46 protein-coding genes and 1 pseudogene (1 of these 47 running past the window's edge) are annotated in these 57,671 nt (G+C 60.8%); 26 read left to right on the top strand and 21 right to left on the bottom strand.

Annotated elements, in window-relative coordinates; genetic code table 11:
• The 4 genes in view from FGK63_RS18270 to FGK63_RS18255 are tightly spaced (at most 13 nt apart) and all read right to left on the bottom strand, a layout consistent with a single transcriptional unit that may run on beyond the window.
• On the bottom strand, positions 1-558 hold the beginning of the coding sequence (locus tag FGK63_RS18270) for a mandelate racemase/muconate lactonizing enzyme family protein (RefSeq protein WP_138844982.1). 597 nt of this gene lie to the left of the window's left edge; only the first 558 of its 1,155 coding nucleotides appear in the window; its start codon is at positions 556-558; its stop codon lies beyond the left edge, outside the window.
• 13 nt (positions 559-571) lie between these two features.
• Positions 572-1,477, bottom strand: a complete 906-nt coding sequence (locus FGK63_RS18265; RefSeq protein WP_138844980.1) for an SMP-30/gluconolactonase/LRE family protein — start codon at positions 1,475-1,477, stop codon at positions 572-574.
• Positions 1,461-2,207 carry an SDR family oxidoreductase gene (locus FGK63_RS18260; protein WP_138844978.1) on the bottom strand — a complete coding sequence of 249 codons (747 nt, stop codon included), beginning with the start codon at positions 2,205-2,207 and terminating at the stop codon, positions 1,461-1,463. Before FGK63_RS18260 ends, FGK63_RS18265 begins: the two co-directional genes overlap by 17 nt.
• 13 nt (positions 2,208-2,220) lie before the next feature.
• Entirely contained in the window at positions 2,221-3,696 is a 1,476-nt protein-coding gene (locus FGK63_RS18255) for an aldehyde dehydrogenase family protein (RefSeq protein WP_138844976.1), read from the bottom strand.
• Positions 3,697-3,841: 145 nt separating this feature from the next.
• Between FGK63_RS18255 and FGK63_RS18250 the strand changes: the two genes are divergently transcribed.
• From FGK63_RS18250 to FGK63_RS18200, 11 genes are all read left to right on the top strand, one after another.
• On the top strand, positions 3,842-4,792 hold the full coding sequence (locus FGK63_RS18250) for a 2-hydroxyacid dehydrogenase (protein ID WP_425471870.1): 951 nt from the start codon (positions 3,842-3,844) through the stop codon (positions 4,790-4,792).
• A gap of 30 nt (positions 4,793-4,822) precedes the next feature.
• A complete protein-coding gene (locus tag FGK63_RS18245) occupies positions 4,823-5,617 on the top strand; it encodes an SDR family NAD(P)-dependent oxidoreductase (protein ID WP_138844973.1) in 795 nt (264 codons plus the stop codon).
• Between the two features lie 311 nt (positions 5,618-5,928).
• Positions 5,929-6,747, top strand: a complete 819-nt coding sequence (locus FGK63_RS18240) for an ABC transporter permease (RefSeq protein ID WP_171052707.1) — start codon at positions 5,929-5,931, stop codon at positions 6,745-6,747.
• Entirely contained in the window at positions 6,744-7,544 is an 801-nt protein-coding gene (locus FGK63_RS18235; RefSeq protein WP_171052706.1) for an ABC transporter permease, read from the top strand. The genes FGK63_RS18240 and FGK63_RS18235 overlap by 4 nt, the downstream gene beginning before the upstream one ends.
• Before the next feature lie 2 nt (positions 7,545-7,546).
• Complete coding sequence (locus FGK63_RS18230) at positions 7,547-8,383, top strand: ABC transporter ATP-binding protein (protein WP_246044079.1); 837 nt, start codon at positions 7,547-7,549, stop codon at positions 8,381-8,383.
• 73 nt (positions 8,384-8,456) lie between these two features.
• Positions 8,457-9,695: an ABC transporter substrate-binding protein gene (locus FGK63_RS18225; RefSeq protein ID WP_138844967.1), complete on the top strand. Its 1,239-nt coding sequence runs from the start codon at positions 8,457-8,459 to the stop codon at positions 9,693-9,695.
• Between the two features lie 132 nt (positions 9,696-9,827).
• On the top strand, positions 9,828-10,742 hold the full coding sequence (locus FGK63_RS18220; protein ID WP_171052705.1) for an NAD(P)-dependent oxidoreductase: 915 nt from the start codon (positions 9,828-9,830) through the stop codon (positions 10,740-10,742).
• Between the two features lie 24 nt (positions 10,743-10,766).
• Positions 10,767-11,924, top strand: a complete 1,158-nt coding sequence (locus tag FGK63_RS18215) for a UxaA family hydrolase (protein WP_138844963.1) — start codon at positions 10,767-10,769, stop codon at positions 11,922-11,924.
• A gap of 14 nt (positions 11,925-11,938) precedes the next feature.
• Positions 11,939-12,238 (top strand): UxaA family hydrolase, encoded by a 300-nt coding sequence (locus FGK63_RS18210; protein ID WP_138844961.1) that lies wholly within the window; start codon positions 11,939-11,941, stop codon positions 12,236-12,238.
• Between the two features lie 96 nt (positions 12,239-12,334).
• Positions 12,335-13,438, top strand: a complete 1,104-nt coding sequence (locus FGK63_RS18205; protein WP_138844960.1) for a tartrate dehydrogenase — start codon at positions 12,335-12,337, stop codon at positions 13,436-13,438.
• 1 nt (position 13,439) lies between these two features.
• The gene (locus FGK63_RS18200; RefSeq protein ID WP_138844958.1) at positions 13,440-14,330 is read left to right on the top strand and encodes an N-acyl homoserine lactonase family protein; all 891 of its coding nucleotides are present in this window, start codon (positions 13,440-13,442) and stop codon (positions 14,328-14,330) included.
• A gap of 47 nt (positions 14,331-14,377) precedes the next feature.
• Here the strand turns inward: FGK63_RS18200 and FGK63_RS18195 are convergent, their stop codons facing one another.
• The 4 genes from FGK63_RS18195 to FGK63_RS18180 form a co-directional block, all read right to left on the bottom strand.
• Complete coding sequence (locus FGK63_RS18195) at positions 14,378-15,145, bottom strand: FadR/GntR family transcriptional regulator (RefSeq protein WP_171052704.1); 768 nt, start codon at positions 15,143-15,145, stop codon at positions 14,378-14,380.
• A gap of 199 nt (positions 15,146-15,344) precedes the next feature.
• Positions 15,345-15,620 (bottom strand): cupin domain-containing protein, encoded by a 276-nt coding sequence (locus FGK63_RS18190; RefSeq protein WP_138844954.1) that lies wholly within the window; start codon positions 15,618-15,620, stop codon positions 15,345-15,347.
• A gap of 45 nt (positions 15,621-15,665) precedes the next feature.
• Positions 15,666-16,559: an alpha/beta fold hydrolase gene (locus FGK63_RS18185; RefSeq protein WP_138844953.1), complete on the bottom strand. Its 894-nt coding sequence runs from the start codon at positions 16,557-16,559 to the stop codon at positions 15,666-15,668.
• A 475-nt stretch (positions 16,560-17,034) separates the two neighbouring features.
• Positions 17,035-18,051 (bottom strand): LacI family DNA-binding transcriptional regulator, encoded by a 1,017-nt coding sequence (locus FGK63_RS18180; RefSeq protein ID WP_138845111.1) that lies wholly within the window; start codon positions 18,049-18,051, stop codon positions 17,035-17,037.
• A gap of 177 nt (positions 18,052-18,228) precedes the next feature.
• On the opposite strand from FGK63_RS18180, the gene gap reads away from it, so the two are divergent.
• Positions 18,229-19,260: a type I glyceraldehyde-3-phosphate dehydrogenase gene (gene gap, locus FGK63_RS18175; RefSeq protein ID WP_138844951.1), complete on the top strand. Its 1,032-nt coding sequence runs from the start codon at positions 18,229-18,231 to the stop codon at positions 19,258-19,260.
• 455 nt (positions 19,261-19,715) lie between these two features.
• Positions 19,716-22,220: a hypothetical protein gene (locus FGK63_RS18170; protein WP_138844949.1), complete on the top strand. Its 2,505-nt coding sequence runs from the start codon at positions 19,716-19,718 to the stop codon at positions 22,218-22,220.
• A 137-nt stretch (positions 22,221-22,357) separates the two neighbouring features.
• Here FGK63_RS18170 and FGK63_RS18165 read toward each other — a convergent pair whose 3' ends face one another.
• From FGK63_RS18165 to FGK63_RS18145, 6 genes are all read right to left on the bottom strand, one after another.
• Positions 22,358-22,804: a hypothetical protein gene (locus FGK63_RS18165; RefSeq protein ID WP_138844947.1), complete on the bottom strand. Its 447-nt coding sequence runs from the start codon at positions 22,802-22,804 to the stop codon at positions 22,358-22,360.
• Positions 22,789-23,292, bottom strand: coding sequence for a glycosyltransferase (locus FGK63_RS21055; RefSeq protein WP_246044084.1), 504 nt, complete (start codon positions 23,290-23,292; stop codon positions 22,789-22,791). The genes FGK63_RS18165 and FGK63_RS21055 overlap by 16 nt, the downstream gene beginning before the upstream one ends.
• 1,556 nt (positions 23,293-24,848) lie before the next feature.
• Complete coding sequence (locus FGK63_RS21050) at positions 24,849-25,931, bottom strand: glycosyltransferase (protein WP_246044078.1); 1,083 nt, start codon at positions 25,929-25,931, stop codon at positions 24,849-24,851.
• Between the two features lie 5 nt (positions 25,932-25,936).
• Positions 25,937-26,245 carry a hypothetical protein gene (locus FGK63_RS18155; protein ID WP_138844943.1) on the bottom strand — a complete coding sequence of 103 codons (309 nt, stop codon included), beginning with the start codon at positions 26,243-26,245 and terminating at the stop codon, positions 25,937-25,939.
• Positions 26,246-26,329: 84 nt separating this feature from the next.
• On the bottom strand, positions 26,330-28,387 hold the full coding sequence (locus FGK63_RS18150) for a hypothetical protein (RefSeq protein ID WP_138844941.1): 2,058 nt from the start codon (positions 28,385-28,387) through the stop codon (positions 26,330-26,332).
• Positions 28,388-28,640: 253 nt separating this feature from the next.
• A complete protein-coding gene (locus FGK63_RS18145) occupies positions 28,641-29,522 on the bottom strand; it encodes an FHA domain-containing protein (protein ID WP_138844939.1) in 882 nt (293 codons plus the stop codon).
• Between the two features lie 130 nt (positions 29,523-29,652).
• Between FGK63_RS18145 and FGK63_RS18140 the strand changes: the two genes are divergently transcribed.
• On the top strand, positions 29,653-30,108 hold the full coding sequence (locus tag FGK63_RS18140) for a hypothetical protein (protein WP_138844937.1): 456 nt from the start codon (positions 29,653-29,655) through the stop codon (positions 30,106-30,108).
• A 7-nt stretch (positions 30,109-30,115) separates the two neighbouring features.
• Positions 30,116-34,582, top strand: coding sequence for a WD40 repeat domain-containing serine/threonine protein kinase (locus FGK63_RS18135; protein WP_138844935.1), 4,467 nt, complete (start codon positions 30,116-30,118; stop codon positions 34,580-34,582).
• A gap of 28 nt (positions 34,583-34,610) precedes the next feature.
• On the opposite strand, the gene FGK63_RS18130 is transcribed toward FGK63_RS18135, so the two are convergent.
• Both FGK63_RS18130 and FGK63_RS18125 read right to left on the bottom strand, forming a co-directional pair.
• The gene (locus tag FGK63_RS18130) at positions 34,611-36,392 is read right to left on the bottom strand and encodes a TRAP transporter permease (protein ID WP_138844932.1); all 1,782 of its coding nucleotides are present in this window, start codon (positions 36,390-36,392) and stop codon (positions 34,611-34,613) included.
• A 40-nt stretch (positions 36,393-36,432) separates the two neighbouring features.
• Positions 36,433-37,383 (bottom strand): TAXI family TRAP transporter solute-binding subunit, encoded by a 951-nt coding sequence (locus FGK63_RS18125; protein ID WP_138844930.1) that lies wholly within the window; start codon positions 37,381-37,383, stop codon positions 36,433-36,435.
• Positions 37,384-37,824: 441 nt separating this feature from the next.
• On the opposite strand from FGK63_RS18125, the gene FGK63_RS18120 reads away from it, so the two are divergent.
• Together FGK63_RS18120 and FGK63_RS18115 are read left to right on the top strand one after the other, a co-directional pair.
• Positions 37,825-38,727, top strand: a complete 903-nt coding sequence (locus tag FGK63_RS18120; RefSeq protein ID WP_138844928.1) for a 2-dehydro-3-deoxygalactonokinase — start codon at positions 37,825-37,827, stop codon at positions 38,725-38,727.
• Positions 38,724-39,329, top strand: a complete 606-nt coding sequence (locus FGK63_RS18115) for a 2-dehydro-3-deoxy-6-phosphogalactonate aldolase (protein WP_138844926.1) — start codon at positions 38,724-38,726, stop codon at positions 39,327-39,329. Before FGK63_RS18120 ends, FGK63_RS18115 begins: the two co-directional genes overlap by 4 nt.
• Positions 39,330-39,404: 75 nt before the next feature.
• On the opposite strand, the gene betB is transcribed toward FGK63_RS18115, so the two are convergent.
• Positions 39,405-40,862 (bottom strand): betaine-aldehyde dehydrogenase, encoded by a 1,458-nt coding sequence (betB, locus tag FGK63_RS18110; RefSeq protein ID WP_138844924.1) that lies wholly within the window; start codon positions 40,860-40,862, stop codon positions 39,405-39,407.
• A 290-nt stretch (positions 40,863-41,152) separates the two neighbouring features.
• On the opposite strand from betB, the gene choX reads away from it, so the two are divergent.
• The 3 genes from choX (at position 41,153) to choV (ending at position 44,033) form a co-directional block, all read left to right on the top strand.
• Positions 41,153-42,079, top strand: a complete 927-nt coding sequence (gene choX / locus FGK63_RS18105; RefSeq protein WP_138844922.1) for a choline ABC transporter substrate-binding protein — start codon at positions 41,153-41,155, stop codon at positions 42,077-42,079.
• Positions 42,080-42,173: 94 nt separating this feature from the next.
• The gene (choW, locus tag FGK63_RS18100; RefSeq protein ID WP_138844920.1) at positions 42,174-43,004 is read left to right on the top strand and encodes a choline ABC transporter permease subunit; all 831 of its coding nucleotides are present in this window, start codon (positions 42,174-42,176) and stop codon (positions 43,002-43,004) included.
• Positions 43,005-43,007: 3 nt separating this feature from the next.
• The gene (gene choV / locus FGK63_RS18095) at positions 43,008-44,033 is read left to right on the top strand and encodes a choline ABC transporter ATP-binding protein (RefSeq protein ID WP_138844918.1); all 1,026 of its coding nucleotides are present in this window, start codon (positions 43,008-43,010) and stop codon (positions 44,031-44,033) included.
• 141 nt (positions 44,034-44,174) lie between these two features.
• On the opposite strand, the gene FGK63_RS18090 is transcribed toward choV, so the two are convergent.
• The 4 genes from FGK63_RS18090 to FGK63_RS18075 all read right to left on the bottom strand — a co-directional run bounded on the left by FGK63_RS18090 (position 44,175) and on the right by FGK63_RS18075 (position 51,696).
• Positions 44,175-47,294, bottom strand: coding sequence for an efflux RND transporter permease subunit (locus FGK63_RS18090; RefSeq protein WP_138844916.1), 3,120 nt, complete (start codon positions 47,292-47,294; stop codon positions 44,175-44,177).
• Positions 47,295-48,431, bottom strand: a complete 1,137-nt coding sequence (locus tag FGK63_RS18085) for an efflux RND transporter periplasmic adaptor subunit (protein WP_138844914.1) — start codon at positions 48,429-48,431, stop codon at positions 47,295-47,297.
• Between the two features lie 213 nt (positions 48,432-48,644).
• Positions 48,645-50,948 (bottom strand): cation:dicarboxylate symporter family transporter, encoded by a 2,304-nt coding sequence (locus tag FGK63_RS18080; protein WP_138844912.1) that lies wholly within the window; start codon positions 50,946-50,948, stop codon positions 48,645-48,647.
• Between the two features lie 169 nt (positions 50,949-51,117).
• The gene (locus FGK63_RS18075; RefSeq protein WP_138844909.1) at positions 51,118-51,696 is read right to left on the bottom strand and encodes a cupin domain-containing protein; all 579 of its coding nucleotides are present in this window, start codon (positions 51,694-51,696) and stop codon (positions 51,118-51,120) included.
• 127 nt (positions 51,697-51,823) lie between these two features.
• Here FGK63_RS18075 and gabT point away from each other — a divergent pair, with 127 nt between their 5' ends.
• The 6 genes and pseudogenes from gabT to FGK63_RS18045 all read left to right on the top strand — a co-directional run.
• Positions 51,824-53,125, top strand: a complete 1,302-nt coding sequence (gene gabT / locus FGK63_RS18070) for a 4-aminobutyrate--2-oxoglutarate transaminase (protein WP_138844907.1) — start codon at positions 51,824-51,826, stop codon at positions 53,123-53,125.
• An 86-nt stretch (positions 53,126-53,211) separates the two neighbouring features.
• A complete protein-coding gene (locus tag FGK63_RS18065; protein ID WP_138844906.1) occupies positions 53,212-54,642 on the top strand; it encodes an aldehyde dehydrogenase family protein in 1,431 nt (476 codons plus the stop codon).
• Between the two features lie 4 nt (positions 54,643-54,646).
• Positions 54,647-55,750, top strand: coding sequence for a butyrate kinase (gene buk / locus FGK63_RS18060; RefSeq protein ID WP_138844904.1), 1,104 nt, complete (start codon positions 54,647-54,649; stop codon positions 55,748-55,750).
• Positions 55,717-56,664 (top strand): phosphate acyltransferase, encoded by a 948-nt coding sequence (locus tag FGK63_RS18055; RefSeq protein WP_138844901.1) that lies wholly within the window; start codon positions 55,717-55,719, stop codon positions 56,662-56,664. The genes buk and FGK63_RS18055 overlap by 34 nt, the downstream gene beginning before the upstream one ends.
• A complete protein-coding gene (locus tag FGK63_RS18050; protein WP_138844899.1) occupies positions 56,661-57,536 on the top strand; it encodes a 3-hydroxybutyryl-CoA dehydrogenase in 876 nt (291 codons plus the stop codon). Before FGK63_RS18055 ends, FGK63_RS18050 begins: the two co-directional genes overlap by 4 nt.
• Before the next feature lie 12 nt (positions 57,537-57,548).
• Positions 57,549-57,671 (top strand): annotated as a pseudogene (locus tag FGK63_RS18045) (electron transfer flavoprotein subunit beta/FixA family protein); the annotation flags it as partial.

Here is a 57,671-nt window from a genome sequence, read left to right as displayed (position 1 = left end):
ATCGCGTACGGCGGCAATGTTCTGCAGGTCGAGGTCTCGGCCAAAACCGATCTTCAGCTTGAAGGCGCGATGCCCCTCGGCCTTTCTGGCGGCAGCGAAATCCTCGGGTCTGTCTGGATTGATGCCGGTGGCGTAGACCGGCACGTGTGATGCTGCCTTTTGGCTAAGGAGACGGCACAGCGGTTCGTCGAGCTTCCGCGCGTGCAAATCCCAGATGGCGATATCGATCCCGGCGATGACCTGCGCCACCGGCCCGACTTCGCCTGTCTGCAGGACCAGCACTTCGGTTTCGCGCGTCAGGTGATCGAAGATTTCCTCCGCGGTGCCGAACTCTTTGCCGATCAGCGCCTGGCCCAGATCGACGGCAAGCCGCGCGCGGTGCTCGGCTCCGACGGCAGGCCAGTTGCTCCAGGTTTCGCCCCAGCCTTCGGCCCCGTCCACATCGGTCACGCGGATCAGCACCATGGGGCGGTCGCGAAAGGTGCCGAAGGCCACCTTGATCGGCTCTAAGATCGGAACGCGGATGGCGAAGGCGTCGACACGGGCAATCTTGATCATGGCGTCTGTCCTTTCAGGGTTGAACCGGAAGGCTGATGCGCGGTTCTGGCAGGCCGGCGATACCGACGTCGAAAGCCAGCAATGCCCCGGCCAAGGGCGCGGCTGCCTTTTCCTTGTCTGTCATGTTCTGGCTCGCCGTGGTTACGTAGAGCGTTTTCAGTTCCGGTCCTCCGAAACAGCAGGCCGTGGGCCGGTCGACCGGCGTTTCGATGGCACTGCTGATCCGGCCGTCCGGTGCGCGGCGCACGATGCGGCCGCCATTGAACTCGGCATACCAGACGTGGCCCTCGGTATCTGTCGCCGCACCGTCAGGAAAGGCAGGCGGCGCGCAGTCGGCGAACCGGCGGCGGTTGGAGATCCGTCCGCTGTCGCCGTGGATGTCATAGGCGTCGATGCCGTGCTCCAGCGAGTCGGCGAAGTACATGACGTTGCCGTCAGGGCTCCATGACAGGGCGTTTGGGATGCAGATTCCGTCGCGGACAGCCGTCAACCGGTTGCCGTCAAGGCGATACAGGGTCCCCTCTGGCGCGCGGGTGATGTTGTTCATCGTCCCGACCCAGAAACGCCCCTGGCGATCCACCCGACCGTCGTTGAAACGGTGGTCCGGGATTATTGCGGGCAACTCGGCGATTGTGTCAAAGCGCGTCGCTCCGGCCTTCCACAACACAATTCGGCTGCCGAGGGCCACGACAAGGCAGTCGCCCGTGGTCAACGCTATGGCTCCGACCATTTCGGGCATTTCCCAGGTTTCGGTCCGCAGCGTAGTCGGGTCGTAGCGGCGAATTGCGGGACAGCGGATATCGACCCACCAGAGCGTCTCGCTTTGGTCGTCCCAAACCGGGCATTCGCCCAAGATGTCGCGCTGATCGCCAATGCGCAGCATCCGATTGGTTGCCGATGCTTCAGATGCAGCGACCACCGTCAACCTCCAGCACCACACCGGTTACCATGCTCGCCTCGTCCGAGGAGAGATAGAGCGCGGCATTTGCGATATCGAGCGGAGTGGACAGGCGCCCCAACGGGATCGTCGCGCGGAACGCGGCCCGCTTTTCCGGAGTGTCCTCTCCCATGAACTGAGCGAGCAGCGGGGTCTCACCGGCGACGGGGGCGATGGCGTTGACGCGGATCGCCTCGGGCGCCAGTTCGACGGCCATGGACTTGGTCAGAAGGTTTACAGCCCCCTTCGACGCATTGTACCAAGTCAGACCCGGGCGCGGCCGTATTCCCGCGGTCGAACCGATGTTGATCATCGAGCCGCCGCCTGTCTCGCGGAAATGTGGGATCACGGCATGGCTCATCAGGTAGATCGATTTCATGTTCACCGCGAACACCCGATCGTATTCTTCCTCGGTCACGTCCAGCATCGGCTGGTTGCGATGGGTGGTGCCCGCATTGTTGACGACGATGTCGAGCTTGCCGAAGGCGTCTATCACCTTGCCCGTGACTTCCTTTAGCGACTTGCCGTCGGTCACGTCGCAGCCGAAGGCCAGTGTGCCATTTCCGATGGTCTTTGCCGCTTCGTCGGCCTTGTCGGCATTCAGATCGAGGATCGCCACACGCCCGCCTTCCTCGGCGAAGCGTTGCGCGATTCCGTATCCGAAACCTTGCGCGGCGCCGGTGACGATTGCGGTCTTGTTTTTCAGGCGCATGATAAGGCTCCGATCATTTGTGGTGGTGGACGATGGTTTTCGAGGCGGAAAACTCGTACAGCGCCTCAAAGCCTTTCTCTCGCCCGTGGCCGGACTTTTTCACGCCACCAAACGGCAGTTCGATTCCGCCCGCAGCGCCGAAACCGTTGATGAACACCTGGCCGCAACGCATCGCACGGGCCACCCGCATCGAACGGTTGCTGTTCTCGGTCCAGATGCCAGCAACGAGACCGTAGTCGGTGGCATTGGCCAGGGCCACGCCGTCGGCCTCGTCTTCAAAGGGCATCACGGCCAGCACGGGGCCAAAGATCTCTTCGCAGGCGATCCGGGCTTCGCGCGGAACAGGACAGAAAAGAGTAGGCTTCACGTAGAACCCTCCCGAGGGCGCGTCTTCCGCGATTTTGCCCTCGGCAAGAACCGGGACGCCGGCGGCGCGGGCTTCTGCCAGAAAGGCCTTGACCCGAGCCTGTTGCCTTGCGGTGACCATCGCGCCAAGGTCGCGGTCCTGTTCATGCGGACCCGCAGTGGTGGCGGCGAAGCGTTCGGCGAGCGCTTCGGCGACCTTGTCGAAAATCGGCCGTTCCACCAAGACCCGGCTTCCGGCGGAACAGGTTTGTCCGCCGTTCTGCACAATCGCCTTGACCAGCACAGGTAAAGCCGCATCCAGATCCGCGTCGGCAAAGACCAGTTGCGGTGACTTGCCGCCAAGCTCCAGCGTGCAGCCGATCCGGTTTTCAGCGGCCGCTTTTTGAACCAGCGTGCCCACCTCGGGACTGCCGGTGAACGAGACGAAATCCACGTCGGGATGCGCGGTCAGCGCCGCGCCGGCCTCGGCGCCAAGTCCAAAAACAACGTTCAGAACGCCTTCGGGTATCCCGACCTCTAGCGCCAGTTCTGCGATACGCAGCAGGGTCAGCCCGGCATCCTCGGCAGGTTTCACCACGCAGGTGTTGCCGCAGGCCAGCGAAGCGCCGACCGAGCGGCCAAAGATCTGGCTGGGATAGTTCCACGGCACGATATGGCCTGTGACGCCATGGGGGTCGCGGACAACGGCCACGGTATATCCGTTCAGAAACGGGATGGTCTCACCATGCAGTTTGTCGGCGGCAGAGCCGTAGAATTCGAAGTAGCGCGCCGTGGCGACAATGTCGCCAAGGCCCTGACTGGCCGGCTTGCCTGTATCCATCGATTCCAGCGCGCCCAACTCATCCTTATGGGCCAGGATCGCGTCTCCCAGCTTCATCAGTAGGCGACCGCGCTCGGTGGCGGTGAAGCGACACCAGACCGTCTCAAAGGCCGTGCGCGCCGCGCGCACGGCTAGATCGATTTCCGCCGCGCCAGAGCGGGGAATGCTTCCGAAGGCGATGCCGTCCGAAGGGCAGAGCACATCGAGTTTCCGACCGTCCTGCGCATCGACCGATCGCCCGCCGATCAGATTGCGATAGGATGTCAAGCGCGTCTCTGGGCGAGTCAGCTCGGTCGCGTCCATGGTCAAGGCTCCATTGCAATGGAAATGGTGGTCGCTTCCTTCTATGAGTTGTAATGAAAGTTGACAAGTAAAAAATATGTAACTAGTGATGCAACAAGGATCAGGAAAGAGAAGCCGCGGAATGGACACGCATCCACGTATGGTAGTGACGCGAAGCCTACCGGCCGCACTGATGGAGCGGATCGCGGCCGAGGCTGCCGCATGGGTAAATCCAGAGGACCGCACCCTGACGCCCGCGGAACTGCAGGCTGTTGCGGACGAGTGGCAGCCGGATGTGATGCTGGTCATGGCGATGGACCGGATCGATGCGGACTGCATCGCAGCGTTGCCAGCCTCGGTCCGGGCGATTGCGACATTGTCAGTCGGGCACGACCATATCGACTTGCCTGCTGCCCGTGATCGCGGAATCGCGGTCATCCACACCCCGGATATCCTGAGCGACGCGGTTTCCGAGATCGCCATCATGCTGATGCTTTGCGCCGCCCGCCGCGCGCAAGAGGGTGAGCGCATGATATACGGGCAAACCTGGAAAGGATGGTCGCCTACTCAATTGCTGGGCCGTGACGTGACCGGAGCGCGACTCGGCGTTTTGGGCATGGGCCGGATCGGGCGAACCATTGCACGCCGTGCGCGTGCCGCATTCGACATGGAGGTTCACTACCACAACCGCTCGCGATTGGAGCGGGGCTTGGAAGATGGCGCCACTTACCATGACAGTGCTGAAGGGTTGTTGGCAGTCAGCGATTTCCTGATGCTGGCGGCGCCTTCGACGCCGGCGACCAAGGGGTTTCTGAATGCGGACCGCATTGCTCAGCTGGCGCAGGGCGCCATCGTCGTGAACATCGCCCGTGGCGATTTGGTCGATGACGACGCCTTGATTGCCGGCCTCAGGTCAGGGCATGTCGCCGCCGCGGGGCTCGATGTTTTCAACCGCGAACCGGATATCCATCCTGGATACCGCGAACTGTCGAACGTCTTCCTGCAGCCGCATCAGGGCAGTTCCACCATCGGGACGCGGGTGCGTATGGGGGAGATGCTTCTTGATTCCATCAAATTCCATCTGGAGGGCAGGGATCTGCCGAACAGACTGGTGTGAGCAAACTGCGGTAAAGACAGGGGGAATCCAATGCTCGACAAATCCGACTTGGCCTTGAATCTCGATCCGGGACGCTTGTTTTCACTGAAGGATCGCGTGGCGTTGGTCACCGGTGCGGCCGGGGGGATCGCATCGGGCGTCACGCAGGCCTACGCCGCGGCGGGCGCGCGACTGATCCTTGCCGATTTGAATGAAGCGGTGCATGAGCGGGCCGAGGCGTTCCGCGAGGCCGGTGTTGACGCCCGGGCGCTGACATTCGACGTCAACGATCGCGCCGCCGCCCGGAGGGGCGTGGAGGATGCGGCCGCCGTTTTCGGAAGACTGGACATTCTGGTGAACAATGCGGCGGTCATCGTGCGCAAGCCATTTCTGGAGCTGGAGGATTCCGATTGGCAGAAGGTGATCGACACGGATTTGACAGCCTATTTCACGGTAGGGCAGGCGGCCGCTCGGATCATGGTCGCGCAAGGCGGCGGCCGGATCATCAATATGGGTTCGATCATGGGGCACGTGTCGCGCCCCAATCTTGTGCCTTATGTCGCGGCCAAGGGTGCTGTGCATTCGTTCGCTCAGGCCGCTGCGGCCGATCTTGCGGGAACTGGTGTGACTGTGAACGTGCTGGCGCCGGGCTATACGATCACTGAATTCAGTCAGGCAAACGTGAAGGAGTTCCATGACTTCGTTCGGGATTGGACGCCTTGCCGCCGATGGGGAAAGCCGGAGGATATCGCCGGTGCGGCGCTTCTTCTGGCGTCGGATGCGGGCGCCTATATCAACGGGCAGGTGATCTATATCGACGGCGGGTTCACTGCTGTAACACGCTAAGCGCACAGCCTTTCTGTAGATCAAGGCCGCTCCCATGCCGGGGGCGGCTCTTTTCGTTTGTGTGCGCGAATCAGGTTTTCGGTGACCTGTTTCGGTCATTGAGCGCCTTTCTGCGGAAAACCAGATATCCGCCAGGAATCCCCTTGAATTCCGAACGGGTTACGTCTGCGTTTATAAGTTGTAATAAGAATTGACAAGTGAGTAAGTTGGAAACTACAGTTACAAGTGGGAAGAGGGGAAGTGACGAGATGGTCAGCCTCATGGAAACAAGAACTGCAAAAGAACTGGCCGAAGTCGCGTCAGAGTCAGACGTGGACCGCAAAGCTGGCGCGCGGTATCCGGGGTCGGTACGGGCGCAAGGAAGGTTCTGGCAAGCACGCTGGTTCATCGTTGTTCGCGCGTTCAGCGTATTCATCGGGATCTGGTATCTGGTTGCTTTGTGGGTGGCCAGCCCGATCCAAATGCCGTCGCCGTTCAAGGTGCTCGAGGCGCTTATTGCGCTCGGCCGGACTGGAGAATTGTTCGACCATGCGCTGATCAGCGCAACGCGGCTGGTGATCAGCCTCGTGATTTCCACGTTGATCGCGGTGCCGCTAGGATTCCTGATGGCGATGAACCGCGAGGCGAATGCCTTTATCGACCCGATCGTCGAACTCTTGCGCCCGATCTCGGGTATCGCCTGGATCCCGCTGGGCCTGTTCATCTTCGGCGTGGGCGGTACGCTGCCAATCTTCATCATGGCCTACGTCGCGTTCTTCCCCCTGCTTCTGAACACGATAGACGGGGTGAAAAGCATCGACCGCAAGTTGATGTCCGCAGCGGAGACCATGGGCGTCAGCCGCAGCGCGCGACTTTTGCACATCGCGGTTCCGGCGGCGCTTCCGTCTGTCATGGTGGGCTTTCGCATCGCGTTCGCCTCGGCCTGGGCCGCAATCATTGCTGCCGAACTCATCGGCTCGCCCAGCGGTCTCGGGTTCGCCATCGAATGGTATCGGCAGTTGCTCATGAGCCCCAAGGTCTTCGCCTTCATCGCGATGATCGGCGCCATTGGATACCTTTGCGATCTTGGTCTGCGGACCTTGCAGCACAAGCTTACGCCCTGGGCCGAAGGAATGGGGATCGGACAATGACCACTGCAACTCAAACCTCTCGGATCGCACAACTGCCGCCTGCCGTCAAAGCGGTCACGCTTCCGGCACTGCTGATCGTGGTCTGGCAGATCTGGGCCATGACATTGCCTGAAACCTCGCCTGCGCCTGCACCGGCCAAGGTCGTGCAATCCTTCATCGAACTGACGGCAAGCGGCGACCTCGTCTGGTCGACTTTGCAGAGCCTGGGTAGGGTGCTGGCCGGCTTTTGCGTCGCGTTGGTCCTCGGGCTGAGCCTCGGAGTGCTGATGGGCGCCAGCCGCGCCGTTCGCGAGAACCTTGATCCGATCATCGAAAGTTTCCGCCCGATCGCGCCCATGGCCATCCTGCCGATCGCGATCCTGTGGTTCGGCACCGGCACGCCCGCAGCCCTGACCATAGTCGCCTATGCCGCGTTCTTTCCGCTGCTGGTGAACACCGTCTATGGTGTCAGTCGCGTCGACCGCCAACTGGTCCGGGCCGCGCAGACGATGGGGGTAAACCGCCTGCGCACCATTGCGACCGTCATTGTCCCCGCCGCCGTGCCCAGCGTTCTTTTGGGCTCGCGCTTGGCGATGGGAGTAGCGTGGACCGCGATCATTGCCGCCGAACTCGCCGTTGGCGCCAAGTCCGGCGGTGGCACCTCCGGCGGGATCGGACAGATGATGTTCGTCTTCTACGCCTACTCTATCGACCTCAACGGCATCGTGGTCTGCATGATCGTCGTCGGAGTGATCGCCCTGATGATCGACCGGCTGTTCCGCGTTGCCGAACACCGCCTGCTGCCTTGGAGGAACTGAAAATGAACGTAGCGACCATGCCCTCGAAGGCCCAGCCGAAATTGCGCCTCAGGAACGTGTCCAAGGAGTATGTCGCGCCCCGCACCGGGCAGAGGACCCTGGCGGTCTCAGATTTCACCCTTGATGTCCGGGCGGGTGAGTTCCTTTGCATTGTCGGCCCTTCGGGCTGCGGCAAGTCCACGGTTCTGAACATGATAGCGGGTCTCGACCAGCCCACCGGCGGCGACATCGAAATGGACGGCCATCACGTCAGGGGTCCTGGCGCCGAGCGCGGGGTGATGTTTCAAGATTACGCACTGTTCCCTTGGAAGAGCGTGCGTGACAACGTTGGTTTCGGCCTGCGTCACGGCACGCCGGGCGCCGGACTGACGGCTGCGGAACGCAACGACCGGGTGAACCACTTCGTCAACATGGTCGGGCTGGCGGGCGCCGAAGCCAAGTTTCCACACCAACTGTCGGGCGGCATGAAGCAGCGCGTGGCCTTGGCGCGGCTGTTGGCGAACGGACCCGACGTATTGTTGATGGACGAACCACTGGGCGCTCTCGATGCGCAGACGCGGATGGTGCTGCAGGTGGAGTTGCTGCGCATTTGGGGCGAAGCCGCCGAGGAGGGCGACCGCAAGACGGTGGTATTCATCACACACGGCATCGACGAAGCGGTGTTTCTTGCCGATCGCGTTGTGGTGATGTCCAGCCATCCGGGCCGTGTCAGCGCGGTCATCGACATCGACATCCCGCGCCCGCGCCGGGAATCCATCCGCTCCGAACCGCGGTTCGGGCAACTCACGGACGAAATCTGGTCGCTGATCCGGGACGAGGCTTATCAAGCCATCGCCTGATACCGGCCGCTCTTTTCAGACCGTTCCGGAACGCTTCCGGGACACCAAAGCTACGGATCAAGGGAGGAACACAATGTCCGAAGCGCTCTCCAAACTCGTCCTTAATCGCCGGTCATTCATTCGCACGGCCGGGGCCGCCGGTGCTTTGACGCTCGCCGCACCCGGGATCATCCGGGCAGCGACCGACAAACTGACCGTTTCCGTCGGCCGGATCCCGTGGGCCGCAGGCAACGCGCCCATGACAGCCTACATGATCGAAAACAAGCTGTTCGAGAAGTACGCGGCGGATTTCGGATACGAACTGACCGTCGATTGGCGCGACTATCCGACCGCCATGCCGCAGGTCGAAGCCTTCGTGGCCAATGATCTCGACATGGGCATGTGGGGCAACACACCGATCATCCGCTCGATCGCGGCCGGGCTTCCGCTCAGCCTGATGGTGGTGGGCGAAGGCCGGCTGCGCTTCATGATCGTCACCCGCGACGACCGTGGCATTCGCAAGCCCGAGGACCTGAAAGGCAAGACCATCGGCTCGCTGCTGGGCGGTGACCCCTACAACGCGCTCAGCCAAATGCTGCGTTGGGAACTGGGCTCGGCCGATCCGCGCGAACTGGGCATCAACCTGGTCAACGTGCCGGTCCTCAGCCAGGCCGCCGCGGTGCCGACCGGTCTGGATGCCGCCATCGCGATCCAACCGATGTACCTGGCCGCCGCCAAGAACGGCACCCGGGCGATCTGGAACTCCTACGGCTACACCGAGGAATTCTATGACGGACCGCTGGGCACCGGCGCCGGGATCCAGATGCCGTCGGTTAAGCAGTCGCCCTTCTACCCGGAAGGCTACTATATCCACCGTTCGTTCTGGGTGCTCCGCAACTCGCTGGCCGAGCAGCATCCGAACATTGTCGTGGCCTTCATGGCGGCACAGCAGGAAGCGGTCGCGACCCTGTCGGCGCAGGAGCCGGGCGCCGTTTCGCAGCTGGTCAAGGACTACTGGAAACTCGATCCCGAAGACGGCGCCAAGGTGGTCAACGACGACCTGATTTTCGCCCGCGGTTGGGCTTGGCCGACAGTCAGCGAGGCGCGCGCAGTTCAGCAGGCATCGCAATATCTGGTGGATGGCGGCGTCATCGAAAATCCGCTGAGCTGGGATCAGGTCAAGGGCGCCTTCGAATTGACCGCTCCGCTTGCCAAGCAGGCATACGAGCTTTTGGGCTCCAAGACCGATGCGTCCGAGTTCACCCGGACCGACGTAAACGACCTGCGCGGCCTGCCGCTTTGGGAAATGGACAAGTGGTCCGAACAATCGTGATCCCAAACCGAAAGGCTCAGAGCGGGCGAAAGTCCAACTGAAACCTGTCCCCCCATTCCCGGCAACCGCATGGCGGGCTTGGGGGGATACATCCGAATTCGAACAAAAAACCGCCATACGAAAGGGAAGCGAATGGCCAATGTTGGATTTATCGGTCTGGGTGTCATGGGCGCTCCCATGGCGCTCAATATCCTCAAGGGCGGTCATTCGCTCTCTGTCTTCGATCTGAACCCGGACGCGGTGCAGCGTCTGGTCGAGGCCGGTGCAACAGCCTGCGCGTCCCCAAAGGAAGTCGGCGCCGCAAGCGAAATCGTGGTGACCATGCTGCCCGAACCGCAGCATGTCCACGGTGCAATACTGGGCAAGGATGGCGTTGCCGAGGGGCTGCGCGAGGGCGGCATCGTGATCGAGATGAGCACGATCGACCCGCAAACCTCGCAGACCATCGGGGACGACCTGCGAAAACGCGGCATGAACCTGGTGGACTCTCCCGTGGGTAAGACTTCGGAACATGCCGTAACCGGAACACTGACGTTGATGATCGGCGGTGAGCCCGACGCCATCACAAAGGTCGAACCGATCCTCGACTGCATGGGGAACGAGAAGTATTACTGCGGCGGCCCGGGCATGGGCCACGCAATGAAGATCACGAACAACGTGCTTGCGACGACCATCATGGTCGCCAATACCGAGGCGTTGGCGCTGGGACTGAAATGTGGCCTGACCCTCGAGATGATGCAGCAGGTGATGCGAAACACGATGGCCTGGAACAGCCAGTTTTCGACGGCCATGCCCAAGAAGGGCTTTGTCGGCGACGACAGTCCCGGCTTCGCGATCCGGCTGGCGGCAAAAGACGTGCGGCTGGCCTGCGAACTGGAAGAGAAGATCGGCATTGAACCGCGGATCGGCCGGGCCGGTCTGGCCGCGCTTCAGGCGGCGATCGACGCCGGCTATGGCGACCGCGATACCGCGCGGCTGATGTTCATGCTCGAAGAAAAGCTTGGCGTCGAGGCGCGGCAAAAGCCGGCCATGGCGAAAGCGAGCTGACGCGAGAGGAACCGGAGCCAAAACATGGTTGAGTTTCTTGGATATCATCGGCCGGATGGCCGTGTCGGGATTCGCAACCGGCTCTTGGTTTTGTCGATCGGCGGGTTGACGGGCCCCGCCAGCCGACGCATCGCGTCCTCGCTGCGCGATGCGGCCTGTGTGGTCCTGCCTTACGAGGCGGGGCTTCTGGGAGAAGACAAGGAAATCCATGACCGTGCCGCGCTTGGCCTGGCCGAGCATCCCAACACAGGTGCGGTTCTGCTGATCGGGGACAATCCGAAGGTTCTGGAGCGCTTCTCTGCGGAACTTGCTCTTGCCCGCAAGGCGCATGACGCGATCAGCATGGACGATTGCGGCAACGACGTTTTCACCTTGGTGTCAAAGGCGACGCAGTCCGGCGCGCGGCTTATCCGCGAGATGTCGCGGCTGCGCCGGTCGCCGGCACCGCTTTCGACGCTGACGATAGGGCTTGAATGTGGCCGCTCTGATCCGAGTTCCGGATTGGTCGCCAACCCGCTGTTGGGCAGGGTTGCGGATGGTCTGGTCGCGGCGGGCGGAACGGCAATCCTGGGCGAAACGGTCGAATGGCTTGGGGCCGAGCACCTGCTTGCCAAGCGCGCCCGCACCCCGGAACTGGCTGCAGGAATCCTTGCCGCAGTGAAGCGTCGCGAGGAGGCGGCGATTGCTGCGGGAGTGGACCTTCTGGGCGTCAATCCGACGCCTACGAATATTGCATCCGGTCTTTCGACCATCGAAGAGAAATCCCTGGGAAGCACTGCAAAATCGGGTCGGAGCAGGATCGAAGGCCTTCTGGGATATGCCGAGGCGCCAGTGGGCCCGGGGTTGTGGGTGATGGATGCCCCGGCCTTCGCGCCGGAATCCCTGACCGGTTTCGTCGCGGCCGGAGCGCAGATGGTCCTGTTCACGACCGGTGTTGGAAATTCCTATGTCAGCGCACTATCACCGACCGTGAAGGTGAGCGCAAACCCGGAAACCTGCGCGCGGCTCGACGGCCAGCTTGATTTCGTCGCGCACACTGGATTTGACGGATCAGAAGCGCCCGAGGCCTTGGCCGAGCGTCTTCTGGCTACCGTTGCAGATGTTGCAAGCGGAACGCTCACCTGGGGCGAATTGCTGGGCGAAGGGGATGAAGTGGTCAGCAGATTCGGAGCGGCATTGTGAGGGGCGAAGGGGAAATGGGACCGCGCGGGTTCGACGCCATTGCACTGGCCGAGGCCGATCACGTCGCCACTGTCCTGCGCGACATCGCCGCGGGCGAAGTTCTTGTTGTCGGATGCGCTGACGGCGAGGTTTGGGTGACGGCGACCGAGGATATTCCTCTCGGCCACAAGGTCGCGCTGACAGCCATTGACGCCGGCGATCCGATCCTGAAATACGGTTCGGCTATCGGGTCGGCCACCGAGGCTATCGCGCCCGGGGCGCATGTCCACGTCCACAATCTGCGCAGCGACCGCGCCCGCCGCAGAACGGACTGAAAAACGAAGAAGCCGCGCCGGGTGGCCCCGCAAGCGGCAACTGGATTTCACATACGTGGGCGTCAACCCGCCCGCGCAACAGGAAAGATGTGCAGAATGACTGGTCGCAAGAACGGACTCAGGATTGCGGTGATCCCCGGTGACGGGATCGGACAGGAAGTCGTGCCCGAGGGGCTGCGCGTTCTTCGCGCCGCGGCAAAGCGGTTCTCCATCGACATCACGTTCGACATGTTCGATTTCTCGTCCTGGGACTATTTCGAAAAGCACGGCACCATGCTGCCGTCCGATTGGAAAGAACAGATCGGAGGCCACGACGCGATCTATTTCGGCGCGGTGGGCTGGCCTGAAAAGATCGCCGACCATGTGTCCCTCTGGGGATCGCTGCTGCTGTTCCGGCGAGAGTTCGATCAATATGTCAACCTCCGCCCCGTCAAGCTGATGCCCGGAGTGCCTTCGCCATTGGCAGGGCGCAAGCCGGGGGAAATCGATTTTTACGTGGTGCGCGAGAATACCGAGGGCGAGTATTCTTCGGTTGGCGGCCGGATGTTCGCCGGCACCGAGCGCGAGATCGTCATGCAGGAAACAGTCATGACACGTGTCGGTGTCGACAGGATTCTGCACTTTGCCTTCGATTTCGCCAATCGGACAAAACGCAAGCACCTTACGTCTGCCACTAAATCCAACGGCATCGCCATCACCATGCCGTACTGGGACGAGCGGGTAGAGGAAGTCTCGAAAAGCTATCCGGAAGTTGCTTGGGACAAGTACCACATCGACATCCTGACAGCGCATTTCGTGCTGAACCCGCAGCGGTTCAATGTCGTCGTGGCCTCGAACCTGTTCGGCGATATTCTGTCGGATCTGGGCCCTGCCTGCACGGGCACCATCGGTATTGCGCCTTCAGGCAACATCAACCCCACCGGCGAATTCCCGTCGCTGTTCGAACCGGTGCATGGCTCTGCGCCAGACATCGCAGGCCAGGGTATCGCAAATCCGGTCGGGCAGATCTGGGCCGGCGCGATGATGCTGGAACACCTTGGTTATCCCGAGGCCGGCGCCGCCATCGTTCGGGCCATCGAGGACGTGCTCGCACAACCAGCCTTCCGAACCCGCGATCTGGGCGGCGAGGCTGACACGGAGACCTGCGGCAAGGCGATTGCGGGGGTACTCGAAGCTGCAGCGGTGCCGGAGCTGACCTGAAATGGCGCATATCGCGGACGGGACGCCGGAATGGGAAATCCACGCGATCGAATATGGCCGCCACTCTGGACGTTTGGTCTACGAGAATTTCACCGCGCCGCTGCCTGAAGGATTTGACCGGCACGATGCGCCCATGCCGATGAGCTTTTTCGTCTGGGTGCTTCGCCATGGTGACCGGGCGATTGCCGTCGATACCGGATTTGACCGCGCGCAAGCCGCGACACGGTCGCGCGAATTGGTTCTGCCGGTCGAGGACGGGCTTCGCGCATTGGGCATTGCTCCGGATCGTTTGAAAGACGTCATCCTGACGCATCTTCATTGGGACCACGCGGGCAACCTCGGTCTGTTTCCGGAGGCGCGGTTCCACGTGCAGACTCGCGAGATGGCCTATTGCACCGGTCCCTGCATGTGCCGCGAGGCGTTGCGGCGGCCCTATTCGGTCGAAGATGTCGCGTCGCTGCTGCGTCGTGTCTATACAGGCCGTGTCCGGTTCCACGACGGCACCGCGGAGATCGCACCGGGCGTACAGGTGCATATGGTTGGCGGACATTCCCGCGGCTTGCAGATCGTCACCGTCAACACGCGGCGGGGCAGGGTGGTCCTTGCCTCGGATGCGGTACATTATTTTGCGAACATCGAAACCGACGCGCCTTTCCCGCTGGTCGATAGCGTGGCGGACATGCTTGACGGGTTCGATCTGATACGCCGCCTCGCTCCGTCACAGGCGCATATCGTGCCCGGCCACGATCCGGACGTCTTGCGCCGCTATCCGGAAAGCCTGGGCGCGCACTTGCCAGGGATCGTTCGGCTGGACGCCGAACCGGTCCAGAGGACCAGACGTCAAATGCCGGACCGAGAAGGTGCGGGATTGGCGAAAACTCAGAAGGTTTGACCACAATTCATGCGCCATGACCGGCGGGCGGTTGAAGGTCAAAGTTTCTATTTCTTCAGGGACGCCTCGGGATGCATCATCCTGATCCGCGCCTGTTCCAGGTGATCGGCCATCAACATGCGGGCCTCTTCCGCATCCTGGCGTTCGATCGCCTGATACATCCCCAGATGCTCTCTCCAGACCATCTTTGAGCGTTCGAAGTGGTCATACCGCACCAAGTACCGCGCCAGGTTGACAGCGTTGTCGACGTCATACTCGACGGCCGAGATCGCCTCCACGAACCGGTGGTTGCCGCTAGCCACCGCCACTGCATGGTGGAACTTGAAGTCCAGATGGCGACCGACCCTGCCTTGCTTCACGCAATATTCATGGAACTCATCAACGGCGGCCTTGATGATTTCGAGATCGGCGTCGGTTCGGCGCTGTGCGGCGAAATAGGCGCATTCCGGTTCGACAACTTTCCGAAATTCAAGGTTCATGAGCAATTCGCGCAACCGCCCCGCAGTGACCTCGTCGTTCTTGGCCACCTTTCGGCGGCGTTTTACGAAAGACCCTGCGCCTCGGCGCGACTCGATCAGATCGTCCTCGCGCAGTTTTTCGAGCGCCTTGCGGATCACCGGACGGGAAATGCCGAAAAGGGCGCACAACTCGTTCTCGGACGGCAGCGCCTCGCCTTCGGCATAAACGCCGCTTGTGATCTGATGAAAAAGGTAGGCATAGGCCTGATCGGCATAGCTGGTGCGGTTCAGCGGAGAGGAACTCCGATCCCTCAGATACCCGATTGCCTCTTTCGCAGATGTGCGTCCGTTGGCCATCATCGGCTCCATTCAGCGGAAAACTTGTAACTTTGAATTACAATTTACCACTTCGACGTGGATGAGCAACCAGATACTCAGCCGATCCATATGGTCTGCAATTAGTGTGCCGCCTACCTTGTTTAGGGGCGCATTGATGGGAATTGAGCCGAGCTGACCCCATTCCCCCGGCGGCAAGCGGACACCGGTCCTGCAGCGATCACTCTACCCGATTGCGCCGCCCCAGCAACAGGCGGGCGCCCTGCGATCCGGCCGACACCGTATGGGGAACGCCCGCGGCCAGCTCGAAGGACTGGCCGGTTTCGTAGGTCCGGCTGCGGCCCTCCGCCGTGATGTTGAAGGCGCCGCTCAGCACAAGGCCCTTCACATCCCACGCATGGTCGTGTTCATCCAGTGCAAGCTCAGGTTCCACATCCCTCGTCAGAACGTCATATCCTTGTGCGCGCAGGGTTTTCGCGAATTCTGTCTCGTCCATTGTGATCCTCTCGAATGTTCAAAGTCCCGTTTCAACCGCCCAACTTCACCCGACGGCCATTTTCCGAGCGTCAACCACGGCATTGGCCCATTCGACGGGCCGCTCCTGCGGCAGGTTGTGACCCGCGCCGTTGAAAACCCTGTGTTCGTGCGGACCGGTGAATTGTTGGGTGTGGTGGGAAGTACCCGGGTTCACGCCATCCGCGTCACCGTCGACCGAGATGGTCGGGACCGTGATCGGCGGCTGCGCCACCAGTTGCGTTTCGATATGCGCATAGGCTGGATCCCCGGGCACGAGCCCGTAGCGGTGACGATAGGAATGGATCACCACGTCGACGAAATCGTCGTTGTCGAAAGACGCGGCGCTTTGTTCGAAGGTCTCCTCGTCGAATTGCCAAAGCGGTGACCACATCCGCCATAGCGTTCGCGCAAGCGCTTGCCTGTTCCGGGCCAGGCCACGGCGCCCCCGCTCGCTGTGGAAATAGTACTGATACCAGAGCATGGCCTCGTGCTCGGGTGCAATGGGGTCACCGGAGCGGGCGATGTCCTGGATATTGTAGGAATTACCCGACACCAGCGCGACGACCCGTGCGGGCCAGAGCGCCGAGACGATGCAAGCAGCCCGCCCGCCCCAGTCATAGCCGCCGAGCACCGCCTTATCGATCCCGAGCGCATCCATCATGGCGAGGAGGTCGGCCGCCAGAGCCGCCTGCTCGCCCGATCTGGGGGTCTTGTCGTCAAGAAACCGCGTGGGACCGTATCCGCGGAGCCACGGGACGATCACCCGGGCCCCGGCATCCGCAAGGAACGTCGCGGTTTCGGAATAGCTGTGAACGTCATATGGAAAGCCATGGCCGAGAATGCACGGCCAGCCATCGGCGGATCCGAACTCCAGATAGGCGATTTCCATAGCTCCGGCATTCACGGTCTTGGGGTTCATTGCGCTTGCTCCAATGGGGCGTATTGCATTGACCATGCCTTTTGGCGAAGCGCCAAGCGGTTTTTTCACTGGCATGGTCAAATGAAACTGACCGGTGACGTGCAGGACGGTTTCGCGGCGTCGAGCCATGACCAAACGATCGCCGTTTCGTTGTCGCACGACCAACCCCGAAATCATCCGCCCGTCGGTGATCCTGTGCTTCCGATTTCTGCTCGCCTCGCGAAAACTCGAGGAACAATTGCACGAACGGGGTATCGACGTGAGCCACGACGCCGTTCGATTCTTGTGGCCCCCGTCCGGACCGACGTTTGCTGCCAAACTCAGGAAACGCCGGTTCTCTGGGATGAGGACACGTCGCTGGCGGTAGCATCTCGATGTGATGTTCGTGAAAATCAATGGAGAGACACACTACCTCTTGAAGTAGCCCCCTGAAAGTGATCCGCCAACTGGGATGGTTTTGCCCCCCTACCGGCGCTCACGTCTTCGGCGCCAGCGAATTCCCCTTCGACACGGTCGGATGCAACAGCTTGCGGACGGGCTCGGCGTCACCGCGCTGCCGCTGCCTTGTCAGGACGATTTCGGCGGCCGCCTCGCCGATCTCGAAACGGTGGGCATCGGTCGTCGCAAGCTCCAGCGGCAGCCCGCGCAGGATCTGCAGGTCGTTGAACCCGGCCAGCGCGATGTCCCGTGGCACCTCGAGCCCGCTGGCCAGACAATGCATGTAGCCACCCACGGACATCACGTCGCTGGAATAATAGATGCAGTCGAGCCCCCTTGACCGCTCGAGCATCCGTGCCGTCAGGTCCCGCCCGGTTTCGATCGAGGACTGCCCGTCGTACAGTTCCTGGTCGGCCAGTGCGTGCCCGGATTGCTTCAGGCGCTCGACGAACCCCGAAAGCCGCTTCTGCGCCCGGAAATCCCGGGCCATCTTGGTGCCGATGAACCCGATTTTGCGATAGCCGCAGCCCAGCAGGGTTTCGGCCATTTCCCGCCCGGCATCGAGATGCGAAATGCCGACGCAATGCTCTACCGGTTCGCCGTCGGTGTCCATGATTTCCACAACGGGACAACCGGCCGATCCCAGCATCGCCCTTGCCGCGTCCGTGTGTTCCAGCCCGGCGACGATCAGCCCCGATGGCCGCCAGCTAAGCAACTCGCGGATGACGCCTTCCTCTTCGTCCAGATCATAGCCGGTGACGCTGACCACCGGTTTCAGCGGACTGTCCTTCAAACCCTGCGAAATGCCCGCAAGCACCTCGGGGAAGACGAAGCTCGACAGCGACGGCACCACCACACCGACCAGGTTGGAGCTGCGCGAAGACAGCGCGCCGGCGATGCGATTCGGGACATAGCCGAGGCGTTCGGCAATCTCGCGGACCTTCTCCCGCGTGGCTTCGGACACGTCCGGAGCGTCGCGCAGGGCCCGGCTGGCGGTCATCTCGCTGACCCCGGCAAGCTGCGCAACATCCCTTAGAACCGTCCTTTTTTTCATGTGCCGATGTTTGGGCAGATCGGTCAGATCCGCAAGTCCCATTCTGGTTTCCGCGCGGGTCCAGATTTCCGTTGATTTTCACTGTTTACTGTGAATGATAGCGATAACGGTAGCGATAACGGCTGTTAAACATCTCACAGCAATTCGGATCCGCAACGATCCATCGGAGGACAAGACATGACGATCAAGATTGCCATCAACGGCTTTGGGCGGATTGGCCGGGGGGTGCTGCGCGCCCTGATCGAACAGGGCACGGAAGACATCGCGGTCGTCGCGATCAACGATCTGGCGCCGCCGAAGAACATCGCCCATCTGCTGAAATACGACAGCGTTCACGGCCGCCTGCGCGAACCGGTGCAAGTGGATGGGGATATGCTGATCGTCGGCAACCGCAGGATCCGCCTCACCGCGATCCGCAATCCCGAGGATCTGCCTTGGGGCGATGTCGATGTCGCCTATGAATGCACCGGCCTCTTCACCACGCGCGAGCAGGCGGCGCTGCATCTGAAGAACGGCTCCAAGCGCGTGCTGATTTCGGCCCCAGGCACCGATGTGGACCGGACCGTCGTCTACGGCGTGAACCACCTGGACCTGACCGCCGGGGACGTGATCGTCTCAAACGCCTCCTGCACCACCAACTGCCTGGCGCCGGTGGCGATGGTTCTGGACCGGACCTTCGGCATCAAGACCGGCTACATGACCACGATCCACGCCTTCACCGGCGATCAGCCCAGCCACGACACCAACCACCGCGACCTCTACCGCGCCCGGGCGGCGTCGATGTCGATGGTGCCTACCTCGACCGGTGCCGCGCGCGCGATTTCCGAGGTTCTGCCGCAGCTCAAGGGTAGGCTGGAAGGATCGGCCGTGCGGGTGCCCACGCCCAACGTGTCGCTGGTGGATCTCAGCTTCATGCCGGAACGCCCGGCAACGCGCGACGAGATCAACGCCGCGATCGCCGAGGCCGCCAGGGGCGAGCTTGCGGGCGTTCTGTCCTATGAAGAGGACCCGCTGGTGTCGATCGACTTCAACCACGATCCGCATTCGTCCTGCTTCGCATCGGCGCAGACATCCGTCACCGAGGGCGGCCTGGTGCGCGTGGTCAGCTGGTACGACAACGAATGGGGCTTCTCCAACCGCATGATCGACACCGGCCGCCGGATTGGCGCGCTGCTGAACGCCTCTGGCCACTTGAAACTGGCGAGCTGAGCCGATGGTCTGGCGCGTCGTCCCGGTAGGCAGCAATTGACCTTGTCCAATTCGGCACGTCCGCGGAAATAGCCGCAGAGAAAATCAGCCAAGCCTGTCCCACGCTTCTGTCGTGGGACGGCTTCCTGTGAGCGCGCAGTGGATTTGTCCGGAAAAACGGCGCTGAACTAGTGCCGGGCGCCGGTTGACGCGAAACCACAGTTGATAGCAGCCCCTTTTGGGCTCTTTCAGAATGCTGCTTGTTTTACACATTCAACTCCAAGAATGGTAGTTCTGCCGTCTCGCTTCTTAGAACAGCAAGTGCGCGAAACTCTGGCCAGCGATCCCGCCGTTTTGGACACCGGTTCGGAATTGTCAGTTAGAAACTGCCCGGGGGATAGCCGAAGTGTTGGCAAATACGCTAGAATTCCCAAAGGAAGAAGCGAGCGAGCGAGGAAGGCGCCGCTATTTCAACGATGATCACGCAAAGCCAAATATCGCATGTTGGATTACCCTGGCCGGACGGTTATCTGGATCTTCGCCCGGTGCTGCAGGAACAATGGCGTTTTGACGAAGAAATCTACCTGCATCACAAGTTGAGCGGCAAATCCGGGGCCGAAGTTTACGCGGCGGACATTCATTGCGATGATTTCAGCGGTCAGGCGATCCTGAAGTTCGATCGTGCGCCGGATCCGGAGTGGGACGAAATGTCCGAAGCGGAGCGGCACGAAACGGCTTTCGAAGCGGCGCCAGAATTTGCCAAAAGCCACCTACCTAGGATTTTGAAAACCGGCGCTCAGGGCGACAGGATCGCGATACTCTCGTCGATTGCCGGGCGCGGCCTGGAATATGCCAAGCCGTGGGCGGAATGTTCGCATGACACCCAAGTTGAGGCGGCAAGGCTGTTGTCAACCGGCCTGCTCAACGACTGGAATGCTGAGTGCGGGCTTTCGGCCGGGTTGGTTTCCGTCATGGACCTTTTGGACAGCTGGCTTGGCTACAGGCTCGACCCGAAAAAGGGACGGCTTGTCGATTTTGTGCAGGAGGAGTGTGGGATTCCGGTTGACGAAAGCAGCTTCATATTCGAGGGCAGGTGGTATCCCAACCCGCTGGCTTTGACCAACAGCGGCTCAGACTTTGCCGCAAATCAAAAGTTGCGCGCCGTGACTGGAAACGTACACGGCGATCTGCATGGCTATAACGTGCTTGTCAGCGGATCAGATGCGGGCGGGCTGACATACCACCTGATTGATCTTGCCCTGTACCAAGACAATCAGTTCCTGTTTTACGATCATGCCTATTTTGAACTCAGTCACCTTCTTCTGATGCGCGAAAAGGCGGATTCAGGGAACTGGGACGCGTTGCTTGGTCGGTTGTCCTCTTTCGACAATCCTTTGACGGAATCCGCGCTGAGGGGCGATGATCTGGGCCTGGTTCAAGTGATCGAATGCCTGCGCAGCAATCTGATGCTATGGGTGGACCGCAATCAATCGAGCCGGCTTTCCTATATGGAAGCCCAGTCCATGCTTGCGCGCGTCGCGGTCGGCCTCAACTTTGCCAACAAACCGATTTCCGGCAAATCCCGTCGCATGGCATTCCTCTACGCCGCGGCAAACCTGAAGGACTTCATGAAGCTGACAGGCAGCCGGTGGCCCAAGCACGGTCCGTTGTTTGTGCTTGGCGAAGATTTGGAAAGCGCAGGTTCGACGGGCAATCCTGCCGCGAGCACGGGACCAAACGCCGTCGTTGGGCCGGAAGGGAGCGGTGGGCGTGAAGCCCCGGCGACATTGCCTGCAGGCCGGCCATCCGTCGCCGTGCTCGCCTTTGAAAACATGAGTGGTGATCCGGACCATGAGTATTTTTCCGACGGCTTTTCGCAGGAATTGATCACATATCTGTCGAGCATTGATTGGCTCATGGTGATTTCGCGCGGATCGTCGTTCACCTACAAAGGCCAATCCGTGAGCGTCAAACAGATCAAGCGCGAACTGGGGGTGGATTATGTGGTCGAAGGCAGCGTGCGGCGGGCGGGTTCCCGAGTTCGAATTTCGGTCCAGCTTATCGATGCGGGGACAAGCCACCACATCTGGGCTGAACGGTATGACAGGGACGCGGACGATATTTTCGACCTTCAGGAGGAGATCGCGCAGGCGATCGCCACAAACATCGATTCAAAGCTGAAGGTGGCAGAACGCGAACGCGCCCGGTACGCCGACGAAAACCTCGGCATCTGGCACAAGTTCCAGCACGCGATTTGGCACTATTACAAATTTTCCGGCGAAAACAAGCAGATGGCACAGAAAACGCTGCGTCATCTGGTCGAGGAAGTCCCGCTGTTCGCGGAGGCTCACGTGCTGTTGTCCCTGTTCGATTGCCGAGACATCATGTTCTTCGAGACGGACGATCCGGACGCCTCTCTGGAACGCGCCCATCACCATGCGAGACTCGCCGTTTCGTTGGATGACAGAAACAGCCTGGCCAAGGTCGCGCTCAGCCGGGTGTTCATGTTTCAGGGAAAGCGACGTAGGGCGATCAGCCAGGCGGAACTTGCGGTTGCTCTGAACCCGAGTTCCACGGTTGCTCACCTTTGCCTTGCCGCCGCGCACTTGTGGAATGGCCATGCGGAAGACGCCGTTCCGATTGTCGACACCTCAATTCGACTCAGCCCCAAGGGCCCGTACCTCGGATTCAAGAAATGCGGCAAGGCTCTTTGCCTCTACATGCTGGGCGATGATAAGGCTGCGGACCTGGTTAGATCGGTTTATCACGACCAGAGCCTTGGCCCCGTTGGGCTTGTGGTGCTTGCCGCGACGCTTTCGCAACAGGAACTTGCTGCAGAGGCCCAGCAAGTCATTCGGGAACTGCTGGAAGACAGGCCGGATGTCACTCTTACCCGCATACTGGATTGCTGGCGCGGGATTGACCAAAACTACTTGCGAATACTCTCTGAGGACCTTCGGCGGGCTGGAATGCCCGGGTAGGTGTTTGTAAAGGCGGCAGGAACACTGGCTTCAAAGCCGTGCAGAAAACTCGCCGCATCACCAGGGCAGTATGCACCTCAAGATCGGTGTCCGTGTGTTGGCGGCTATCCAACGTTCGCCAATGGCTCGCTGCCCGCCTATTTCAAAAGACCAACCTCCGTACCGTCGATGATGATCGCGAGGTTCCAGAATTTTCCGATCTCTTCCTCGGCGTTCTGCGCTGCCTCGTGATCCTCGGGAATGCGTTCGACGCGAAAGCCAAACTGCTCGAACCCGCTCAAATCGATCCGGCTGAGAATGACGGGCACAACGCCGCGTTCGATTGCGGCGGCGGCCAGACGTCTCGCCACCTTGGTCGGAGTTTCCGGAGCTTCAAGAATCCTGATGCCGATGTAAGTGGGAGCTCCAACTTCGCCCTCCCAGAGCGCGCGGGAGCATGGCAAATCCATTTGGGGCATCAGCACCTTGCCAAGCGGCGGCGACGCCACATCGCTGAGAACCAAATCGTCCAGATGGGCAGGGCGCTCCTCCGAAATCCTGTTCAGTATGTCGATCCACGAATTCTCGGTCATCGCTTCTTCCAATCCTCGGCTAGAATGCGGGCGGCGGCCATTGTCCCGGTTTCGGGCAATTCGATTTCGGCAAGGGCCGCTCGGAAATGCTCCAACTCATCACCATCCAGGCAATCCCGCAATGTCCGTTCCAGCTTCATGAGTTCAGTATCCGTGATCGTCGCGCACAACCCCCGGTCGGACAAAGCTGTGGCGCGGCGTTCCTGATCGTCCAGGTATGGCGCCGATTGGGGAATGAAGATCGCAGGAATACCGTGATACAGGATCTCGTGAACCGAGTTGTACCCGGCTGCCGAGATCACCAGGTCCGCGGCCAGGCAAAGCGCCGTGGCTTCGAAGGTCTGAACGACACGCGTGTTCCGCCAACCGAAGAACGACGGCTGGATCGTGCTTCCGGGCCAAGTGACGATCAGGTGCAAGCAGTCCGGTCGCTCGGCCAGGTTTCCGGATATGGCCTGCAGTTGCGCAGTTCTGTCGGACGCGACGCCTCCGCCCAACATGCTTACGACCAACTGGCGGAATTCATTTCCGAACCGCTCGGCCAACCGGTCTCGCAGGTGGTCGCGGTCTTCGGGTGACAGAACCACTTGGCGGACGATCGGGCCGACGTAGCGGACATGATCGCCGTAGCTGTAGGCGTCATTCAGCTCCTGAAACGCTTCGGAAGGAACGATGACCCGATCGAAAACACCTTCACGATCCAGCATTCCTTGGCTTGGCCGGCCCCCGGGCCACAACCCGCGACGGATCCAGGCCGCCGATAACCGTCGCTCGAGGATCACGCGATAGATTGAATCGAATACAAAGCCGCCGTCGAACACCAACCGGTCTCCCGGCTGCAATGCGCTGCTCAGGCGGCGATAAGTCAGCAGGTCGTTGGCATTGGGTGTGTCCTTTTCGTCCGTACGCGCGACGAGCGGAATGCAGTCAAAGCCGCGACGGCGCACCAGTGGTACGCAGCTGGGAAACGCAGCGAAAACCGGTGTTGTACGCGCCGGCATCTCATTGGCGATCACAGTACAGCGCTGTGCGTGGCCCAAGCCCACGCCATTTGTTGGCACGAACAAGGTGGTGCGCGTTTTCCGGGCCGCCCGAAGGTTTCCGGGCTTGAGGTCAGCCGCTGTTTCCAACCGGGTGATGTCTATCGTTCGCAACCAGGGAGACCGTGAAACCTGATCCGAGATATGAGCAATGTTCCCAAGCACTTTCCCGGTCAGATAGCCATCCAGCGAAAACGGAGTTTTCGGACCAAGCAAAGCGGGCGCTCCGGAAGACAAGAGAGCCTCATCCTCGGTGCCGTCGATCACGACACCGCCTGCAGCCATCAGTTCAACCGCCAGCGCCGCCATGCGTTCACCGGCCATGCCTTGCCCGAAAACCGCAAGGATGTCCGTTTCTCTTGCCAGCGTGAGAGGAGAGAGGTCGGTGTACAGAACGGTGGGAAGGTCTCTGAAAGATGACGATTTGATCTCGTCGTTCTGCAATCCGTTCACGACGATCTTGAGACTGTATTCACCCTGGAAACTCATTCGCGATAGGCATGGGAGCGTCTCGGGATTGTCCAGTTCCATCGAGCCCAGAACGATGGTCAGTCGGGGTATTTCAACCGTCGGGCGCGCCACCGGTTTCACCTCGGCGACGAGCGGGCATATCGCTGTGGGCATCATGGATCGAGGTTGGGTATCAGTCAGATCGATAACCTTGGCTTCGCGTCCCAGCGCGTAGGCCAGACGCGCCTTTGCGCCAACGTAACTTTGGTTGTCGGTGAAGCGGCCTGTTGCGATGACCGGTACGTCCGCTTCCAGTTGCTTTTCCCGCAGCGACGCTAGCAGCGGGTCGCCGATTTCCTCGGCGCCAAGGACAAAGACGGTTTTGGGGGCCAGATCTTCCTTGTCCACAAGAAGTTTGGCGGCTTCATAGGTTCTGCCGCGGCCCGCGTCTTCGGGAAAGTATTCGGCGCCGATGCAGGCATCGAACCCGCGGGCCCTCAACTGCTCGGCGAATATCAATTGAGCATCAAAGGACCGCACGTTGCGCAAACCGGCCTCGAGTAAGATCATTGGGCCTCCGCAATTTCGGTGGCGAGAAAACCGGTCAGCTTTTTCCTGAAACTCTGCGCGGAATAGCGTTCGAGTATTGGCTTGGCTTTTGCGACCTGCTCGACATACCGGCGCGGATGGGCGATGAGGTCCGAAATGATATCGTCCACGTCCGGCGGACGGCACGTGATTACGGCATCGCCAAATGTCTGACCTGTATCGGTATCCGTCAGAACCACTTTGCCGGCGGCGAGTGCTTCGGCAATGACGCGACCGAAACTTTCACGCCACGTCGGAGTTGTGAAATAGACAAAAAAATCAATCATGTCGAAAAACTCTTCCACACTCACCGCGTCGAAGGGAAGCATTTTCCAATGCGGACGTATCACTTCGGCGTCCAACAAAGCGTCCGCGCCAAGTATGACGTTCGCCAGCGCGTGTTCCGGAAAACAGTCGTCAAGTTCTTCAGGCGAGGGAAACTTCTCGAATCCCGGTCGGGAGTGCCTGCCGCGCCGGTCCTGCGGCGAAGCGCGTGTTGTGCGGATTTCCGTATTGCAAATATTGAACCAATCGTCCTCCAGAACAATCCAATGTCTGGCCAATCGGTGCCCTGACAACCAGTTGTTTACCGTGGACCGATTGTAGGGTGAGATTGGGGCAATGAATTTTCTCAACGCAAGCGTCGACGCGTCTATCTGTCCCAGGCAGGCCGATACATCGAATCCTTCGTCCCCACCGGGTCGAAGGAAGTTCTCGTGCGTGACGACAACCAGGCTACGGGCGAGAATTCTTGCATCCAGAGCGTTCTGGAACTTCAGGAAGGCAGGGTTGTGAAAGATGACCAGATCGGCACTGATTTCAGGAGCATCCCAGATCAGCGGAATGCGAAGCGCATTAAGTACCTGGCGCAACACAGGGGCGACGTGGCGGCTATCCCCGAACATCCTGGACGTTCTTGCATGTACAACAACCTCGCCGAGCCCGGCGGCGGCCTGCAACTCAGCGGCGACCGCGGCGGATGTGCCGCCTGAAAACCGGGGCTCGATGACATAGGCCAGCTTCGTAGAAACTGAACGTCCGAGAATTCGATGTGCACCCATAAATTTCAGTAGATCACTGATCCGGAAAACGAGGAATTGCTGGCATCTCGGGAGACCTGAGATTCAAAATCAAAACGCAATCGACCGACTGCCGCAGTGTCATAAAAATTGCGCAACTCGCGCGCCAATTCATCGTCGCCCCTGAGAAGCTCCGGGTTCTCATGAATATAGGTCCAAAGTGATTTGGTGTCGTTTTTTGTTAGAAGCTGATCGATGATGAGCAATTGTTCAAGCGATGCATCGGCGCGCGCTCCATGCGACGTCATCATCAGCAACAGCGCCGTCACTACGGCGACCAATCTTTTGTCTGGCATTGGGAACAACCCGATCGTTAACTGAAGTGTTGCTTTTCAAGGTTCTGTGTCTGCCTTTCCCGGGGCAGAAGCGGGTTGGGAAAATCACTGGTTCGTCGTTCTCCTTAGCTTTTGGATAACCTGGTTTCGTAGATTGACGGCAGGGCTGGCCGAGCGAGAGGTGCTTCGGCTTTTCTTGGGTTTCGGCTTGGCCGGCGCAGCGCCGACGCTTTCTCCCGCCAGCCACAACTCAATCAAACCGGCTGGTGTCTTCGTCTTCGCGCCGGTGAAATCTCGCAAAGTGGCGCCGGCGTCTTTCGCCAGGGCCGCTGCCTGGGCAGCATCTTGTTCGTGGTAATACCGGACATTGGATTGACTGATGCCAAAACCGACCCGTGCCGTCTTGTTCAATTCGTGGCCCGTCTGCTCAAGCTTTCTGGCGATGGCTTCAACTGTGTCTGATGAAAGGCTGCTTGGCGCGAAAAGCATGACCGCCGCGCCTTTTGCCTGCACAGAAGCGCCATGAGGGACGGGAATGGCGGCAACAGGAGTCGCCTGGTCAAACGGTTTTTCGGGCAAGGGCCGCAACCTCGCAGAGCGAACCGGAGGACCGACGGAGAAGTAAGCTGCCCTGGGTGTTTCGATGGAGGTGTCGGGAGCTTTCGCCACCGGGCCTTTCCAGGCGCTGCCGACGGACAACGCGACCTCTTGCCAGTCCGATTGTTCCAGCGCCGAAATGCTTGCGGCGATGGGGCGATCACTGTCATCCGTCAGGACGCGGGCTTTGGGTGCCAGAGCGACGTCCGCAGACATCTGTTCCAGGATCAGGAAGCTTTCGTCGCCCGAATTCAGCGAGGCCAGTTGAACTGTCACGTCGGGAAGTTGCGGCAATGCTGTGGCTTCCTTGGCCAGCCACAATATTCGATCTGCCTGCGCGGCGGTTTCTCCGCCCTGAATGATCTCTGCGCCAAGGACCTCGGCTCTCAATGGGTGGGTTGAATCGTCGGCCTCCACCCACCGCTGTATCGCGACGCCGGAAACGTCAGCCGTGATCTCGGTCGGGATCAGCGGTTTCACGGATGCCTGGATTGGGGTTACCACCGGCTTCTGGATGCTGGGCTCTTTTTGCGCGGTCAGTTCTGGGGACACCGGCAGGGTAGGCGTCAGAGAGGCCAGCGTGTTCGAACTTGTGCCCGAGCTTGGGATGGGCTGGTCTTGGGGTGGCCGTTGCGGAGCATCAACCGGCCTGGCTTCCTGTACCGCCGCGCTTTGAGTTTCATCCGTCGAAGCAGGCTGTCGTGTTGACAGTTGCGGATCTTGCGCGCCCTGTTGCGGCGGCGTTGCGGCAAGTTCGGTTTGTCCGCCGCCTTGAATACCTTCAGTTTGCTTCCATAAGTCATTGCCGGAAAACACAAAAACCGCGACCATCGAAGCGATCAACCCAACAGCGCAGCCAGTGACAAAGGTCGGAATGCTCAACCGAGACTGCGGTTCCTGCTTTTCCTGACTGCGCCGCGTTTTTCTTCGCAAGCTCAGCGCCGCAGCTGTTGCCGCCCTTATCGCGCCTTTCTCCAGCTTTTGGGGGTCCCGTCCGTTCGATTTTGCGCCATCATATCGCGTTTGGCTGGGAACGGGATCCCGCAATGGCCGACCGGATTTTTTCAGCCGAGACAGCGCGGGAAACTTGGATGGTTGGTCCTGCTCAGTGCGCGCGCGCCCCTTTCGGCTCGCCTTGGAAATTTGTGGTGCCGGTTTCCCCGTTTTTCCGGCTTTACCTGCGGGCTGCTTTTTCTCTTGGCGGACGACGCGGTCTTTACCTGCTCCGGACGAGTCGCGAACGCCACTGGCGGACTGTGACTCTGGCTTTGCAAGAACCGCTTCCCTTTGCTGTCGCGCCCGTTCCAGTCGGTCCAGCCAGTTCTGCGACTCTTCCGAAGTCTTTTGAGGTGTCGATTGGGCCGGCTGCGGGGGCTTTGGTTTGGCTTCACCGGGTTCATTGGCGGTCGCGGCACGCTGCGCCAAGCTTTTTTCACGCTGAATGCGCGCCTTTTCAAGCACGTCTTGCCATTCTTCCGATTGGCAAAAATCAAACAGATCCGACTCTTCTTTGCGGACAGAGCCGGCAACCTTGGGCCGCGGGTTCGCGCCAGAAGCCTTAGTCATGCCCTTCCCCCCGGTGGGCCGCCTTGGTTTGCGCTATATTTGCGGAGCCGCAGGCAACTCGTTTACGGTCCCACTCACTCGTATCTTATGATGATATTAGGGTGACCCTGCCAAAACAAGTGAGCAGACTTGACCTGGTGATCCAGTGTGAAGCCGGAAACTGACCGTTTTCGTTGTCGGGCGGGCCTGGCTCCCCGACGCAGAAAGGACCGGCTTATTGGACCGCGAAGGCCCCATTGCCGAAGCACGGAACTCATGACCCGGTCCCTTGCGTTTCCTGGACCTCAAACCTGACGACCGCGTCCGACGCATTGAGCAGAGGCGCGCCCAAGGATATTCTGCCCGACCCGATCAACGTCACGCTGGCGCGCAGGATCTGGAACTCGGGGGCTTGCGCCAGGCTCAAATAGCTTCCCAGGGTGCTATGGTCGCGAAACTCGACGATGCCGTTCGCGACCGAGACCGTGGCGTGCCGTCGCGAGACCCAGGGGGCATGGACGACCAGGTCACAGTCGGGGGCGCGGCCCAGAACCAGTTCGTGGCCCTCGGTCAACAACTCGGTTTGCGCCTCGTGTTTCAGATGTATTCCCGTGTGGTGACTGCTAACAGCCAGTTTTTTCATAAAATTCTCTGTTCTTCCCAGTAGATCTTCAGCAATGTGCGAGTAGACGGCCTTGCTGTCCGACGCCCCCTTGAGATGCAGAACATCCACCTTGCGTAGGGTGCCGCGCACCACCTCGCCAAGCGTTTCGTAACAATTTTCGTCAACAAGAACTTCGCGCGGCTTGGCAAGCGCGGCCAGACGCGCGGCCATGTTGACCGGACTGCCGAACAGGTCATTGGGCACCTGCAACATGGTGCCCCAGCTTATCCCGGCATGAACGTTCAGCACGCTCTCGGGTGGAACGGCAGTGGCGTTTCGGGCAACCTCGACCGCAGCATCGGCGTCCTGGAAGAACGCGAGTATGTCGTCCCCCTTGGAGTGAACGAAGGTTCCGCCCGCCTTTTCCACCATGTCGCGCATTTCATCCAGGCGCAGTTGGATTTCGCGAAACGCGCGTTGCGTGCCCTCTTGTTCATAGAGTGGTGTGCTGTTGGATATGTCCGCGATCAGCGCCGCGCCGACAACTCGCATGCGACACTCTCCACCAATTGCAAGGCTGTAGCGAAATCCGCGACAAGCTGGATACAATAGCGTTAATGTGCTAAATTTGCACACAATTGTGATCTACGCAATTGCCAAGCAGGGGGGAGGCCGAAGACCCATGCGACACGAAAAAGTCATTCAAGGCTCAATTTTACCGGCACTGGTCTTTGCGTTGGGTGGCAGCTTTGCAAGCCAGGCCATGGCACAGGACGCCAACGCATGTCCGGTCGACGGATGCATGATCGAGATCGTCTCGGTGCAGAGGGACGGCGACGAACTGACCGTAGAATTGAGCTCGAATTTCGTCCCGGACATGTCCAAGAACCATTTCCATATCTGGTGGGGCGAGCTTTACGACGTAAAGCAGGTCAGCAACAACGCCGAGACTGTTCACAACGTTTCCCAAGGTGATTGGCACCCGACGGATGCTTACCCGTCATACATCACTTCGGGCGTCACTTCCGTTTCGCAACGTGGTGAGGCCGTATCGCTTTGTGTTTCTGCGGCGGACCGGAACCATGACATCATAGACCCGGAAGAATTCACCTGCCTGGACGTTTCTGAAAACTTCTGAGACAGGAATGTCGATGGACCTGCCGGACTATGTCGGACGCTACGTCGTTCGCCGCAGAATTGCGCGCGGAGGATTTGCCGTTGTTGCACTGGCTTGGGACGAAGAGCTTGCCGCCGAGGTCGCCATCAAGATCCTGCTGTCGCAAGGTGACGAGAACGATTTCCTGAAACAACGCTTTGTCGAGGAAGCGCGCCTGCTACGGCGGATCAAGTCCTACAGCCTCGTCGGTGTGCATGACGTCGGGCGGCTTCCGGATGGAAGCCCGTACTTTGTCATGGATTACGCGGACCTGGGAACGCTCAAGGACCAATTGGAGGCCCGGCGCGACCAAGGAACGGGATTGCCGCAGCACGACCTGTTGCAACTGGTCGATGCACTGACGTCGGGGCTTTCCGCCATTCATCGCGCCGATGTCATCCACAGGGACATCAAGCCGGACAACATTCTGTACCAATCGATCGGTGCGCCGCAGGCCCAAGTAGCGGGTGGCGCAGAAGACATGACGGTGATGATGCCGAAACCTGCGGCCGAACGTTTCGGCACGGAAAGGGTGATGATCGGTGATCTGGGCATCGCGAGCGACCTTCTGGATGGAAGTCGGACCTCGCTTCTGATGGGGGGAACCCCGGCTTACATGGCGCCCGAGCAATTCGAGGCAGACGGGGGCGTCAGCCCGGCTGCCGACATCTATTCCGCCTCCGCGGTGCTCTGGTTTGCGATCACCGGGGCGCGTCCGCCCGATGCCTCGGCACTCGAAGCCGAAATCGAGCGACATGAAGAGCCATGGCGCGACTTTTTCCTTCGGGGCATGGCGGCGGACCCTGCAAAGCGGTTCGACGACATACAGGCATGGAGCAGCGCGGCGCAGGACGTGATGGCGCGCATCGCCTCCGAGATCCCCGATGCGGGCGCGGCGTGGCATGATGGGCAATCCTTGCCTTCCCCCGGAACCGACTGCCCCTACCGGGGGCTGAGCGCGTTCCAGCCCGAGGATTCCGACAGGTTCTTTGGCCGGGAGGAACTGGTCGCCGACATCCTCAGGCGCATCCAGAAGCAGAAGGTGCTGGCGGTCGGCGGCGCCTCGGGCAGCGGAAAAAGCTCGCTTGTTCGGGCCGGTCTGGTGTCGTCGCTTCGGCAGGGCAGAATACCGGGCAGCGAAGGCTGGCGGATCGAGCTTTTTACGCCGGGGCGCGATGCGCTGTCCGAATTGTACTTCCGGTTGCGGGGCAACCAGGAGAACCCAAGGGTCCACTTGGACGAATTTATCGCAAGGCCGTCAACCGCCCGGCAGGTCCTGCGGGATGCGGGTCCGGATCCGGTCTTGCTGGCCATCGACCAGTTCGAAGAGCTTTTCACGCTGAACGAGCGAGGCGTCGCGCAGGATTTCGTCGATGCGCTTGCGGCGATTACCGATCCTGCCGACAGCAAGGTTCGGGTCGTCATCACGATCCGCACGGACTTCTACCAGAACTGTGCCGCCATTCCCTGGCTGGCCGAGGCGGTCAACCGCAATCAGGTTCTTGTCGGTCCGATGACAGCCACCGATTTGAGGCGGGCGATCGTCGAACCGGCAAGGCTTTCGGGTATCTACGTCGAACAGCACCTTGTCGACGAGATCGTGGCCGAAGCGGGCAACGACGCAGGGGTGTTGCCCCTCATGTCGCATGCACTGGTCGAGACGTGGATGCGCCGCCTGGGCGCCACGTTGACCTATGAGGGATACCGCAGCAGCGGCGGCATAGCGGGTGCGATCCGGCAGACCGCGGATTCCGTGTTCGACAACGACTTTTCCGACGAGGAACGACGGGTTGCCGAACGCCTGCTTCTCAGCCTCGTCACGCCCGGCGAAGGTGGTTCGGATACGCGCCGCATCCTCGATCGTTCCGAGTTTCAGGGAGACGCCGATGCGCCGATCATGGAGCGTGTGATCCTACGCCTGACCGAGGCCCGGCTTCTGACGGTTGACGATGAGACCGTTCAAATCTCCCACGAGGCGCTTTTGCGGTCTTGGCCGCGGCTGAACCGGTGGATCGAACGGTCCCGAAGCGATTTGCGACTGCGCCTTCGCATCGTCCAGATGGCCGAGGATTGGATCGAGTCGGAGCGCGACCCCGAGCTTTTGTTGCGAGGCGCGCGCCTGGGGTACGTTCTGGAGTGGTTCGAAGGCCACAAAGACAAGACCGGCGCCAAGGAACGGGAGTTTCTTCAGGCCAGTTCCGAGGCGCAGCAAGCCGCACAGAAGGAGGCGGATTTGCGACGGGCGAAGCGGCGCCGCCTGCAGATCGCGGCGGTGACCGCGCTCGCCGTTCTGGCGGTCAGCGCCACCGGTGCGTCTTTCGTCGCCTTCAGGCAGTCCCGACAAGCGCAGGAAAACGCGGCGCTGGCGGATGCCGCGACCGTCATGGCCAACGACAGTTTCGCAAGTGCCCTGGGCGCGGCTGCGGCCGGGTACGCCACCGACGACCCCTTGCTGGCGCTGAACCTCGCGGCCCAATCGATCGCGCGGTCGCGCAGCCCTCGCACCACCTATGATGCGCGCGTCGCGCTGCTGCGTGCGCGTCAAGCCCTCGCCACAGGCAACCCCGCACCGGTCGGCGCGCCGGTACCCGCCGGAGATGCCCTTGCGATTGCCATTTCTCCGGATGCCGCCACAGTCCTGACCGGCGGCCGTGACGGGCTGATCCGCATTCTCGATGCAACTTCGCGGCGGCAATCGCGCGAGGCGCTGGACGGAGGCGTCGGTGGTGTTCAGGACGTCGCGTTTTCCACGCAGACCGAAGGTTTTGCGGCCGTGGGCGACAGCGGGCGATTGGTCTACTGGGATATCAGCGGCGGTTTCGCCGACGCCCCGCGCTTGCTGGGAGAAACGAGTGACGTTCAATGGCGTCTGGCGTTCCACCCGAGCGACCCCGTCGTCGCAACGGTAGGCGAAGACGGCCATGTCTGGATTTGGCCGCTTGACGCCGGAGCGGGTGAGGGCGGTCGAACGATTGCGGCCCGGGCCGGCGATTTCACGAGCGTATCTTTCAGCCCGGACGGCAATGTGCTTGCCGCAGGAAACGGATCCGGCGAGGTCTGGGCGTGGCGCTATCCTTCGGGCGAAGAATTGTTTTCGCCGGAGAAGACCCTGCATTCCAGCGATGTCTGGGGCCTGTCCTTCAGCCATGATGGGTCACTGCTTGCGACCGTCAGCAGCGATGGCAGTTCGGCGATAATTGAAACGGCGACCGGAGCGCCGCTTGGACGGGCCTTTCCGGCGGGAGACATGATCGGCGCCGTCGGTTTTTTGGGCGAAGGCCGGCAACTGGTCGGGGGCGACTTCGAAGGGCGCTTGCTTGTCTGGGATGCGAACGGACAGGAACTGGTCGCCCGTTCACCCTCTGGTCATACCGGCAGGATCATGGACCTTGCGCTGTCGTTTGATCAAGGGTTCGGCGCAACTCTGGGTTCGGATCAACAGGTGCGGTTCTGGTCGCTGACCCCGGCTGTTCCTCTTTCGCAGGATTTTGATGGTGCCGCGGGTGCGCTGCCGAAAGGCGTGGCGCTAGGCGCCGGACAGTTGGTCTTTGGCGACACCGAAGGTTCGGTTGCGATTTCATCCACGCAAGGGGCCGGCATTCCGGTGATGCCTGTGCATGATCACCAGATCTGGGCGGTCGCGCTCTCGCCCAGTGGCGACCGTATCGCGACCGCCGACAGAAACGGGCGCATTGTCGTTTCCGGCACGGATCTGGAGGAAGACCTGATCCGGCTGCCTGCGATTGGCGAGCCGATCTGGTCGTTGACGTTTGCGCCGGATGGAACGGAACTTCTGGCCGCAGCCGAAAGCGCGGCAGTTCTGATCGACTTGGAAACCGGACAGATCGTCAGACGTTTCCAGCCCGGAATTGGCAGCGTGACGCGGGCGGCGATGAACGGGGCCGGATCGCAGGTTGCCGTTTCGACAAGCACAGGTCAGGTTCATCTCTGGTCGCTTGCCGGCGAAACGGATCCAGTGACGTTCGCGGTGTCCGGTAACCTCGTCTGGTCCCTGTCCTTCAGCGCCGACGGAACCTTGCTTGCCGTCGCAGACAGCGACGAGATCGTGTCGATCTGGAAGCTGCCCCAAGGCGAGCGCATCGCTGAATTCACAGGTCACGTCCGCGGCGCGACCGATGTCCTGATCCTCGGAGACGGCGCCAGCGTCGTTGCAGCCGACCGCCGCGGAGGTCTGCATTTTTGGGACATCACCTATGGTAAGTCCTTGGGCCGCATTCCGGACGCCCATGCAGGCCCGATCTGGCGCCTCGCACTGCATCCGGATGGCCAAAAGTTCGCGAGTACCGGAGACGACGGCGCCGTGCGTGTTTGGGATGTCCTGAGCACGCGCTCCGCCTGCGAACACGGCGGAGAAGTTCTGGGCCCCCAAAGGCGTGCGCAATTCCTCGGGGCAATGGACGCACAAGACGCCTGTGAGGGTTTTGAAGGCGGGTAAGTTTCTGCGGTCAAGTAACAGACAATGGTCAACCCGTGATGGCCACTGGGGCGAGGAACACGGCTGCCAAAGACCCGGCTATCAGAATTGTGCGCAACAGGGGGCTTGCCTTGCCGATCAGGCCCCAACTGAGCGCGGTGAGCGCCAGACCCATCTTCCCGAAGGCAAGTGCCGCAGTGGCGGGTTCATCGGCCAGACCTATCAGCGCCGGGTTGGCCACCATGCCCAGAGGAATCACGTACAGGCCCACCCCCAGCGCCATGGCGGTTATCGCGACCTTGAGCCAGTTCTCGCCCACCATGCCGGCTGCGATGAACACCGCTCCGCAGACCGGAGGCGTGATTGTCGAGAGCAATGCGAACCAGAACACGAAGAGATGCGCCAGCAGCGGCGAAAGACCCAGTTGCGTCAGCGCCGGGCCGGCGACGGAGACGCAGATCACATAGGCCGCGGTGGTCGGAACTTCCATCCCGAGAAGCAGACAGGCGAGGGCGGTCAGAAGCAGCGACGGCCAGAGCAGGCCGCCCGATCCGGACAGGATCACCGAAGTGAGTTTCACTCCAAGCCCGGTGATGCCGAGCACGCCGATGATGATCGACGCGCAAAGGATGATTGAACCGATCATCGCGATCTGGCGTCCGGCGCCAAGCGCGGTCTCGGCGAGCCGGCGGGTGCCTTGCCGTGCGTCGAAGCCCCTTTGCCCGTCGAAGAACAGAAGTCCAGCGCCAGTGAAGGTGGCGACGCAGGCCGCGTATTGCGGCGTAAAGCCAGAAACGAACATCAGCCAGAGTAGCACCGTGAACGGCACCAGGAAGAAGGCCGATGTGACCGCCACGTCGCGGCGGGAAGGGCGCTGGTCCTTGGGCAGGCCCGGCAGCGGCTGTCGCGAAGCCCAGGCGTTGATGCCAACCCAGACCGCGAGAAAATAGAGAAACGCGGGCAAGACCGCCGCCAGCATGATCTGGGTATAGGGAACGCCGGTAAGTTCGACCATGACGAAGGCGCCGGCGCCCATCAAGGGCGGCATGATCTGCCCGCCCGAGGATGCGACCGCTTCGACCGCTGCCGACAGGCGCTTGGGATAGCCCAGCCGCGTCATGGCCGGCAGGGTCACCGCGCCCGTCGAGGCGACATTGGCCGAGGCCGAGCCCGAGATCGAGCCGAAAAGCGCCGAACTGAGCACTGAGACCTTCGCTGCGCCGCCCTTGAGGCGTCCGGCGGCGGCCGCCGCCACGTTCATGAAACCCCGTCCGGCCTCGCCGGCGTTCAGCGTCGCGCCGAAGATGACAAAGATCGCCACCACGCCGACCGATACACCGGTGAGGCTGCCCCAGAGCCCGCCTTCGGCGATGGTCAACGTCCCGAGAAAGCTGCGTAGCGGCGTGCCGGAGTGACCGAACTCACCCGGCAAGTGTTGGCCCCAGAGCCCGTAGGCGAGCATGGCCGCTGCCACCAGCGGAAGCGGCCAGCCGATCGCCCGCCGCGCTCCCTCGATCGTCAGCGCCAGAAGCGCCACGGCCATCCAGACCTGCGCCTGCGATTCAAGAAAACCGTATTGGTCGCGCAGGGCGCGATGGTTGAACGCGATCCACAGACAGCAGGCCACGCCGACAACAGTCAAGGCGAGGCCAATGGTGATCTGCACCCGACCATTGGCCGGCAACAGAAACACCCAGGGCAACAGCAGCGCCATGTGCAGCGGGCGGCTGACAAGGTTCGGCACCAGACCATAGAAGACAAGGCCCAGATGGGCTGCAATGGTCAGCAAGCCCAGGGCGACCCAGAGCGGACGGAGGGAGATTTCAGTCATGGGGAAAGCGCCCCGCCCGCTGATGGGCGGGGCCGTTGCATCATTTGTGGGCGTCGCTCAGGGGCACGCCGGCCTCTTCATAATAGCGGATCGCGCCCGGATGCAGTTCGGTCGTGATCAGTTCCAGCATGTCTGGCGTCACGGCGCCCCACCAGGGCGCGGATTCGGCCATCGCTTCACGCTGTTCCCAGAAGGTCTTGGTCAGAAGATAGGCGGTGTCGTCGGACATCTTGCTGGTGGCATAGGCTGCGACCGGCAGCGAGGTCGTCACCACGTCGCTGTCCTGGCCCGCATAGGTACCTGCCGGGATCACCAGCTTTGTGCGTTTGGTCTCGGCAACCTGGTCGTCGGTCATCGACAGGATCTTGACGCCGGTCGAGGCGGCGGCCTCGATCACGTTCGGCGCCGGGTAGGAACTGGCGGTGACGAAACCGTCGATCTGGCCGTTTTTCAGCGCCGCGACCGCGTTCGACAATTCGGCGTCGGACAACGTCACCTTGCCTTCGAGGCCGAAGAGCTGGATGTATTTCTCGCCCTCGGTGGCGCCGAACGAACCGCTGCCCAGCAGGATTGTCTTGCCCTCGAGATCGGCAATGCTCTCGACGCCACTGTCGGCGGACATCACGAAATGCATGGTCAGCGAGGGAATCGGGAATAGAGCCCGGATGTCGTTGAACGAGGGATCCGACTTGTCTTCGAACATCGCCTTGCCTTCGCGCGCAAGGCCGATCAGGGCAGGCGGGGTGGTGAAGACATAGTCGCCGCCGCGCGCGCGTACCTCCATGACGTTCTGGACCGACCCCTGGCTTTCCTCAAGCGTGACGATGGCCGCACCATCGGTTCCGGCCTTGATCGCTTCGGCCAGTTGCACGCCCATCTGATAATAGGATGTGCCCGTCTTGGCCGATTTGTAGGTGATGCGCTCTTCGGCCTGTACGGTCCCGGCAACCAGAGCCGCCGCGGCCAATGCCGCAAACCATTTCAGTTTCATTCCTCGTTCCTCCGCTGATGGTGTTCCTGTCCGCAATCAGGGCGGCCCGTTGCGCGGAAACTGTGCGACCCTAAGACCGAACCACCGCGTCGCGCAAGCGATTGCAAGCGGCCTGACGGATAAAATTGGTGGTGCTTTTCGAGGCGTAGAACCATGATCTGGTCCTGGACGAAATCCACCTCTTTGCCGGACCAACCCGTTGCCTGTTGTTCCGGTCGGAACGCTCTGATAGTGAAGCCACCTCCGGCAAGTTTTTTGCCTGTTGAAATCCCGGGAAAGACGCGAGGAAAGAGTGGCAGACACTTCTTGTTCTGACGTAGGTTTTGCCGCGATCTGCTGCGATGCGGCCAGTAGGATAACCCCGTTGGACCAACTGATCCTGCCGGTGATCCGCCACGGAACTTCGTCCGTCACAGTGTGTATTCCGGGTTTGGGGTGACAATGACCAAGACACGCTGGATAGCCGCCGACTGGGGCACGACGAACCTCCGCCTTTGGGCATTCGATCATGAAGGCCAGGTTTCGGCCGAGCGAGTGTCGGACCAGGGAATGGGACAGTTGAAGCCCGACGAATTCGAACGCGTTTTCATCGAACTGGCGGGAGATTTGTTAGGGCAGGGGCCCTGCGACGTCGTGATTTGCGGCATGGCCGGAGCTCGGCAAGGCTGGGCCGAGGCGCCTTATGCCAAGGTGCCTAGCGCTCCGATTGCGACGGATGGCCAGAAGGTAAGGACAAATGACCCGCGCCTGAACGTGTGCATCCTGCCGGGCCTGAGTCAGGCCAACCCTCCTGATGTGATGCGGGGCGAGGAAACCCAGATCGCGGGATATCTGAAACGGCATCCGGAGTTCCAGGGGTCCATCTGTTTGCCCGGTACGCATACCAAATGGGTTCGCATCGATGCTGGCAAGGTAGTTCACTTTCGTACGTTCATGACCGGAGAGCTTTTTGCGCTGCTGTCGAAGCAGTCAGTCTTGCGGCACGGCATCGGAGACGGTTGGAATTCTGATGCTTTCACTACGGCCGTGGGGGATGCGCTGTCCGCGCCGGATCAGTTGACGGCATCGCTGTTTGCTCTGCGTGCGACCGCTCTGGTCTCGGAACTCGACCCCGATGCGGCGCGGGCGCGGCTTTCCGGGTGTTTGATCGGGGCGGAACTGGCCGGCGCGCGGCCGTTTTGGCAAGGACGGAACGTGGTGCTGATCGGCGATCCGTCCTTGTGCGCGCATTATTCGACGGCACTCGGCACGCAGTCTTGCGAAACGGAATATGCCGATGCACGAACCATGACACTCGCAGGGCTCGCCGCCGCCCATGCCCGGATGACAGGAGCAGAAGAATGAGCCGCAACATCGTCGCCATTTTGCGTGGCGTCACTCCGGACGATGCCGTACCCATTGCCGATGCGCTGATCCAGGCAGGGATCGACAAGATCGAGGTGCCGCTCAATTCGCCCGATCCCTATGCCTCGATCGCACGCATGGTGGAAACATTTGGCGCCGAAGCGTTGATCGGAGCGGGGACGGTTCTGACAACCGATGAAGTGCTGCGCGTGGCAGATGCGGGCGGGCGGCTGGTGGTGTCGCCCGACACCAATCCGGCTGTCATCGCCAGCACCAAGGAAGCGGGATTGATCTCCTATCCCGGCGCCATGACGCCGACCGAGTGCTTTGCCGCACTTGCCGCGGGGGCGGACGGACTGAAACTGTTTCCCGGAAACCTGGTCGGCCCAGACGGTTTGAAGGCGATCCGAGTGGTTCTGCCGCCAGAGGTGCAGGTGCTGGCTGTCGGTGGGGCTTCTCCGGAGAACTTCGCTGACTGGATCGCGGCTGGCGCGAACGGGTTCGGCATTGGCGGCGCGCTCTATCGCCCGGGTGACGATGCGGCCACGGTCGCCAGCCGCGCCGGGCTGATCGTCGCCACATATGACGAGGTGGTGGGGTAGGGACACCGGCTGATCGGATCGTTTGTTGAATGCAGGCGTTCTGGCGGGCAGGGGGCAAGCCTGCCGTGCCTCATGTCAATATGGCGCTTCGGTCTTGCCCAGCGCCACATAGACCGATTTCATCTGCGAATAGTGCTCGATGGCTGCCCACCCGTTTTCGCGGCCGACGCCGGACTTCTTGACGCCGCCAAAGGGCATCTCGACTGGGGTGAGGTTGTAGGTGTTGATCCAGGTGGTTCCCGCCTGCAACTTGCCGATCACCCGGTGTGCGCGGCCAAGGTCGGCGGTGAAGACGGCCGCCGCCAATCCGAATTCGGTGTCGTTCGCGCGTTCGATCACCTCATCCTCGTCATCGAAATCAAGTACGGTCATGACCGGGCCAAAAATCTCTTCGCGGGCGATCGTCATGCCGTCGGTGACATCTGCAAAGACCGTGGGCTCCATGAACCAGCCTTCGCGCCCTGTGCGATTACCGCCAGTGATGAGCCGTGCGCCTTCGTCTTGACCGGTTTTCACGTAGGACAGCACCTTTTCCAGTTGCGTCTCCGACACCAGCGGGCCGAAATTGACGGTCTCGTCCATCGGGTCCCCCATGACGACGCCGGCCAGACGTTCGGTCAGGCGGGTCAGGAATTTCTCCTTGATCGATCTTTGCACAAAGACCCGCGTACCGTTCGAGCAGATCTGTCCGGACGAGTAGAAATTCCCAAGGATTGCGCCGGAAATGGCATTCTCCACATCCGCGTCGTCGAAGACGATCAGAGGCGACTTGCCGCCCAGTTCCATCGTGACATGTTTCAGGCCGTCTGCGGCGGCGGCATAAACCTTGCGGCCGGTCGGAACCGACCCGGTGAGCGATATCTTGGCGATGCGCTCATCGCCAGCCAGCGCCGCGCCGACGGATCCCGTGCCCTGCACCACGTTGAAAAGCCCCGCGGGCGCGCCTGCTTCCATCAGGATTTCCGCCAGCTTCAAGGCGGACAGCGGCGTGGTTTCCGAGGGCTTGAAGATCATTGCATTGCCGCAGGCTAGGGCCGGAGCCGCCTTCCAGCTGGCGATCTGGATCGGGTAGTTCCACGCGCCGATACCCGCGCAGACACCCAAAGGCTCGCGCACGGTATAAGCGAAATCACCGCCCAGCGGGATGTGTTCGCCAGTCAATGCTGCCGCGATTCCGCCGAAATACTCCAGCGCATCGGCGCCGCTGGCCGCGTCCGCAACCAAGGTCTCTTGCAGGGGCTTTCCGGTGTCCAATGTCTCCAGTTCCGACAATTCGCGGTTGCGGGCACGCATGATCTCGGCGGCGCGGCGCAGAACGCGGCCCCGCTCGGTGCCGCTGCGGGCCGCCCAGTCCCTTTGAGCGCGCATTCCTGAGGCAACCGCCTGTTCAAGGATGGCGGGCGTTGCCTCGTGCAGGCGAGCGATTTCCTGTCCGGTGGCAGGATAAAGCACCGGAATAGGGGAGCCCGCTGCGTCTTCGATGTAGAAACCGTCGACGAAGTGGCTGGCATTGGGCTGTGCGCGGAGAGTCATGAAATCCTCTTGATCCAGTCTCTTGTTCCAGTGTTCATGCAGGGCTCGCACTGCGGTCCTGGCGACTGTCGCGTCAAAGCTGACGCCATGGCCGCGCCCGCTTATCGTGATTGGGCACCGCGCCAATGGGCGGATCAACGACCGTGTGATTTCCAGCGTGCCTGCGCGCCTGCATCAATTCCGAAATCACATAAATTGTATATTGATTGGTCAGTCAATCAAAATTAGTTGCGAAGCGTTGGCAAATATGCTTTGTCATGGGCATCAAACAAAAAACAGGGAGCGTTTTCATGGTTTTCAGGACGTCGATTTCGGCGCTCGCGCTGGCGGTTGCGGCAAGCACTGCAAGTGCGGATTGCGACACGGTCAGCTTCTCGGATGTGGGCTGGACCGACATTACTGCGACCACGGCCGCCACCACCACGGTTCTGGAGGCGTTGGGGTACGAGACCGAGATCAAGGTGCTTTCGGTCCCGGTGACCTACACTTCGCTTGCCAAGGGCGATATCGACGTGTTCCTGGGCAACTGGATGCCCACGATGGAAGCCGACATCGCGTCCTACCGCGAAGCCGGAACGGTCGATACCGTGCGCGCCAACCTGGAAGGCGCCAAATACACGCTTGCGACCAACAAGGCGGGGGCCGATCTGGGCATAACCTCGTTCGATACCATCGCCGGCAATGCCGACGCCTTGGAAGGCGTAATCTACGGCATCGAGCCGGGCAATGACGGCAACCGGCTCATCATCGACATGATCGAACAGGACGCTTTCGGGCTGAAAGGATTCGAGGTCAAGGAAAGCTCGGAGCAGGGGATGTTGGCCCAGGTGGCCCGCGCCGACCGCCGCGCGGAACCGATCGTGTTCCTGGGGTGGGAGCCGCATCCTATGAACGCCAATTTCGAGATGACCTACCTTGAGGGCGGCGACGACTGGTTCGGCCCCAATCTTGGCGGCGCGACCGTCTATACCAACACGTCGGCGGGATATGTCGAAGCCTGCCCTAACGTCGGCAAGCTGTTGCAGAACCTGGAATTTACGCTCGCCATGGAAAACGAGATCATGGGCGCAATCCTGGATGACGGGCAGGACCCGGCCGAGGCAGCAAAGGCATGGTTGGCCGCCAATCCGGCCGTGCTGGAACCCTGGCTTGACGGCGTGACCACGAAGGATGGCGGCGACGCCATGGCTGCGGTCAAATCAACGCTCGGACTCTGAGCTTGAGTGGCTTCATCCCTCTCCCTCCGGGGAGAGGGGCAGGATGAGGTGCGCAAGCCCTCGTCCCTCTCAATTTGTGCCCAAGGTCTGAGACATGAACTGGATCACCGACCACAAGTTCCCGATCGGCGATGGTGCCGAAACCTTCTTTCTCTGGCTTCAGGACAATTTCGCCTGGTTCTTCGACGGGCTTGCGATGTTCATGGAAGCCCTGATCGATGCGATCCTGTGGCTGCTGCAAACACCGCATCCGCTGGTCATCATCGCGGTTTTCGTCGCCATCACCTGGATACTGCAGCGCAGTTGGAAGACGTGCCTGTTCGTGCTGCTCGGGTTTCTCTTCATTCTCAATCAAGGCTATTGGGAGGAAACCACTGAATCGCTGACGCTGGTTTTGTCGGCCTGCGTGTTCTGCATGGCGATCGGCGTTCCGGTCGGTATTGCCGCCGCGCACCGGCCCGGTTTCTATCGCGGGCTGCGTCCGATCCTGGACCTGATGCAGACGCTGCCGACCTTCGTCTACCTGATCCCCGCCATCGTGTTTTTCGGCATCGGCATGGTGCCGGGGTTGATCGCCACGGTGATCTTCGTGGTGCCGGCGCCGATCCGGCTGACGCATTTGGGCGTATCCTCGACCCCGCAGCCACTTCTGGAAGCGGCGCAGGCCTTCGGCGCAACCGACCGCCAGACATTGTACAAGGTGGAACTGCCCTATGCGCTGCCGCAGATCATGGCCGGGCTCAACCAGACCATCATGCTGTCGCTGTCCATGGTCGTCATCGCGGCGCTGGTCGGCGCGGATGGACTGGGCGTACCAGTGCTGAGGGCCATCAACACCGTGAATATCGCCCTGGGCTTCGAGAGCGGCTTCATCATCGTGGTCGTGGCGATCATGCTGGACCGCATGTTGCGGATGGAAAACTGAATCATGACCAAATCGGTGATTTTCGACAATGTTTCCATCGTGTTCGGCGACAAACCCGCGACCGCGCTGCCGATGATGGACGACGGGCGCGAGCGAGGTGAAATCCAGGCATCCACGGGCCAGGTGCTGGGCGTTCACAACTGCACGCTCGAGGTAGAGGAAGGCGAGATCCTCGTGCTCATGGGCTTGTCCGGCTCGGGCAAGTCAACGTTGCTGCGGGCGGTCAACGGATTGAACCCGGTGATCCGCGGGCAGGTGCGGGTCAATGACGGTAATGGCATGGTGAACGTGACCGGCGCAGACGCCGCCACCTTGCGCCGCATCCGTCAGAACCAGATCGCAATGGTGTTCCAGCAATTCGGGCTGCTGCCTTGGCGCACGGTGCGCGAAAACGTGGGATTGGGGCTGGAGTTGTCCGGCGTTTCCAAAGCCGATCGCAACGCGCAGGTGGACCGGCAGTTGGCGTTGGTCGGGCTATCCGACTGGGCAGAGCGCAAGGTCGGCCAGCTATCGGGCGGTATGCAGCAGCGCGTGGGACTTGCCCGCGCTTTCGCCACCGAAGCCCCGATCCTTCTGATGGACGAGCCGTTCTCGGCGCTCGACCCGCTGATCCGCACCCGGTTGCAGGACGAGTTGCTTGACCTTCAGAAAGAACTGAAACGCACGATCATCTTCGTCAGCCACGATCTGGACGAAGCTTTCAAGATTGGCAATCGGATCGCGATCATGGAGGGCGGGCGGATCGTGCAGTGCGGCACCCCACAGCAGATCTTCTCGGATCCGGCCAACGAATACGTAGCGGACTTCGTGGCGCATATGAACCCTTTGGGCGTGCTCTGCGCGCGCGACGTGATGGAGCCGCTGAGTTCAAGCCCGAACCGCACCGTTTCGCCGGACGCGCGGATTCAGGACGTGATGAATCAGGTGATCGAAACGGGTCAACCGGTGGGCGTGGTGGAAAACGGAGAGTTGCTGGGACAGATCACCAAGGACGGCGTACTGGCGAAATTGCTGGATCCCCGGAGTTAAACATCCGGAGTTCTCACGCCGCCGCTGCAGCAAGTGCTTTTTGTCGTAATACTTTCAACTTCGTGTGCAGGCCCCACGCGGAGCAACGGGACTGCGATCCAGCCGATACCTCGCCCAGTTCGATTTGCTCGAAAAGTAGGTTCAACCGGAAGATCTTGAGCTTCCGGCCAACCGCTCCCGCAGTCGTTCGATGACCACGTAGAGGACCGGAACCAGGACGAGACTCAGGACGGTGGCGACGATCATGCCGCCAAAGACAGCGGTTCCGAGAGAGCGCCGGGCGGCCGAGCCGGCACCGCTGGCAAGTACCAGGGGTACCACGCCAAGGATGAAGGCAAAGGCGGTCATCAGCAGCGGTCTTATTCGGATGCGGGCCGCTTCCATCGCCGATTCCTCGATCGCAAGGCCCTCTTCGCGTCGGCGTCGGGCAAATTCGACGATCAGGATGGCGCCCTTGCTTGCCAGACCGATCAGCATGACCAGACCGATCTGGCAATAGATGTTGTTGTCGTAACCGCGAAGCCACTGCGCCACCAGCGCCCCGAATATCGCAAGAGGAACGGCCAGCAACACCATGAGGGGCATGACGAAACTCTCATATTGCGCAGCCAGGAACAGAAAGGCGAACACGACCGCCAGCGCGAAGAGGATCGGAGCGACGTTTCCGGCCTTGATTTCCTGATAGGCATTTCCGGTCCATTCAAAGGTATAGCCCCTCGGCAGTTCCTGGTTCGCCAGGCTGTTCATGGCTGCGATGGCCTGACTGGAACTGTACCCTTCGCCAGCGGCGCCGTTGATGCTGGTCGAGCGGAACAGGTTGTAATGGTTGATCGTACGCGCCCCGATCTGTGGCTGCACTTTCACCAGGGCGCTCAGAGGCACCATGCCACCATCGTCGTTGCGCACATAGAGCCTGCCGATATCCTCCTCGGCCTGCCGGGCGTCGACGTCCGCCTGCAAATAGACCTTGTAGACTCTTCCGTAGACGTTGAAATCATTGACATAGATGCCGCCGAGGAATGTCTGAAGCGCGTCGAACACATTCCCGACCGACACCCCCTCGGTCAGCGCCTTGGTCCGGTCGAGTTCGATATGTAGCTGTGGCGTACTTGCCGAAAACGGACTGAACAGGCCGGCAAGCTCCGGCCGCGCGTTCCCGGCCGCCACCATGTCCTGCGTCACCTGCTCAAGATCCTTAAGCGAGCCGCCGGTGGTGTCCTGCAACTCGAATTGGAATCCGCCCGTCGGTGACAGGCCGAAAATGGGCGGAGGGTTGAAAGTGGTCAAAACCCCGCCCGGTATTTCGTCAAACTGCGCCTGCGCCTCGGCCATGAGCGCGGTTACGCTTTCATTGTGCCCCTTGCGTTCTCCCCAAGGCTCCAGAACGGCGAACAGGTTGCCAAGGTTGGAAGCCGAGGTGTTGGTCAGGAAGCTGAAACCAGTGAACGTGACGACACCTTTGACACCCGGAAGGTCATGCAAAATCTCGTATGCTTCATCGACGACCTTTTGCGTCTGTCCCAGTGCCGTGCCCTCGGGCGTTTCAAGGCTGATGATGAAATAGCCCTGATCCTCGTTCGGGATGAATCCCGTCGGCACGAGAGTGAACATGTAGACCGTACCGGCCAGCAGGGCGGCGAACCCCAAAGCCACCGGTTGCCATACCCGGATGAACCAACCGACCACGGCCTCGTAGCGCCTGGTAAACCAGACGAAACCGGCGTCGAACCGTTGGATGATCTTCGCTTTCGGGCGAGCGCCGCCCAACAGCAGCCCGCACAAGGCGGGACTGAGCGTCAGGGCGTTTACCGCCGAGATGGCGACGGCCGAAGCGATCGTCAGGGCAAACTGCTGGTACAATTTGCCGGTCAGACCCGGCATCAGCGCAACCGGTATGAATACCGCCAACAGCACCAGCGATGTGGCGACGATCGGCCCTGTCACTTCGTCCATGGCGCGACGGGCCGCTTCCTTGGCGTCCGTTTCGCCGTTCTCGATGTGGCGGGATACGTTCTCGACCACGACGATAGCGTCATCGACCACAAGCCCGACCGCCAGCACGAGGCCGAACAGCGTCAGAAGATTGATGGAAAAGCCGAGCGCCAGCATCAAGGCGAATGTTCCGATCAGGCAGACAGGGATCGTGATCACGGGGATGATCGCCGCCCGGAGGTTGGGCAGAAACACGACGATGACGAAAACGACAAGCAGGATCGCCTGAACGAGCGTGAAGAGCACGTCGCGGATCGCTTCGCGGTCGAATTCCGTCGTGTCGTAGAGGACCGTGTATTCGAGGCCCTCGGGAAAGTCCTGCGAAAGTTCCGCCATGGTTTCGCGAACCTGCGAGGCCAGTCGCAAGGCATTGGCGCCAGGTAGCTGCATGATGCCCAGGCCCACCGTCGGGTTGCCGTCGAGGGTCGAAACGAAGGAATAGTCCTCGGCGCCCAGTTCCACCCGCGCCACGTCCTTCAGGCGAATTACCGCGCTGTCTTCGCCGGTGCCGAGTATGATGTTCTCGAATTCTTCCTTGTTCCTGAGCCTGCCCTTCGTAGTCAAAGTCAGTTCGAATTTCTGGTTGTCGGCCGACGGCGGCGCGCCGATGGACCCGGCGGCGACCTGCTGGTTCTGCTCGGTGACCGCGTCATAGACGTCAGACGCCGTCAGACCGAGGCTGGCCAGTTTTTCGGGGTCCAGCCAGACGCGCATGGCATAGACTCGCTCGCCCCACACCATCACCGTACCGACGCCCGGAATACGCTTGAGCCGGTCGGTTATGTGAATGTCGGCATAGTTCGAGATGAACAGCTCGTCGAACTGGCCGCCCGGCGAGATCAGGTTGACGCCCAACGTCAGATCGACTGATTCCTTCGTCACCGTGACGCCAGCTGCGATCACTTCGTCCGGCAGTTGGGCCATTGCTGTCGATACCCGGTTCTGAGTATCGACCGCCGCAATGCTGAGGTCGTACCCTTCCTCGAAAGTCACGGTAATGTTCGATGTGCCGTCGTTGGAACTGGTCGATGACATGTAGACCATGCCCTGCACGCCATTGATCTGTTCCTCTAGGGGGATGGTCACCGCCTCTTCGACCACTTCGGCGCTGCCTCCGGTGTAGGTGGCGTTGACAACAACCGTCGGAGGCACGACTTCAGGAAACTCGCCGACAGGCAGAAGCGGAATGGAAATCAGCCCGGCAACCACGATGACTATGGCGATGACCGAAGCGAAGACTGGCCGGGAGATGAAGAACCGGCTCAGCATTCAGCCGTCGGCCTTGCTGTCGCCGGAACCGGCGGACGGTTCTTCAACCCGCACGGTCATGCCGGACCGGACGCGCTGCTGTCCCTGCACGATCACCGGTTCGCCTTCCTTGAGCCCGGACGTGACGATGCGGTGGCCCTCGTAGATGCGGCCGGCCGTCACCCGACGCATTTCGGCCTTGTCGTCCTTGCCAACGACAAAGACGAAGAAACCGGCCTGGTCCTGCCCTACGGCTTCTGCGGGTATGGTTACCTGATCCTGCTGTTCTGTCAGCTGGATTTGCACTCGGGCATACTGGCCGGGGCGCAGCGTCCGTTCAGGGTTGGGGAACACTGTCCGTACGGCGATCGTGCCCGTGGTCGGATCTATGCCGGGATTGGAAAAGTCGAGAGAACCCGCATGCGGATGGGTGCTGCCATCGATCAATGTTATCGTCACTTTCAGGTCAGGATTGATCGCCCGGTATCTTTCCAGTTCCAGAAATTGCTGCTCGCTGGGTCCGACGTAGACATAAAGCGGATCCATCTGGACCAATTCTGCAAGCACCGTGTCGTTGGCCGAGACCACGTTGCCGACATCCTGGTAAACCCGGCCTATACGCCCATCTATCGGCGCTGACACGGTCGTGTAGTCGAGGCTGATCTGCGCCGAGTCGACCGCGCCCTGGGTGCTGTCGAAATTGCCCTTCGCTTCGGTCGCGTTGGTCGTCTTTTGGTCCAATTGCTCCGGTGCAACCGCGCCTTTATTCGCCAGGGCGGAAAAACGATCCAACTCCCTGTTTGCGAATTCCAGGGTGGCCTTGTTTCTGTCTCGATCGCCTTTGAGCCGCGCCAGCTCGGCCTTGTAGGGGCGCTGGTCGATGACGAACAGGGTATCGCCTTTGCGAATATCGGTGCCTTCCGTAAACGGACGGGATTCGACGTGACCATCGACGCGTGAGCGGATGGACACCGTGTTGGGTGCCTCCGTGCGCCCGGTCAATTCCAGGAACAGCGGTACGGTTTCCGACTTGGACTGGGCAACCACGACTTTGGGAGCCTTGGTCGCTGGCGCCTCCGATTTTTCCTCGAGACAACCGGAGACAAGCATAGTCAGGCCAAACGGCAAAACACGGAGAAATCTCCGGCTCTCTGCCATTATCAGCCGCCTGAAACTCACGCGCTTCTCCCAAATGCCATACGATCAATCGCTTACCAGTGTATTTTGAGCGTCGCGTTTCCGGCAACTGATTATTGTAAAGCCTTGGTTTCAGCCCCCGTGACGCCAGCCAGTTGACGACCCGGATGCAGAAAACGTGCGCAGAAATAGCCTCGTCGCATAACTCAGAAACTAATAACGGGCGGTCGGGGCTTACCTTGTCATGTCTTTGGATGCCGGATTGATCCAGCGTTTGGTCATTTCCTCGAGTATACCGTTCTCTCGCTGCAAACTTAGCCAGTAGTTCAAATAGTCGGCCACGTCGCGCGATCCGGGCGGCATCAGGTATCCGAACAGGAAGTGACTGGCCAAATCCCTTGGCACTACCGCCGAGTAACCATCCTGCGAGATCGCCCAGGCGCGGGCCTGTTCCAGTGTCCAGAGGGCGGCATCGACATCCGTTTCATCTGCCAGACCTTCATAGTCCGGAACGATCTTGAGCTTGGCGCTGGGGAATATCCTCTTTGCCAGGGGAACCAGAACCGGGTCTTCGAACACGGCGATAGTCAGCTCCTTTGCTTCGTTGATCAAATCACGCGATTCAAACCGGTTGAGTTTGTCTGTTTTCACGATCAGAGCCAGGGGGCTGACATAGTAGGGGTCGCTGACGGTCAGGTTTTCCAGCCGCCTGCCGGTTATGTAGAGACCGCCGACGGCGATATCGAACACGGCGTTTTTCAGATCGTCGCCCAGCGCCTGCCATTCGAAAGGAATGAGCTTCAGGTCGACATTCATGTCATTCGCGAACCGATGCATCAACTCGACGTCGAAGCCAACATACTGCCCCTGGTCATTCTGGTAGGTGAACGGCATGACATGCGGGTTGAAGCCCACTTTGAGAATGCCTTCGGCCTGAATCCGGTCCAAGGCAAACTCCGATTCCGAATTTCCGGTCGTGTCTTGCGTGCCGGATGTATCAGTTACCGCCTTTGCAACCGACACTCCGTCTCCATTGGATTTCAGATCGTCAGGAAGTTCCATTGCGCGGTAGCTTGTATCCGAATGCAGTGGAATATGCGCGCCGCCCCACCGACCTGCGGACCAGATCGCAACTACTGCTACCGAAGAAATGGCCAAGGTGATTGCCAGTCGTGTGGGCCGGAGCCGAAGTTTCCCGTAAAAATTGAATGTCACCAGAAAGGTTATGAAGGCAAATCCGGATACGGACGCCAGCACCTGCACGTACCGGGTGACCGTCATCGTCTCGATGTACAGATCCGTGGTCGCAACAGGCATGTTGAGCCAATCCGCCAGAAAGCTGACCGCTCCGATCGATGAGCTTGGCGAACCAATGCCGGAAATGAGCGTCACAAAGGGCAGTTCGACCAGTTGTATGTTCGCAATCTGAACAAAAAAGTAGAATGACGCGTACAGGATAAAAACCATGATGAAGAAGTTGCCGACCTGAGCCAAAGGGTAGCTGACCGACAGGGCGGTCTGGATCAGTTCTTTCTGCCGTTGTTCGTCCGCAGGGCCGCAAGCCTTTTTTGCAATGTCTTGGGCGGCCTGCTGAACGAGGGGAAGTGCGGCGACGGACAGCGATGTCACGATGGCGATCAGAAACGCATCTTTCAGGGCCGAAAGTATTTGCCAGTAGCTTAGTGGCAGAAAGCAGGACAGGAGCATCGGCAACAGCCACAAACCCAAAAGCAACCCCGAAAGAAATACCACGAAGACATACATCGACATGGCCGCGAAGCCGACCGTGTTCATGCTGCCGACAGAGCCGGCCATGAGAGCGCAAACCCCCAAGGGCGCCAGATAGACGACCCAACCCCAGATCCGAATGCAGGCGGAGCGAATAACCGCAAGCCCATCCAGGAAGTCGCCGCGGCTTTCGACCTTTTGTATGGCGATGCCAAAAATGATGCCGATCAAAACGATCGAAGGTATGTAGTTGTTGTTGAGCGCCTCGAACAGATTGTTCGGAACGATCAGGTCGATCAAAGACGACTTAGGGAAAGCCCCTCCAATGTCGCTGTCGGAAAAATTCACAACCGCGGGTTCGTGAATGCGAGGCGCTGACAAAGCCACTGCGTAAAGAACCGCGAAAGCGGTCGCCCAGAGCGACAGATAGATTCCCCAGCTTTTCCGGAAAAGTTTCACCGCCGTATCTTGCGGCAAGCTGCCAAGCCCCTGGATCAAGGATGCCATCAGGTACGGCAGCACGATGACTTCCATGAGGCGAATGTAGATCTCTCCGGCCGGCGCAATCACGGAAGTCAGAAACGGGCTGTACCAGCCAATCAGGATGCCGATGGTCGCGCCGATCAATACGAGGAGAGGCAGATACCGCACGGAAAACTCGCCCAACTTCACTGAAAAATCAGTATTTTCATAGCATAAGTTCGCCTTGAGATACAGAAAGACGAAGGATGCGATTAGCGGTCTCGCCGCATGAGTTGGCCAGCCGGGCGACGCCGCATCAGCGGACCATTGCGAGTGTTGCGGCTGCACGGCGTCTGGGCGACATAGGGGGTTCTTGACGTGTAGCTGAGCAAAGCACCACGCTCACTGCATGGCGCGCGCGAAAATGGCCGAAAAGCGAAGCTTTCGGGTCGGCTCAAGCCAGCCTACCAATTCTCATCCTAATCCGCGATGTATCACAGTCAGGCGTCTACCAGAATCACAAATAGGGCGGTGTGCAGGCCGATACCACGATCGCGACGCGATCGGAGGTGTTGCGGAAACGGTGCGGTTCCAGCGAGTTGAAAAGATAGGCGTCGCCGGCCTTCAGGATGCGGACTTTGTCTCCGACCGTTACTTCCAACTCGCCCGAGACGACGACGCCGCCCTCGCTTGCGGGGTGGGACAACATGTCGGGCCCGGTATCCGCTCCCGGCTCGTAAGTCTCGTGCAGGATCTGAAGCCCCAGGTCACGGGCATTGCCGACCTGTTTGAGCGTCAGGCGGCCGATCGTGTCAGCGCGGTCGGAATAAATCCTCGACGTCAGGTCTTTCAACTGGTCCGGCGTGAAGAAAACCTCGCTACCGTGATTCGATTCTGGCTCAAAGAACTCGGACATCGTAACGCCAAGGCCGCCCAAAATTTTGCGCAAAGTCGCAACGGATGGGCTGCTTTTGTTAGTTTCGACCATCGAGATCTGACCATGTGGGACATCCGCTGCTTCTGCCAGCTGGCGTTGGGAAAATCCTTGAAATACGCGTAGTTCTCGCAATCTTGCCCCGACATCGAACTCGCTCATCCGTAAACCTTTCACATTCCAAGCCTGGTAGAATTTAGACCGATGAGCCTCGAAATAAAAGTTTTGATATGCTCAAAATAATGAGCTAATACAGCTCAGAATTTCACGCCAATCAGGAGGCGCGCCAATGTCACGTACCGAAGAACTCAAGCAGCGACGGGCATCCGCTGTGGCGACAGGCGTCGCGACACGCGGTATTTACGCGGCGCGGGCCGAAAACGCCGAATTGTGGGATGTCGATGGCAAGCGGTACATCGATTTTGCCGCCGGGATTGCCGTCAACAACACCGGTCACCGGCACCCGAAACTCCTCGCGGCGGTGGCGGCGCAGGCCGAAGCCTTCACCCATACCTGTTTCCACGTTGCGCCTTTCGAGGGCTATCTGGATCTGGCAGAAAGGCTGAACGCGGCGACTCCGGGCGATTTCGTCAAGAAGACGATGCTGGTCACGACAGGCGCCGAGGCCGTCGAGAACGCCGTCAAGATGGCGAGGGCTTTTACCGGGCGTTCCGGGGTCATCGCGTTTTCAGGTGCTTTCCACGGGCGTACGCTGATGGGCATGGCGTTGTGTGGCAAGGTCGCGCCTTACAAGAAGTCCTTCGGCGCCATGCCGCCCGAGATCTACCATGCGGTTTTCCCGAATGCCTATCACGGCGTGACGACCGAGACGAGTTTGGCGCATCTTGAGCAGCTTTTCAGATCGAGCATCGATCCCGAACGCGTCGCTGCGATCATCATCGAACCCGTTCAGGGCGAGGGTGGATTCAATATCGCTCCACCGAATTTCCTGCAAGCGCTTCGCAAGATTGCTGACGAGCACGGAATCGTTCTGATCGCGGACGAAGTGCAGGCGGGCATGGCCCGGACGGGCAAGCTGTTCGCCATGGAGCATGCCGGTGTCGCCGCGGATCTGGTCACTATGGCGAAAGGGCTGGCGGGCGGCTTCCCGCTGTCCGCAGTGACCGGTCGCGCCGAGATCGTGGATGCCGCTCCGCTGGGCGGAATCGGCGGAACCTATGCGGGCAACCCGTTGGCGGTTGCGGCGGCCAATGCCGTGCTCGACGTGATCGAGGAAGAAAAGCTTTGCTTCCGTGCCGAAGAAATCGGCCAGCTGATCAAGGGGCGTCTGTTCGCGATTGCGGAACGTCAGGGGATGGAAGCCCTCGGTGATGTCCGGGGACTTGGGGCGATGATCGCGTTCGAGCTGGTGACCGATCGCGCATCTCGAAACCCGGACCCGGCTCTCACGCAGGCAATCGTGGCAGAAGCAGAGGCGCGCGGCCTGATCATCCTGCCGTGTGGCACGCGAGCCAATGTCGTCCGCCTGTTGCCGCCGCTGACCACGCCAATGGAGCAGGTCGACGAGGCACTGGGCATTCTGGAGGCGTCGCTCGAAGCCGCAATAACCAAGATGGCGCAGGCCGCCTGACGTAACCGCGCGTGGGGTGAGTGACCTCGCGTGGCACAGGGGGAAGGTCCGACTTCCGCCTTCCCCCGACCATCGGAGTGTTCGTGATGAAAAAGAACCTCATCGCCGGGGAATGGCTCGGCGCGGCCGAGGCGGCCGAAAACCGAAGTCCGTCAGATACCTCGGACCTCATCGGCCTCTACGCCCGCGGCTCGGTCGAGGACGTGGACCTGGCTGCCGAGGCGGCTCGCGCGGCTCAACCCGGATGGGCAGCGACCAGCCCGCAACAGCGGGCCGATTTGCTGGAGGCAGTGGCTCAGGCGCTGCTGGCACGGGCGGATGAAATCGGGACACTATTGGCGCGCGAAGAGGGCAAGACCTTGGCCGAGGCCAAGGGCGAAACGATCCGCGCGGCGCAGGTGTTCCGGTTTTTTGCTGGAGAGGCGGTCAGGATCAGCGGCGAAGCGGTGTCCTCGGTCCGTCCCGGCGTGTCGGTCGAGGTCACGCGCGAACCGGTCGGTGTGGTCGGGTTGATTACGCCGTGGAATTTTCCAATCGCCATCCCGGCGTGGAAGCTTGCCCCGGCGTTGGCTTATGGGAACACGGTGGTCATGAAACCGGCAGAACTGACGCCGGCTTCGGCCCATGTCCTGGCGGAAATCCTGTATGACTTGGGTCTGCCCAAGGGCGTGTTCAATCTGGTGATGGGCCGCGGATCGGTGGTCGGAGACGCCATGGTGAAACACCCCCAAATCGACGCGATCTCCTTTACCGGTTCGGTTCCGGTCGGGCGCGCGCTGGCAGTCGAAGCGGCCAGGGGGATGAAGAAGATACAGCTCGAAATGGGCGGCAAGAACCCGATAGTCGTTCTGGACGACGCCGATCTGGACGTCGCGGTCGACGCCTGTTTGAACGGTGCTTTCTTTTCCACTGGCCAGCGTTGCACGGCCTCGTCGCGGTTGATCGTACAGGCCGGTATTCATGGTGTTTTCGTCGAAAGGCTGGCGGCCGGCGCACAGGCGCTGCGGGTAGGTGACCCGCTGGATCCAGTCACGCAGATCGGTCCGGTCGTGTCTGAGAGCCAGTTGAACAGCAATCTTGCCTATGTGGAAATGGCATGCTCCGAAGGGGCCGAAGTCGTCGGTGGCGAGCGCCTGAAAGGGGCCACCGAGGGGTATTTCCAACGCCCCGCCTTGTTCCTGGGCGCCAACAACGACATGCGTTCCAGTCGCGAAGAGATCTTTGGCCCCTGCGCCAGCGTCATCAAGGTCGGCGATTTCGAAGAGGCTTTGACGGTCGCCAACGATACCGAGTTTGGCCTCAGTTCCGGCATCTGCACCAACAACCTCAAGCACGCGCGGGAATTCCGCCGACGGTCGGCCTCGGGAATGGTCATGGTCAACCTGCCCACGGCCGGGGTGGATTATCACGTGCCGTTCGGTGGCCGGAAAGGATCTTCCTATGGCCAGCGGGAACAAGGGCGTTATGCCGCCGAGTTCTATACCACCGTCAAGACAGCCTATGAGTTCGCGGGGTGATCCGATGAGCCTGAATGCCATTCTTTCCATCAATCCCGGAACCACGACGACACGCTGCGCGCTTTATGGGCTGAACGGCAGGGTCGTCGAAGTGATCACCGAACGAACGCTCGACCATGACGAGGGTGTGATGGCGGGGTTTCCGACCATTGCGTCGCAGTTGGATTTCCGGGCCGCTCATATCGCGGCGTTCCTGTCCGAATATCTGGACGACCGCCGGCTTGTGGCCTGTGCCGGAAGGGGCGGTATGCTGACGCCGGTTCCTGCGGGTGTCATTGAAGTCAACAAGGCGTTGGTCGATTTCGCCCTGCATACGCCTGTTTACCACCATGCCAGCAACCTCGGCGCGCCTCTGGCACATGCACTTGCCAGCCGTCATGGCGTGCCGGCCTTCGTGGTGGACCCCGTCAGCGTCGATGAACTGGCCCCGGTCGCCCGCGTTTCGGGCTTTGACGAGATCCCGCGGTTTTCATTCGTGCATGCGCTCAACATCCGCGCATGTGGCCGCCGACTTGCCAAAGAGCTGAACAAGCCCTTTGACGAGCTTCGTGCGGTCGTCGCACATCTCGGGGCTGGTTTCTCCATTGCGGCCTTGCTGAACGGTCGCCTTGTCGACAGTTCCAACCGGATGGAAATCTCGCCCTTCACCCCGGAACGTGCTGGCGGTTTGCCGCCGCTGCCGCTGATCGAACTCTGCTTTTCGGGCAAGTACACGCGCGAGGAGTTGCTGAACAAGCTTTACGGGCGCGGGGGCGTTTTCGGGATGCTGGGCACCAAGGACATCCGCCGCGTCGAGACCATGATCGAGGCAGGCGACGAAGAGGCGAGGCTCGTTTTCGAGGCGATGCTCTATCAGACGGCCAAGGCCGTCGGCGCGATGGCGTCGGTCGCCTCTTTCGATCTGGACGGGATCATCCTGACCGGAGGGCTGGCCAATAGTCCCCGCGTCACCGGGTATCTGACCGACAAACTGACCCGACTTGCCCCGTTGCATGTCTACCCGGGCAGCGATGAGTGTCGCGCCTTGGCAGAAGGCGCCGCGCGCGTTCTGTCCGGGCAGGAGACGCCGCTGACTTGGCCGATCATATCAGAAAGGCAGGTGGCATGATGGTTCACCGCAGTTTCGAAGATCTGCGCGCGGCCGCGCTGCAACGTCAGCCGATACGGCTGGTGGTCGCGGGAGGAGAGGCGCCCGAGATCGCAATGGCGGTCATGTCGTTGATCCACGACGGTCTGGTCTCAAATGCCGTGGTGACCGGCGATCCTTCGCTCTTGGCGCCGATGTTCCCCAATCCGCGCCCTGCCGGTGTCGAATTTCGCAACGCTGTAGGTCCGGATGACTGCGCGCGCGAAGCCGTGGCGGCGATACGCGAGGGGTTGGGTGACGTGCTGATGAAGGGGCACATTGACAGCACCTCTTACTTGCGTGCGGTGGTAGACCGAGAGGCAGGCCTTAGAGCCGGTGGGGTTTTGTCCAACGTGACTGTCGCCGAGATGCCCTCTGTCAAACGCCTGATCGCGGCTACCGACAATGGCATAGTGCCTGCGCCAACGCTCGATCAAAAACGTCAGATCATCATCAATACCGAGGCACTGTTCCGCGGCCTGGGCGTTTCGCCGGTGCGTGTAGCGGCGGTCTGCGCGACCGAAAAGGTCTCTGACGCAATTCCGGCCACACGTGATGCCGAAACGCTGACAAAGGAAGGCAGCGAGGGGATTCTGAATGGATTCCTTATCGGTGGCCCAATGGGCTATGACGTGGCCATCTCGACCGAAGCCGCCCGCATCAAGGGGCTGCAGGCATTGCCAGCGGCCGGATCGGCGGACCTGTTGTTGTTCCCGAACATCGACGCCGCGAACGCGGTCGCGAAAGCCTGGAAATATCACGGCGACGCAAAGACCGGCTCTATCGTGCTTGGCGGCAAGGTCCCCGTGTTGCTGAACTCGCGGTCGGATTCCGCCGAGCGGCGGATCAACGCGCTTTTGCTGGCGGCTGCGGTAATGGAAGGGGGGCGAGGATGAGCATTCAGACCGTCGGAGTGATCGGGGCAGGGCAGATGGGCAACGGCATCGCCCATGTCTTTGCCGCTGCCGAGTACGACGTGATCCTGAGCGACATATCGGAAGATGCACTCGCCAAGGCACGGGCGCGGATCGAGCAGAATACGGCGCGCCAGGTCGCGAAAGACCAACTGACCGAGGGTGAGCGAACCGAGGCCCTGCGGCGTCTCCGGTCGACCACGAATTTGCGCGAACTCGGGGCTTGCGACCTGATCATCGAGTCCGCGACCGAACGCGAAGCCATCAAGACGCAGATATTTTCCGAACTTCTCCCGTCGCTAGGGCCTGATACGATCCTGACGTCGAACACCTCGTCGATTTCGATCACCCGGTTGGCTGCTACGACGGACCGGCCGGACCGCTTCATGGGGTTTCATTTCATGAACCCGGTGCCGGTGATGAAACTGGTCGAACTGATCCGCGGCATCGCCACCTCGAACGAGACCTATGACGCTCTCAGTGCGATCGTCGGCCGGCTTGGCAAAACTGCGGCAAGTTCCGAGGACTACCCAGCCTTCATCGTGAACCGGGTGTTGATCCCGATGATCAACGAGGCGGTCTATGCGCTGTACGAAGGGGTCGGAAACGTCGCCAGTATCGACGCGTCGATGAAGCTGGGCGCAAACCATCCGATGGGTCCGCTTGAGCTGGGCGATTTCATAGGTCTCGATACGTGCCTGGCGATCATGAACGTCCTGCATGACGGACTTGCCGACACGAAGTATCGCCCGTGTCCGCTTCTGGTCAAATATGTCGAAGCAGGCTGGACAGGCCGCAAGGCGGGGCGGGGTTTCTATGACTACCGGGGCGGAACCCCGGTTCCCACGCGGTGAAGGAGTAAGCCCATGAAGGTACTTGTGCCTGTCAAGCGCGTGATTGACTACAACGTGAAGGTTCGCGTGAAGGCGGACGGGAGCGGAGTTGATCTCGCCAATGTCAAGATGTCGATGAACCCGTTCGACGAGATT

The sequence above is a fragment of the Ruegeria sediminis genome, from assembly GCF_005938215.1.
Classification (GTDB): domain Bacteria; phylum Pseudomonadota; class Alphaproteobacteria; order Rhodobacterales; family Rhodobacteraceae; genus Ruegeria; species Ruegeria sediminis.
Note: the sequence above shows the minus strand (reverse complement) of the source record. Positions and strands in the feature narration are given on the sequence as shown.

Excerpts from the sequence above, each read along its gene's own strand:
- FGK63_RS18190 (WP_138844954.1), bottom strand. The coding sequence starts at position 15,620 with ATGGACGAGACAGAATTCGCGAAAACCCTGCGCGCACAAGGATATGAC.
- FGK63_RS18065 (WP_138844906.1), top strand. The coding sequence starts at position 53,212 with ATGAAAAAGAACCTCATCGCCGGGGAATGGCTCGGCGCGGCCGAGGCG.
- FGK63_RS18210 (WP_138844961.1), top strand. The coding sequence starts at position 11,939 with ATGGGACCGCGCGGGTTCGACGCCATTGCACTGGCCGAGGCCGATCAC.
- FGK63_RS18085 (WP_138844914.1), bottom strand. The coding sequence starts at position 48,431 with ATGGCAGAGAGCCGGAGATTTCTCCGTGTTTTGCCGTTTGGCCTGACT.
- FGK63_RS18090 (WP_138844916.1), bottom strand. The coding sequence starts at position 47,294 with ATGCTGAGCCGGTTCTTCATCTCCCGGCCAGTCTTCGCTTCGGTCATC.
- FGK63_RS18180 (WP_138845111.1), bottom strand. The coding sequence starts at position 18,051 with ATGAAAAAAAGGACGGTTCTAAGGGATGTTGCGCAGCTTGCCGGGGTC.
- FGK63_RS18155 (WP_138844943.1), bottom strand. The coding sequence starts at position 26,245 with ATGCCAGACAAAAGATTGGTCGCCGTAGTGACGGCGCTGTTGCTGATG.
- FGK63_RS18140 (WP_138844937.1), top strand. The coding sequence starts at position 29,653 with ATGCGACACGAAAAAGTCATTCAAGGCTCAATTTTACCGGCACTGGTC.
- FGK63_RS21050 (WP_246044078.1), bottom strand. The coding sequence starts at position 25,931 with ATGGGTGCACATCGAATTCTCGGACGTTCAGTTTCTACGAAGCTGGCC.
- buk (WP_138844904.1), top strand. The coding sequence starts at position 54,647 with ATGAGCCTGAATGCCATTCTTTCCATCAATCCCGGAACCACGACGACA.
- FGK63_RS18205 (WP_138844960.1), top strand. The coding sequence starts at position 12,335 with ATGACTGGTCGCAAGAACGGACTCAGGATTGCGGTGATCCCCGGTGAC.
- FGK63_RS18200 (WP_138844958.1), top strand. The coding sequence starts at position 13,440 with ATGGCGCATATCGCGGACGGGACGCCGGAATGGGAAATCCACGCGATC.
- FGK63_RS18050 (WP_138844899.1), top strand. The coding sequence starts at position 56,661 with ATGAGCATTCAGACCGTCGGAGTGATCGGGGCAGGGCAGATGGGCAAC.
- FGK63_RS18245 (WP_138844973.1), top strand. The coding sequence starts at position 4,823 with ATGCTCGACAAATCCGACTTGGCCTTGAATCTCGATCCGGGACGCTTG.
- choV (WP_138844918.1), top strand. The coding sequence starts at position 43,008 with ATGACCAAATCGGTGATTTTCGACAATGTTTCCATCGTGTTCGGCGAC.
- FGK63_RS18170 (WP_138844949.1), top strand. The coding sequence starts at position 19,716 with ATGATCACGCAAAGCCAAATATCGCATGTTGGATTACCCTGGCCGGAC.
- gap (WP_138844951.1), top strand. The coding sequence starts at position 18,229 with ATGACGATCAAGATTGCCATCAACGGCTTTGGGCGGATTGGCCGGGGG.
- FGK63_RS18185 (WP_138844953.1), bottom strand. The coding sequence starts at position 16,559 with ATGAACCCCAAGACCGTGAATGCCGGAGCTATGGAAATCGCCTATCTG.
- betB (WP_138844924.1), bottom strand. The coding sequence starts at position 40,862 with ATGACTCTCCGCGCACAGCCCAATGCCAGCCACTTCGTCGACGGTTTC.
- FGK63_RS18195 (WP_171052704.1), bottom strand. The coding sequence starts at position 15,145 with ATGGCCAACGGACGCACATCTGCGAAAGAGGCAATCGGGTATCTGAGG.
- FGK63_RS21055 (WP_246044084.1), bottom strand. The coding sequence starts at position 23,292 with ATGTTGGGCGGAGGCGTCGCGTCCGACAGAACTGCGCAACTGCAGGCC.
- FGK63_RS18215 (WP_138844963.1), top strand. The coding sequence starts at position 10,767 with ATGGTTGAGTTTCTTGGATATCATCGGCCGGATGGCCGTGTCGGGATT.
- FGK63_RS18220 (WP_171052705.1), top strand. The coding sequence starts at position 9,828 with ATGGCCAATGTTGGATTTATCGGTCTGGGTGTCATGGGCGCTCCCATG.
- FGK63_RS18130 (WP_138844932.1), bottom strand. The coding sequence starts at position 36,392 with ATGACTGAAATCTCCCTCCGTCCGCTCTGGGTCGCCCTGGGCTTGCTG.
- FGK63_RS18230 (WP_246044079.1), top strand. The coding sequence starts at position 7,547 with ATGAACGTAGCGACCATGCCCTCGAAGGCCCAGCCGAAATTGCGCCTC.
- FGK63_RS18235 (WP_171052706.1), top strand. The coding sequence starts at position 6,744 with ATGACCACTGCAACTCAAACCTCTCGGATCGCACAACTGCCGCCTGCC.
- FGK63_RS18145 (WP_138844939.1), bottom strand. The coding sequence starts at position 29,522 with ATGCGAGTTGTCGGCGCGGCGCTGATCGCGGACATATCCAACAGCACA.
- FGK63_RS18075 (WP_138844909.1), bottom strand. The coding sequence starts at position 51,696 with ATGAGCGAGTTCGATGTCGGGGCAAGATTGCGAGAACTACGCGTATTT.
- FGK63_RS18150 (WP_138844941.1), bottom strand. The coding sequence starts at position 28,387 with ATGACTAAGGCTTCTGGCGCGAACCCGCGGCCCAAGGTTGCCGGCTCT.
- FGK63_RS18135 (WP_138844935.1), top strand. The coding sequence starts at position 30,116 with ATGTCGATGGACCTGCCGGACTATGTCGGACGCTACGTCGTTCGCCGC.
- FGK63_RS18255 (WP_138844976.1), bottom strand. The coding sequence starts at position 3,696 with ATGGACGCGACCGAGCTGACTCGCCCAGAGACGCGCTTGACATCCTAT.
- FGK63_RS18120 (WP_138844928.1), top strand. The coding sequence starts at position 37,825 with ATGACCAAGACACGCTGGATAGCCGCCGACTGGGGCACGACGAACCTC.
- gabT (WP_138844907.1), top strand. The coding sequence starts at position 51,824 with ATGTCACGTACCGAAGAACTCAAGCAGCGACGGGCATCCGCTGTGGCG.
- FGK63_RS18115 (WP_138844926.1), top strand. The coding sequence starts at position 38,724 with ATGAGCCGCAACATCGTCGCCATTTTGCGTGGCGTCACTCCGGACGAT.
- FGK63_RS18225 (WP_138844967.1), top strand. The coding sequence starts at position 8,457 with ATGTCCGAAGCGCTCTCCAAACTCGTCCTTAATCGCCGGTCATTCATT.
- FGK63_RS18260 (WP_138844978.1), bottom strand. The coding sequence starts at position 2,207 with ATGCGCCTGAAAAACAAGACCGCAATCGTCACCGGCGCCGCGCAAGGT.
- choX (WP_138844922.1), top strand. The coding sequence starts at position 41,153 with ATGGTTTTCAGGACGTCGATTTCGGCGCTCGCGCTGGCGGTTGCGGCA.
- FGK63_RS18125 (WP_138844930.1), bottom strand. The coding sequence starts at position 37,383 with ATGAAACTGAAATGGTTTGCGGCATTGGCCGCGGCGGCTCTGGTTGCC.
- choW (WP_138844920.1), top strand. The coding sequence starts at position 42,174 with ATGAACTGGATCACCGACCACAAGTTCCCGATCGGCGATGGTGCCGAA.